The sequence below is a fragment of the Pseudomonas sp. TE3911 genome, from assembly GCF_054062775.1.
Map to the genome: position 1 here is coordinate 2,351,602 of NZ_JBSSFP010000001.1, position 57,671 is coordinate 2,409,272.

45 protein-coding genes (2 of these 45 only partly in view) are annotated in these 57,671 nt (G+C 62.0%); 25 read left to right on the forward strand and 20 right to left on the reverse strand.

Features of this window, described 5'->3' with window-relative positions:
- Window positions 1–343 carry the 5' portion of a p-hydroxyphenylacetate 3-hydroxylase oxygenase component gene (locus ACVWXD_RS10685; RefSeq protein WP_032891364.1) on the reverse strand. Its footprint begins 827 nt before the window's first position, so the window shows 343 of its 1,170 coding nt (coding positions 1–343); it begins with the start codon at window positions 341–343; its stop codon lies off the left edge, out of view.
- A 262-nt stretch (window positions 344–605) separates the two neighbouring features.
- On the opposite strand from ACVWXD_RS10685, the gene ACVWXD_RS10690 reads away from it, so the two are divergent.
- From ACVWXD_RS10690 to ACVWXD_RS10700, 3 genes are all read left to right on the forward strand, one after another.
- Window positions 606–2,093 (forward strand): aldehyde dehydrogenase family protein, encoded by a 1,488-nt coding sequence (locus ACVWXD_RS10690; protein WP_457370984.1) that lies wholly within the window; start codon window positions 606–608, stop codon window positions 2,091–2,093.
- 137 nt (window positions 2,094–2,230) lie between these two features.
- Window positions 2,231–3,292, forward strand: coding sequence for an aromatic ring-hydroxylating oxygenase subunit alpha (locus ACVWXD_RS10695; RefSeq protein WP_027603468.1), 1,062 nt, complete (start codon window positions 2,231–2,233; stop codon window positions 3,290–3,292).
- 29 nt (window positions 3,293–3,321) lie between these two features.
- Window positions 3,322–4,272: a PDR/VanB family oxidoreductase gene (locus tag ACVWXD_RS10700; protein WP_286819405.1), complete on the forward strand. Its 951-nt coding sequence runs from the start codon at window positions 3,322–3,324 to the stop codon at window positions 4,270–4,272.
- 5 nt (window positions 4,273–4,277) lie between these two features.
- On the opposite strand, the gene ACVWXD_RS10705 is transcribed toward ACVWXD_RS10700, so the two are convergent.
- From ACVWXD_RS10705 to ACVWXD_RS10730, 6 genes are all read right to left on the reverse strand, one after another.
- Window positions 4,278–4,991: a GntR family transcriptional regulator gene (locus ACVWXD_RS10705; RefSeq protein ID WP_095184855.1), complete on the reverse strand. Its 714-nt coding sequence runs from the start codon at window positions 4,989–4,991 to the stop codon at window positions 4,278–4,280.
- 55 nt (window positions 4,992–5,046) lie between these two features.
- Complete coding sequence (locus tag ACVWXD_RS10710; RefSeq protein WP_457370985.1) at window positions 5,047–6,747, reverse strand: acyl-CoA dehydrogenase; 1,701 nt, start codon at window positions 6,745–6,747, stop codon at window positions 5,047–5,049.
- Between the two features lie 34 nt (window positions 6,748–6,781).
- Window positions 6,782–8,023 carry a thiolase family protein gene (locus ACVWXD_RS10715; protein ID WP_401379563.1) on the reverse strand — a complete coding sequence of 414 codons (1,242 nt, stop codon included), beginning with the start codon at window positions 8,021–8,023 and terminating at the stop codon, window positions 6,782–6,784.
- A complete protein-coding gene (locus ACVWXD_RS10720) occupies window positions 8,020–9,894 on the reverse strand; it encodes a feruloyl-CoA synthase (RefSeq protein ID WP_457370986.1) in 1,875 nt (624 codons plus the stop codon). The genes ACVWXD_RS10715 and ACVWXD_RS10720 overlap by 4 nt, the downstream gene beginning before the upstream one ends.
- A gap of 62 nt (window positions 9,895–9,956) precedes the next feature.
- Window positions 9,957–11,405 carry an aldehyde dehydrogenase gene (locus tag ACVWXD_RS10725; RefSeq protein WP_122753239.1) on the reverse strand — a complete coding sequence of 483 codons (1,449 nt, stop codon included), beginning with the start codon at window positions 11,403–11,405 and terminating at the stop codon, window positions 9,957–9,959.
- A gap of 76 nt (window positions 11,406–11,481) precedes the next feature.
- A complete protein-coding gene (locus tag ACVWXD_RS10730) occupies window positions 11,482–12,312 on the reverse strand; it encodes a p-hydroxycinnamoyl CoA hydratase/lyase (RefSeq protein WP_032891354.1) in 831 nt (276 codons plus the stop codon).
- 188 nt (window positions 12,313–12,500) lie between these two features.
- On the opposite strand from ACVWXD_RS10730, the gene ACVWXD_RS10735 reads away from it, so the two are divergent.
- A complete protein-coding gene (locus ACVWXD_RS10735; protein ID WP_032891352.1) occupies window positions 12,501–12,986 on the forward strand; it encodes a MarR family winged helix-turn-helix transcriptional regulator in 486 nt (161 codons plus the stop codon).
- Between the two features lie 9 nt (window positions 12,987–12,995).
- On the opposite strand, the gene ACVWXD_RS10740 is transcribed toward ACVWXD_RS10735, so the two are convergent.
- Window positions 12,996–14,312: an OprD family porin gene (locus ACVWXD_RS10740; protein WP_260366915.1), complete on the reverse strand. Its 1,317-nt coding sequence runs from the start codon at window positions 14,310–14,312 to the stop codon at window positions 12,996–12,998.
- 309 nt (window positions 14,313–14,621) lie between these two features.
- Between ACVWXD_RS10740 and mhpT the strand changes: the two genes are divergently transcribed.
- Entirely contained in the window at window positions 14,622–15,854 is a 1,233-nt protein-coding gene (gene mhpT / locus ACVWXD_RS10745; RefSeq protein ID WP_032891349.1) for a 3-(3-hydroxy-phenyl)propionate transporter MhpT, read from the forward strand.
- Here the strand turns inward: mhpT and ACVWXD_RS10750 are convergent.
- The 3 genes from ACVWXD_RS10750 to ACVWXD_RS10760 all read right to left on the reverse strand — a co-directional run bounded on the left by ACVWXD_RS10750 (window position 15,832) and on the right by ACVWXD_RS10760 (window position 19,148).
- Complete coding sequence (locus ACVWXD_RS10750) at window positions 15,832–16,779, reverse strand: SphA family protein (RefSeq protein ID WP_032891347.1); 948 nt, start codon at window positions 16,777–16,779, stop codon at window positions 15,832–15,834. The genes mhpT and ACVWXD_RS10750 overlap by 23 nt on opposite strands.
- A gap of 81 nt (window positions 16,780–16,860) precedes the next feature.
- A complete protein-coding gene (locus ACVWXD_RS10755) occupies window positions 16,861–17,628 on the reverse strand; it encodes a coniferyl-alcohol dehydrogenase (RefSeq protein ID WP_122757262.1) in 768 nt (255 codons plus the stop codon).
- 44 nt (window positions 17,629–17,672) lie between these two features.
- On the reverse strand, window positions 17,673–19,148 hold the full coding sequence (locus ACVWXD_RS10760) for a benzaldehyde dehydrogenase (RefSeq protein WP_179179035.1): 1,476 nt from the start codon (window positions 19,146–19,148) through the stop codon (window positions 17,673–17,675).
- A gap of 269 nt (window positions 19,149–19,417) precedes the next feature.
- Here ACVWXD_RS10760 and ACVWXD_RS10765 point away from each other — a divergent pair, with 269 nt between their 5' ends.
- Complete coding sequence (locus ACVWXD_RS10765; RefSeq protein ID WP_032891343.1) at window positions 19,418–21,160, forward strand: sigma-54-dependent Fis family transcriptional regulator; 1,743 nt, start codon at window positions 19,418–19,420, stop codon at window positions 21,158–21,160.
- 95 nt (window positions 21,161–21,255) lie between these two features.
- Window positions 21,256–21,867, forward strand: coding sequence for a TetR/AcrR family transcriptional regulator (locus ACVWXD_RS10770; protein WP_032891341.1), 612 nt, complete (start codon window positions 21,256–21,258; stop codon window positions 21,865–21,867).
- A gap of 726 nt (window positions 21,868–22,593) precedes the next feature.
- On the opposite strand, the gene ACVWXD_RS10775 is transcribed toward ACVWXD_RS10770, so the two are convergent.
- From ACVWXD_RS10775 to feaR, 7 genes are all read right to left on the reverse strand, one after another.
- The gene (locus ACVWXD_RS10775; RefSeq protein ID WP_032891339.1) at window positions 22,594–23,082 is read right to left on the reverse strand and encodes a DUF3237 domain-containing protein; all 489 of its coding nucleotides are present in this window, start codon (window positions 23,080–23,082) and stop codon (window positions 22,594–22,596) included.
- A 44-nt stretch (window positions 23,083–23,126) separates the two neighbouring features.
- A complete protein-coding gene (locus tag ACVWXD_RS10780; RefSeq protein ID WP_122753234.1) occupies window positions 23,127–24,230 on the reverse strand; it encodes a polyamine ABC transporter substrate-binding protein in 1,104 nt (367 codons plus the stop codon).
- A gap of 39 nt (window positions 24,231–24,269) precedes the next feature.
- Window positions 24,270–25,607, reverse strand: a complete 1,338-nt coding sequence (locus ACVWXD_RS10785; RefSeq protein WP_032891335.1) for an alginate export family protein — start codon at window positions 25,605–25,607, stop codon at window positions 24,270–24,272.
- 117 nt (window positions 25,608–25,724) lie between these two features.
- Window positions 25,725–26,987 (reverse strand): serine hydrolase domain-containing protein, encoded by a 1,263-nt coding sequence (locus tag ACVWXD_RS10790; RefSeq protein WP_032891333.1) that lies wholly within the window; start codon window positions 26,985–26,987, stop codon window positions 25,725–25,727.
- A gap of 132 nt (window positions 26,988–27,119) precedes the next feature.
- Window positions 27,120–27,974 carry a transporter gene (locus ACVWXD_RS10795; protein WP_095184865.1) on the reverse strand — a complete coding sequence of 285 codons (855 nt, stop codon included), beginning with the start codon at window positions 27,972–27,974 and terminating at the stop codon, window positions 27,120–27,122.
- 87 nt (window positions 27,975–28,061) lie between these two features.
- The gene (locus tag ACVWXD_RS10800; RefSeq protein WP_122753230.1) at window positions 28,062–30,176 is read right to left on the reverse strand and encodes a PQQ-dependent dehydrogenase, methanol/ethanol family; all 2,115 of its coding nucleotides are present in this window, start codon (window positions 30,174–30,176) and stop codon (window positions 28,062–28,064) included.
- A gap of 130 nt (window positions 30,177–30,306) precedes the next feature.
- Entirely contained in the window at window positions 30,307–31,248 is a 942-nt protein-coding gene (gene feaR, locus ACVWXD_RS10805) for a transcriptional regulator FeaR (protein ID WP_095184867.1), read from the reverse strand.
- A gap of 196 nt (window positions 31,249–31,444) precedes the next feature.
- Between feaR and ACVWXD_RS10810 the strand changes: the two genes are divergently transcribed.
- The 6 genes from ACVWXD_RS10810 (at window position 31,445) to ACVWXD_RS10835 (ending at window position 39,632) form a co-directional block, all read left to right on the forward strand.
- Window positions 31,445–31,861 carry a VOC family protein gene (locus ACVWXD_RS10810; RefSeq protein WP_260368131.1) on the forward strand — a complete coding sequence of 139 codons (417 nt, stop codon included), beginning with the start codon at window positions 31,445–31,447 and terminating at the stop codon, window positions 31,859–31,861.
- A gap of 223 nt (window positions 31,862–32,084) precedes the next feature.
- Window positions 32,085–34,517 (forward strand): TonB-dependent receptor plug domain-containing protein, encoded by a 2,433-nt coding sequence (locus ACVWXD_RS10815; RefSeq protein ID WP_095184868.1) that lies wholly within the window; start codon window positions 32,085–32,087, stop codon window positions 34,515–34,517.
- Window positions 34,518–34,561: 44 nt separating this feature from the next.
- Complete coding sequence (locus ACVWXD_RS10820) at window positions 34,562–36,175, forward strand: ABC transporter substrate-binding protein (RefSeq protein ID WP_260368135.1); 1,614 nt, start codon at window positions 34,562–34,564, stop codon at window positions 36,173–36,175.
- Window positions 36,172–37,122, forward strand: a complete 951-nt coding sequence (locus tag ACVWXD_RS10825) for an ABC transporter permease (RefSeq protein ID WP_181643922.1) — start codon at window positions 36,172–36,174, stop codon at window positions 37,120–37,122. Before ACVWXD_RS10820 ends, ACVWXD_RS10825 begins: the two co-directional genes overlap by 4 nt.
- Before the next feature lie 3 nt (window positions 37,123–37,125).
- Window positions 37,126–38,010 carry an ABC transporter permease gene (locus ACVWXD_RS10830; protein WP_032891314.1) on the forward strand — a complete coding sequence of 295 codons (885 nt, stop codon included), beginning with the start codon at window positions 37,126–37,128 and terminating at the stop codon, window positions 38,008–38,010.
- Window positions 38,007–39,632 carry a dipeptide ABC transporter ATP-binding protein gene (locus ACVWXD_RS10835; RefSeq protein ID WP_260368130.1) on the forward strand — a complete coding sequence of 542 codons (1,626 nt, stop codon included), beginning with the start codon at window positions 38,007–38,009 and terminating at the stop codon, window positions 39,630–39,632. The genes ACVWXD_RS10830 and ACVWXD_RS10835 overlap by 4 nt, the downstream gene beginning before the upstream one ends.
- Before the next feature lie 3 nt (window positions 39,633–39,635).
- Here ACVWXD_RS10835 and ACVWXD_RS10840 read toward each other — a convergent pair whose 3' ends face one another.
- Window positions 39,636–40,976 carry an ABC transporter substrate-binding protein gene (locus tag ACVWXD_RS10840; protein WP_181643924.1) on the reverse strand — a complete coding sequence of 447 codons (1,341 nt, stop codon included), beginning with the start codon at window positions 40,974–40,976 and terminating at the stop codon, window positions 39,636–39,638.
- A gap of 275 nt (window positions 40,977–41,251) precedes the next feature.
- On the opposite strand from ACVWXD_RS10840, the gene ACVWXD_RS10845 reads away from it, so the two are divergent.
- Together ACVWXD_RS10845 and ACVWXD_RS10850 are read left to right on the forward strand one after the other, a co-directional pair.
- Window positions 41,252–41,641 carry a DUF2946 family protein gene (locus ACVWXD_RS10845; protein ID WP_095184871.1) on the forward strand — a complete coding sequence of 130 codons (390 nt, stop codon included), beginning with the start codon at window positions 41,252–41,254 and terminating at the stop codon, window positions 41,639–41,641.
- Window positions 41,642–41,725: 84 nt separating this feature from the next.
- Window positions 41,726–43,789, forward strand: a complete 2,064-nt coding sequence (locus ACVWXD_RS10850; RefSeq protein WP_457370987.1) for a TonB-dependent receptor — start codon at window positions 41,726–41,728, stop codon at window positions 43,787–43,789.
- A gap of 223 nt (window positions 43,790–44,012) precedes the next feature.
- Here the strand turns inward: ACVWXD_RS10850 and ACVWXD_RS10855 are convergent, their stop codons facing one another.
- A complete protein-coding gene (locus tag ACVWXD_RS10855) occupies window positions 44,013–44,531 on the reverse strand; it encodes an SgcJ/EcaC family oxidoreductase (RefSeq protein ID WP_095184873.1) in 519 nt (172 codons plus the stop codon).
- A 164-nt stretch (window positions 44,532–44,695) separates the two neighbouring features.
- Between ACVWXD_RS10855 and ACVWXD_RS10860 the strand changes: the two genes are divergently transcribed.
- The 10 genes from ACVWXD_RS10860 to ACVWXD_RS10905 form a co-directional block, all read left to right on the forward strand.
- Complete coding sequence (locus ACVWXD_RS10860; protein WP_181643925.1) at window positions 44,696–45,862, forward strand: sensor histidine kinase; 1,167 nt, start codon at window positions 44,696–44,698, stop codon at window positions 45,860–45,862.
- Window positions 45,859–46,512, forward strand: a complete 654-nt coding sequence (locus ACVWXD_RS10865) for a response regulator (protein WP_032891304.1) — start codon at window positions 45,859–45,861, stop codon at window positions 46,510–46,512. The genes ACVWXD_RS10860 and ACVWXD_RS10865 overlap by 4 nt, the downstream gene beginning before the upstream one ends.
- A complete protein-coding gene (locus ACVWXD_RS10870) occupies window positions 46,509–48,824 on the forward strand; it encodes an ATP-binding protein (protein ID WP_457370988.1) in 2,316 nt (771 codons plus the stop codon). The genes ACVWXD_RS10865 and ACVWXD_RS10870 overlap by 4 nt, the downstream gene beginning before the upstream one ends.
- Window positions 48,821–49,309: a response regulator gene (locus tag ACVWXD_RS10875; protein WP_095184877.1), complete on the forward strand. Its 489-nt coding sequence runs from the start codon at window positions 48,821–48,823 to the stop codon at window positions 49,307–49,309. The genes ACVWXD_RS10870 and ACVWXD_RS10875 overlap by 4 nt, the downstream gene beginning before the upstream one ends.
- Before the next feature lie 39 nt (window positions 49,310–49,348).
- The gene (locus ACVWXD_RS10880; RefSeq protein WP_457370989.1) at window positions 49,349–49,864 is read left to right on the forward strand and encodes a sterol desaturase family protein; all 516 of its coding nucleotides are present in this window, start codon (window positions 49,349–49,351) and stop codon (window positions 49,862–49,864) included.
- A 156-nt stretch (window positions 49,865–50,020) separates the two neighbouring features.
- A complete protein-coding gene (locus tag ACVWXD_RS10885; protein ID WP_032891300.1) occupies window positions 50,021–51,388 on the forward strand; it encodes a hypothetical protein in 1,368 nt (455 codons plus the stop codon).
- Entirely contained in the window at window positions 51,385–51,897 is a 513-nt protein-coding gene (locus tag ACVWXD_RS10890; protein ID WP_181643928.1) for a sorbitol dehydrogenase, read from the forward strand. Before ACVWXD_RS10885 ends, ACVWXD_RS10890 begins: the two co-directional genes overlap by 4 nt.
- Window positions 51,894–54,107 (forward strand): GMC family oxidoreductase, encoded by a 2,214-nt coding sequence (locus ACVWXD_RS10895; RefSeq protein ID WP_181643929.1) that lies wholly within the window; start codon window positions 51,894–51,896, stop codon window positions 54,105–54,107. The genes ACVWXD_RS10890 and ACVWXD_RS10895 overlap by 4 nt, the downstream gene beginning before the upstream one ends.
- A 300-nt stretch (window positions 54,108–54,407) precedes the next feature.
- Window positions 54,408–55,649 carry a multidrug efflux RND transporter periplasmic adaptor subunit MexE gene (mexE, locus tag ACVWXD_RS10900; protein WP_032891296.1) on the forward strand — a complete coding sequence of 414 codons (1,242 nt, stop codon included), beginning with the start codon at window positions 54,408–54,410 and terminating at the stop codon, window positions 55,647–55,649.
- A gap of 15 nt (window positions 55,650–55,664) precedes the next feature.
- Window positions 55,665–57,671, forward strand: partial view of an efflux RND transporter permease subunit gene (locus ACVWXD_RS10905; protein ID WP_032891294.1) — the 5' portion only. 1,173 nt of this gene lie beyond the right edge of the window; 2,007 of the gene's 3,180 nt are visible here — the first part of the coding sequence; it begins with the start codon at window positions 55,665–55,667; the stop codon falls past the right edge of the window.

Consider the following 57,671-nt stretch of genomic DNA (forward strand, 5'->3'; position numbering starts at 1 on the left):
TACTGCTACTGGCCGTGGCATTCGGGTCCAAACCCCAGACTTCCTGCTGCAACTGGGCAGAAAACAGTGCCAGTTGATGGCTGTGCGTACACAGCAGGCTCATGGCCCAGGCCGTGCTGGCGCAGGCTCCGGCGAGCAACGCGATGCAGTCGGCAAACTGTGGCAGCGACAACTCCATGCCACCGAACGCCTTGGGCTGGAACGCACGGTGCAGGCCGATGCCTTTGAGCAGCGCAATATTCTCGGCGGGCACCTTGCGATCCTGCTCGGCTTGGAAGGCATTGGCGGCAATGGTCGGCAAGACGGACTTGAGGTCTTCGAGGAGCGGGTTTGGCTTTTTCATGGATGGCCCTGCTTATTATTGGATGTCCGGGCAACCCCAAAAAGCGAGGCGTTGCGCCGGATGCAGGGCCAGTATGGAACGCAGTTTGCCGGTCGAACATGCACCTTCCAGAGTCAAGATTGTACTTTTCAAAGGCTCAGGCTGATCCGTCGCGCACAGGTGTTGGCAGCCACAGACATGCCACTCGGCAGCCAGAGTCAAGCCCGTTCCGGCCACTGCAATTAACCTCGGGCTTTTCAATGTCTGCCACCAGGAAAAACCCATGAGCGATATTCCACTGCTGCCCCAGGTTGAAGCCTTCCTCCGTCGAAACCATACGTTGTTCATCGACGGTGGCTACGTCGAGAGCCATTCGAGCCAGCGGTTGGAGGTGATCAACCCGTCGACCGGCCAGGTCATCGCCGATGTCGCCGACGCCGACCCGGCCGACATCGACGCAGCCGTGGCGTCGGCGAGCCGAGGCTTCAAGCAGTGGTCGCAGGTCGCACCGGCGGTGCGCGGCAATGTACTGCTCAAGCTGGCCGACCTGCTGGAGCAACACCGCGAAGAACTGGCACAGATCGAAACCTGCCAGTCGGGCAAGATCATCCAGATTTCCCGTGCTTTCGAAGTCGACCAGGCCGCGCATTTCCTGCGTTACTACGCCGGCTGGGCTACCAAGATCAGCGGCCAGACCATCACCCCGTCGCTGCCCTCCTTCGCTGGCGAGCGCTACACCGCGTTCACCCTGCGCGAGCCGGTCGGGGTGGTGGTCGGCATCGTGCCGTGGAATTTCTCGACCATGATCGCCATCTGGAAACTCGCCTCGGCGCTGGTGACCGGTTGCAGCATCATCATCAAGCCCAGCGAGTTCACGCCGCTGACCATCCTGCGCATCGCCGAGCTGGCGATTGACGCCGGCCTTCCCGCCGGTGCGCTGAACGTATTGACCGGTGGCGGCAGCGTAGGCAAAGGCCTGATCGAACACCCCGGCACCGACAAGGTGTCGTTCACCGGCTCCGTGCCGACCGGGATTGCGGTGGGCCAGAGTGCCATGGGCGCCGGACTGACCCGGGCCACCCTTGAGCTGGGCGGGAAAAACTCGGCCGGGTTCCTGCGCGATGTGGACCTGGACAAGGCCGTCAACGGCATCATCGAAGCGGGCTTTTTGCACTCCGGGCAAATCTGCGCCGCCGCCGAACGCTTCTTTGTGCACCGTTCGCAGATCGAAGCGGTCATGGGCAAACTGGCCCAGCGCCTGAGCGCGCTGAACATCGGCTCACCCCTGGATGAGCGCACCGAATTCGGCCCGGTCACCAACCGCCAGCACCAACTCAAACTCGGCGAGTTCTTCGCCAAAGCCCGCGCCGAAAACAACAGCATCATTCACGGGGGCAACCTGATCGACCGTCCTGGCTGTTTCGTCGAACCGACGATCATCCTCGCCAACAGCGTCAACGACACCCTGCTCAACGAAGAGACCTTCGGCCCCATTGCCACGTTCTTGCCGTACGACAGCGAAGAAGAACTGCTGGCCTTGATGAACAACACACCCTACGGCTTGAGCGCCAGCCTCTGGACCAACGACTTGGGCAAGGCCCTGCGCATGGTGCCCGCCATCGAGGCCGGCACGGTGTGGGTGAACATGCACACGATGCTGGACCCGGCGGTGCCGTTTGGCGGCAACAAATCCTCAGGTGTGGGTCGTGAGTTTGGCGGCGCCTTTATCGAGGATTACACCGAGCTGAAGTCAGTGATGATTCGCTACTAAAAACACTTTATTGGATCCACTGGAGCATATCGACCGATAATCGCCCAACAAAATATCAATACAAGATTGACTCTCCATCCTACGGCCCATTTAATGGATCCATTAAATAAAAATAATCCGTTGCCTGGAGAGTCATCATGTACCCCAAGAACACGTGGTATGTCGCCTGCACCCCCGATGAAATCGCTCACAAGCCCCTGGGTCGTCAGATCTGCGGCGAAAAAATGGTGTTTTATCGTGGCCAGGAAGGCGCCGTGGTGGCGGTCGAGGACTTCTGCCCCCATCGCGGTGCGCCGCTGTCGCTGGGTTATGTCGAGAACGGCAACCTGGTCTGCGGCTACCACGGCCTTGTCATGGGCGGCGACGGCAAGACCGTGGAAATGCCCGGTCAGCGGGTACGCGGCTTTCCGTGCAACAAGACCTTTGCCGCGGTTGAACGCTACGGCTTCATCTGGGTGTGGCCCGGCGATCAGGCCCAGGCCGACCCGGCGCTGATCCACCACTTGGAATGGGCGGTGAGTGACCAATGGGCCTATGGCGGCGGGCTGTTTGACATCCAGTGCGACTACCGCCTGATGATCGACAACCTGATGGACCTGACCCACGAAACCTACGTGCACGCCTCCAGCATCGGCCAGAAGGAAATCGACGAAGCGCCGCCCGTGACCACGGTAGACGGCGATGAGGTCGTCACTGCCCGGCACATGGAAAACATCATGGCCCCGCCGTTCTGGCGCATGGCCTTGCGTGGCAACAACCTGGCCGATGACGTGCCGGTAGACCGCTGGCAGATCTGCCGCTTCACCCCGCCCAGCCATGTGCTGATCGAAGTCGGCGTGGCCCACGCCGGCAAGGGTGGCTATAACGCCGCCCCCGAGCATAAGGCTGCGAGCATTGTGGTCGACTTCATCACCCCGCAAACCGAGACCTCGATCTGGTACTTCTGGGGCATGGCGCGCAACTTCAACCCCCACGATGAGGCACTGACCGCAAGCATTCGCGAGGGCCAGGGCAAGATTTTCAGCGAAGACCTGGAAATGCTCGAACGCCAGCAACAGAACCTGCTGGCCCATCCGCAGCGCAACCTGCTCAAGTTGAATATCGACGCGGGTGGCGTGCAGTCACGCAAGATCCTGGAGCGACTGATTGCCAAGGAACGCGCCCTCGAACCGCAACTGATCGCCACCACCACCGCCTGAACAGCGCGACAACTTTGCGAGGACTGAACATGATCGATGTGGTGGTGGTATCCCGTAACAACGAAGCCCAGGACATTTGCAGCTATGAACTGGCCAGTGTCGATGGCCAGCCGTTGCCGGCCTTCAGTGCCGGCGCGCATATTGACGTGCACCTGCCCGACGGGGTGATCCGGCAATATTCCCTGTGCAATCACCCCGAAGAACGTCATCGCTACCTGATCGGCGTGCTCAAGGACCCGGCCTCCCGGGGTGGCTCGCGCAGCTTGCACGAGCAGGTTCACGAGGGCGCACACCTGACCATCAGCGAACCCCGCAACCTATTTCCCTTAGTCCACGACGCGCGTCGCAGCCTGCTGTTTGCCGGTGGCATCGGCATCACTCCGATCCTGTGCATGGCCGAACGCCTGGCCCATGCGGGGGCCGACTTCGAACTGCATTACTGCGCCCGCGCCAGCGAGCGTGCGGCGTTTGTGCAGCGACTCAAGGCGTCGCCGTTTGCAGAGCGAGTGTTCCTGCATTTCGATGAGCAGCCGCACACGGCCTTGAATGCTGCCGAGGTGCTGGCGGCGCCCGCAGGCGACGTACACCTGTATGTCTGCGGCCCTGGCGGGTTCATGCAGCATGTACTCGACAGCGCACGCGCACAGGGCTGGCAGGAAGACTGCCTGCACCGCGAATACTTTAGTGCGGCACCGGTGGACAGCAGCCTCGACGGCGGCTTTTCGGTGAAGCTCGGCAGCAGCGGCCAGGTCTTCGAAATTCCCGCCGACAAGACCGTGGTCCAGGTCCTGGAAAGCCACGGTATCGAGATTGCGGTGTCCTGCGAACAGGGGATTTGCGGCACCTGCCTGACCCGCGTGCTGGAAGGCATACCGGAGCACCGCGATCTGTTTCTCACCGAGCAGGAGCAGGCGCTGAATGATCAGTTCACGCCCTGCTGTTCGCGGGCGAAAACGCCCTTGCTGGTACTCGATATCTAACCGGGTTACGACGCGGGCAGGATCACCTTCATGCGCGCGTCGGCGGTGGCTGAACTGAAAATCTCGGCATAGCGCAGGGTCGCGTTGGCATGCTCGCGCATGATGGCTTCGGCCCGTGCGCCCTGGCGATTGACCAGGGCGTCGAAGACCGAGTGATGCTGCATATGGGCATAGTTGAAGCGTCGGTACTCGCGGGCCATGTCCTCGCGATCCACCGCCAGCGCGGTCACCGAGGCGAACGGCAAGTGATCATTGCGCGCCAGCGCGTCGGCGATCGCCGGGTTGTGGCTGCCTTCGACGATGACCTGGTGAAAGCGCATGTTCAGGTCGTGATAGACCTCAAGGTCGTCTTCGGTCACGTAACCCTTTTCGAACAGTTGATCGCCCTCGACCAGGCAGCGCTCCAGCGCGGCGCGGGCCTCGTTGGATAACCCAAGCTCCGCGGTTTGACGCGCGGCCAGGCCTTCGAGCACGCCGCGCACTTCAACCGCGCCGGCAATGTCGCTGGGGCTGACCGAACGCACCTGATAACCGCGCCCGCCAAACGGCACCAGCAGTCCTTCCTGTTCGAGGGTACGAAAGGCCATGCGCACGGGCATGCGCGACACGCCGAACAACTGCGCCGTGGGAATTTCCATCAGCCGCTCGCCCGCCGCCAACTCCCCGCTGGCAATCATCTTGCGCAGTGCAACCAGCACCAATTGACCGGGCTTACTCATCCAGGCAACTTCCAGAAAACGTGGGTCGCCATAGTACCGCAAGCCTCTGCCGCCGTCAGACGAATGCCAGTGCCGCCCGCGCCCCGTCTATCGCGCCCAAGTGCTGGGCCAGTCTTGATGGCAGGTAATCAAAAAAGAAACCGGCGCTTTGCAGCTTGGCGGCGCGCAACGGATCCCCTTCGGGCAATGCCCTGGACACCCGTGCCGCCCGCGCCCAGGCAAAGGCCAGCAGCGCAACGCCACACAGCTGGAGGAAATCCGGCGCAGCGCGATACGGGTATTCGCTGTCTTCCAGGGAGCGTTCGCGGATGGCACTCACCACCTTGTCCAAGGCGTCGCACAGGCTGCCAAGTGCCAGGGAGAAGGCCGCGCATTCGACGAACTCGCTGCCCTGCCCGGCCTCTGCACGCAACTCGCCCAGCAGCAGGCCGAACACCCGACCGTCATCCCCAAGCACCTTGCGCAGCAACAGGTCATTGGCCTGGATCTCATTGCTGCCCTCGTAGATCATCGCGATGCGACTGTCGCGCAAGGTTTGCTCGATGGCGAACTCGGCGACGTAACCGTAACCGCCGAAGACCTGCAAGGCATTGCTGGCCTGGCGGAAGCCCTGTTCAGTGAAAAACGCCTTGATGATAGGGGTCAGCAACGGCGCCAATGGGTCGTCCCGATCCAGCAGGTGCGCCGCCCAGTAACCGATAGCGCGCATGCCCTCGCTGGTGGTGCGCAGCTCCAGCAATACACGCCGCATGGCCGGGTGATAGCAGATCGGATCGGCCGCCTGGGCCGCCACTTCTTCAGGCCTGATCGGCGCGCGCATCTGCACACGGTCGGCGGCGTATTGGCGGGCGTTCTGCCACGCCGCCTCGGCATGCCCCAGGCCTTGCAGGCCCACGTGCAGGCGCGCCGAATTCATCATCACAAACATCGCCGCCAGGCCGCGATTGGCCTCGCCGATCAGCCAGCCCTGGGCAGCTTCGAACGTCAGCGAACAGGTGGCGCTGCCCTTGATGCCCATCTTGTGCTCAAGACCGTCACAGCGCACGCCATTGACGTGGCCGTCGTCCAATCGCTTGGGCACCAGAAACAGGGAAATACCGCGACTGCCGGGCGGCGCATCGGGCAGGCGCGCCAGCACCAGGTGCAGGATGTTGGCCGTGAGGTCGTGCTCGCCACCGGAGATAAACAGCTTGCTGCCGCTCAGGCGATAACTGCCATCCGCCTGGGGTTCGGCGCGACAGCGCAGCAAGCCGACGTCGCTGCCGGCCTGGGGCTCGGTCAGGCACATGGTGGGCAAGGCCTGGCCGCTGACGATTTCAGGCAAGTAGCGCGCCTGCAACCACTGCTCGGCGTGGGTCTTGAGGCACAGGTAGGCGCCATGGGCGATGCCGGTGTACATGGCCCAGGCGTGGTTGCTGGCGTAGAGCATTTCTTGCAACGCCGCGTCGAGCAATTGCGGCAAGCCCTGCCCGCCCACTGCCTCGGCGCACGCCAGCCCTGGCCAGCCACCGTCCACATAGGCCTGGTAAGCCTCGACAAAACCATCCGGGGTGCTGACCTGCCCCGCCTGCCAACGGCAGCCCTGACGATCACCTTGACTGTTCAGCGGCGCCAGCACGCCCTGACTGAAGCGTGCAGCCTCCTCCAGCACCTGCATCGCCAGGGACAGGTCCAAGGCCTGCCATGCAGAGGGCGCCTGCAGCCAATGCTCCAGGACAAATTCCATATCGCGCAGGGGCGCCTCATAGCTCCACATCGGGACACCTCATCATCGAATAAAACGTGTGTGTTCAAGCGCGCCAGTCAGGGTTCTCGATCAGCAGCGCCATGCCCTGCCCGCCGCCCACGCACGCAGCAGCAATGCCGTAGCGCAGGTTGTGCTGACGCAGTTGCCGGGCCAGGCTCATGACCAGGCGCAGACCGCTGGCAGCCAAAGGGTGCCCCAGCGCAAGGGAGCCGCCCTGGACGTTGAGCCGGGTGCTGTCCAGCTCCAGCTCCTGGGCCACAGCGAGTACCTGGGCCGACTGCGCTTCGTTGATCTCGAAACGGCCGATATCGCTCAGGTTCAACCCGCTGCGGTGCAGCAACAGACGGATCGCCGGTGCCGGGCCGATGCCCATGAATTCGGGGGCCACGCCGACCACCGCGCTGGCCACCAACCGGGCCAGGGCCGGGCGCGTGCAGTCTGAGGCGCGCCCCACCAACGCGGCCGCCGCACCATCGACCACCGCACAACTATTGCCGGCGGTCTGCACCCCGTCCGCATGCACGGCGCGCAAACGCGCGAGTGCCTCAAGGTCGGTAGACCGTGGGTGACTGTCCTCGGTCACCGCAGCGGCGCGACGTGCCAGGGTGAGGCGTCGGGGTTGATAACCGTCAAGTTCGAACACCTGATTATCGACGCTGACGATCTCTTGCGCCCAGGCCCCCTCACGCTGCGCCTGCAACGCACGCTGATGACTGTCACAGGCATACCGGTCCACCGCCTCGCGGCTCAGGCCATAACGGCGCGCCAGGTTATCGGCGGTGGCGATCATGTCCAGGCCGGGAGCCGGGTCGTACAGTGCCTCCCACAGAAAATCCTTGAATTGCACCTCGCCTCCCAGGCGAAACCCGCCCCGGTGGGTGTAAGCAGCAATCGGATTGCGCGACATGGATTCAGCCGCCACGCACAGGGCCAGTTGCACCTCGTCGCGCAGTTGTTCAGCGGCCTGGCGCAACAGCTCGAAACCGGTGGCGCAGATGCGCTGCACCCCCAGCGCCGGGACCGATTGCGCCACACCGCTGTACAACCCGATATGCCGTGGCAGCAAGTAGGCATCGAAGCTGGCCTGGGCCATGGAACCCGCCAACACGCTGTCCACCGCCTGCGGATCGATATCGGCCCGGGCCAGCACTTCACGGCCGACCTTGATCCCCAGGTCGATGGGCGAGACCTGGGACAGCGCACCACCGAGGTCGACCCACGGCGTGCGCACCGCCTCGAAAATCGCCGCGTCGGCAAACGCCGAATACTGCCCTGCGCCGCTCAAGGCTTGGGCCCGGCGCGCAGGATGGTGGGGTCTTCACCGCGATACAACGCCTCGACCTTGGCCGCGCGCCACTGCAGTACCGCCCGCTGATTGATCGAACCTTTATCGGTGATTTCCCCACGGTCGATGGACGCGGGTTCGTCGAGCACGGCAATCCATTCCAGGCGACTGGCATTACCGGTGGCGTCGCGATTAAGGCGTTGCAACCAATCGCCGAACCATTGGCGCACCGGTTCGCTGGCCAATACCTGGGCGTCGCTGGCGTCGGCGCTCAAACCCGCCAAACGGCGGCATTCGTAGGTTCTGGGGAACACCAGCGCCCCCAGGCATTCGCGGTCCGGCGCGGCAATGACCAGGTCTTGCACGTAGGGCGAGCCTTCCAGTACCGCGCGATTGCGCAACGGGCCTACGCTGACAAACACCCCGGAAGACAGCTTGAAGTCTTCGGCAATGCGCCCGTCGAACATCAGCCCCAATTGCGGCTGGTGGGGATCGGCGAGTTTGATCGCGTCTCCGGAACAGTAGAAACCCTGGTCATCGAACACCTCGGCGGTTTGCTCGGGCGCGCGCCAGTAACCCGGCATGATGTGCGGCCCGCGAAAGCGCCCTTCGAACTTGCCGTCCACCGGCACCAGTCGCACTTCGCATCCCGGCGCGGGCAAGCCGATATAACCGGCCATGGACAACGGCCCAGTGGTGAACGTGCAGGACGGCGCGGCTTCGGTCATGCCCAGCCCGGCCATCATGCGGATGCGCTCACCGCAGTGCAGCTCGGCCACGCGGTCGAGGCGATCCCAGATGCTCTGTGACAGGCCCGCAGCGGCAAAGAAGAACAGTGTCATCCGCGCAAAAAAGCGCTCGCGCAACTCGGCATCCTGCTCCAGGGCGCTGACCAGTTCTTCCCAGCCTTTGGGAACGGTCAGGTAGGCCGTTGGCGAAATTTCCTTGAGGTTGCGCAGGGTCTCGGCAAAGCCCTGGACCGTGGGTTTGCCGTCGTCGAGGTAAAAAGTGCCGCCGTTATAGAGCACGATGCCGACGTTGTGGCTGCCGCCAAAGGTGTGATTCCACGGTAGCCAGTCCACCAGCACCGGCGGTTCCTCGCCGAACACCGGAAAGGTCTGCAACAGCATTTGCTGGTTGGCGCAGAGCATGCGTTGAGTGGTGATCACCGCCTTGGGCAGTTTGGTCGAGCCCGAAGTGAAGAGGAACTTGGCAATGCTGTCCGGGCCGGTGGCGTCAAACGCCGCTTCAGCCTCGGCACCACTCGGCGTTTTAAGCAGGCTGTCGAAGCTCACTCGAGTGCGCCCAGGCACTTCACCGCGCACACTGATCAACGGCGTTTCGGCGGGCAACACCGCCTCGATTGCGCGCTGGTAGACGGCCGCATCGCTGACGAACACCAGCCCCGGTTGCAGCAGGCCACACACATGCCGCAGCTTGGCGAAATCCTGGGACAGCAGCGAATACGCGGGCGATACCGGGCAATACGGAATACCGGCATACATGGCGCCCAGCGCCACCTGCAAATGCTCGATATCGTTGCCCGACAACAATGCCAGTGGCTTGTCCGCCGACAGTCCGTAACTCAACAGGCCTTGGGCAATAGAGCGCACGCTGTCGAGCATCTCCCTGTAGCTCACGCGGCGCCAGTCGCCACCGCCCTGGCGTGCGGCGATAAACGTCTGCTCGGGGCGCACCCGGGCCCAATGCACAAGGCGATCGAGCAAGCGCGCAGGCAACTCGGCCAACGGCTCCAGGGAACGCATATGCAGCACGCCCTGCTCTTCGGTGACCTGCACCGGTGCGTGGCCGATGGACACTTCGCGGTATCGCGACGCGGACTGGGGTTGCGGTCTGAATTCGGAACTCACAAGGACGTCCTCCATCAAGGCGAATCAACGCCGCCTTGTTATTGTTATGTCGCAGCGCCTGCTCAGATCGGGTAGTGCCGTGGCCCGTTCTGCAAGGTCACCCAGCGCAATTGCGTGAAGTGTTCAATGGACGCCTTGCCGCCAAAACTGCCGTAGCCGCTGGACTTGACCCCACCGAAGGGCATCTGCGCCTCGTCGTGTACGGTCGGGCCGTTGATATGGCAAATGCCCGATTCGACCCGCTGTGCCAGGGCCAGGGCACGGCCGGTGTCACGGCTGAAAATCGCCGCCGACAGGCCGAACTCCGAATCGTTGGCCAGGCGCAGCAAGGCTTCGTCGCCGTCACCACGCAACAGCACCGCCACCGGACCGAAGGACTCTTCGCGGTACAAACGCATGTCTTCGGTAACGCCATCGATCAGCGTCGGTTGCAGGATGCTGCCGTCCAGTTGCCCTCCGGCCACCAGCCGCGCGCCTTTGCCCAGCGCATCGTCGATCAGGGCCTTGATGCGCGTACCGGCGCTGGCGTCCACCAGGGAACCCAGTACCGAGTCCGCCGCCGTGGGATCACCGGCGCGCAGGGTCGCGACCTTGGCCGCCAGCTTGGCGACAAAGGCATCGGCGACCTTGGCGTCGACAATCAGGCGCTCGGTGGACATGCAGATCTGCCCTTGGTTGAAGTAGGCGCCAAAGGCTGCTGCCGATACGGCGGCGTCCAGGTCGGCGTCGTCCAGCACCAGCAACGGCGCCTTGCCGCCCAGCTCCAGCAAGGCCGGCTTGAGGTGACGGGCCGAGAGTTCACCGACGATCCGCCCGACATGGGTTGAGCCGGTGAAGTTGACCCGACGCACCGCCGGGTTGGCGATCAGCCGTTCGACAATTGCCGCCGCATCCGCCGGGGCGTTGCTGATGACGTTGACCACGCCATCGCCCAGGCCGGCGTCCTGCAGCACCTGGCCAATCAGGCGGTGCACTGCCGGGCTCAGTTCCGAGGCTTTGAGCACCACGGTATTGCCGCAGGCGAGCGGCATGGCAATGGCGCGGGTAGCGAGGATCACCGGAGCATTCCACGGCGCGATGCCCAGCACCACGCCGCAGGGCTGACGCAGGGCCATGGCGAAGCTGCCAGGCACATCGGAAGGGATCACGTCGCCGGTGATCTGGGTAGTCATCGAAGCCGCTTCGCGCAGGATATTGGCCGCCAGGCGCACGTTAAAGCCATACCAGTTGGCCATGGCGCCGGTCTCGCCGGCGGCCGCGATAAATTCGTCGCTGCGCGCCTGCAACTGCTCGGCAGCCTTGAGCAGCCGGGTACGGCGTTCGTTGGGCGCCAGCGCCGCCCACGCGGGGAACGCAATTTGGGCGGCGGCCACGGCGGCGTCAGCGTCTTCCAGGGTGGCAGCGGCGACCCGCGAGACCACTTCACCGGTCACCGGGTTGCGACGCTCAAAGGTTCGACCGTCGCGCGCGGGGCACGACTGGCCGCCGATCAACAGGGGCACGTCCAGCATGGTGATTCCTCTTTATTGTCTTTATCGGGAATACGTTCAAGCAGGGTAAAACGGTGCGGCCCGCAGGCCGCATCCTTCAGCGCTTATACGCCTGCAGACCAGGCTTGATGCTCTTGTCGTCGAGGAATTGCTTCATGCCCTGCTCGCGACCGCCTTCGGTGTCGAGCAGGCGCGATTGGTCGAGCTTGGCGTAAAGGTAATCCTCGTTCTGCTCCCACGTCAGCTCGCGGCAACGCTTGAAGCCGTGCTTGGCGGCACGCAGCACCACCGGGTTTTTCTCCAGCAGGTTGCGCGCCAGGTCAATGGTGACTTCACGCAGTTGCGCCAGCGGCACGCTTTCGTTAACCAGGCCCATTTCAGCGGCTTTCTGCCCGCCGAAGGTCTTGCCGGTCATGATGTAGTACAGCGATTGGCGATGGCCCACGGTGTCGGCCATGGCCTTGCTGACCAGGTTTCCAGGCGGGATGCCCCAGTTGATTTCCGAGAGGCCGAAGGTGGCTTCGTCGGCGCAGATCGCCAAGTCGCACGCTACCAGAGGGCTGAAGCCGCCGCCGAAGCACCAGCCGTTGACCATGGCGATGGTCGGCTTGGCGTACATGCGCAGCAGTTTCCATTGCCATTGGGAGGCTTCGCGGCGGATTTTTTCCTGGAGGATTTCCGGGCCGGCGTCCACTTCGCGGAAGTATTCCTTGAGGTCCATGCCGGCGGTCCAGGCCTCACCGGCTCCGGTCAGCACCAGCACACCGGCGGCGGGATCCTGTTCCAGGGTTTCCAGCACGTCGATCATTTCCCGGTTCAGGGTGGGGCTCATGGCGTTGCGCTTTTCGGGGCGATTGAGAATGACCCACGCGATGCCTTCCTCAATCTCAACCTTGACGGTGGTCCAGCGGCCTTCGTAATTGCTCATGGCGGTGTGCTCTTGTTCTGGGTTTGAAGATGATTTGAAATTAAACCGCAAATATAGTTATGTCAATTAACTATTAATCTGAATAACCAATATTTAACGACTGTGAAAAACCGTCGTAGCCACAGCGCGCCAACCCCGGCAAACTAGATAGCCTTGTTAACCGCTACCTTCTGAGGATTGCACTGCTAATGGCCAAGCCTTCCAACATCGCCACCAGCCAGGCCCTGCCCGACCATGACGAGGTACAGCCGCCGCTGGATTCAGCCCTGGACGATCTGATCGGTTATGCCATGCGCCGCGCCCAGCTCAAGCTGTTCCAGAACCTGATCGGCCGACTGTCCGACCACGACCTGCGCCCCGCACAGTTCTCGGCCCTGGCGATCATCGAGCAAAACCCCGGCCTGATGCAGGCCGACCTCGCCCGCGCCCTAGCCATCGAACCGCCCCAGGTCGTGCCGTTGCTGAACAAGCTGGAAAGCCGCGCCCTCGCCGTGCGCGTGCGCTGCAAACCCGACAAGCGCTCTTATGGGATTTTCCTGAGCAAACCGGGCGAAATCCTGCTCAAGTCCCTCAAGGACATTGCCGCGCAGAGCGACCTGGACGCCACCGCAGCCCTGGACGTCGAGGAACGTGCAGAGCTGCTGCGTTTGCTCAAGAAGGTGTATCAGGACTGATCCCGCGATCTACCACAGCGCCACGGTGTAGAGCACCAGGAAGCGGGTCTGGTTTTCATCGCGAAAGGCCGCGCCGCCTGGGAAGTCGTTGCGGTAGATCGACTTGCGTGCCATCAGCCCGACGTTCTTCAGCGGGCCGCTTTGGATCACGTAACCCAACTCCATCTGGAACTCACGTTCCTTGCGGTCCTCGGCATTGAACGCCGCCAACTCGATGTTATCGCCGCGCACATAACGCAGCCGGCCCTTCAGGCCCGGCATGCCGGATGCGGCAAAGTCATAGTCGTAAATGGCCTGCCAGGTGCGCTCCTTGGCGTTGAGAAAATCCGAACTCATGGTCAGTTCGCTCATGCCCATCAGCTCCGTGCCGGAGATATAGGGCGTGGCAGTGTCGCCGCTGGAATGCATGTAACCCAGGCTGACGCGGTGCCCACCCAGGCGGTAGGCAAACAGCGCCGAGAGGTTACGGTTATCCACGTCCCCAGCCTTGGCACTGCCGTCCTCGCGGCTGAAGAAACTGCGCAGGTCGCTGGTGAATACCCCATCGCCCACCGGCAGGTTGTGCAGCAACGCCAGGGTGTCCTGCTGGTAAAGGTCCGCCACTTGGGAGTGATAGACGCGCAGGCTGAGGTCTTTATTGACTTGGTAATCCCCGCCGACATACGCCAAGTGTGAGGTGGTCGCCGTCGCATTGAACCGCCGGTTGGGCGATGCGATGGTCATGGCCTGGTAGTCAGTGGAATCACGCTTGTTGATACGGTCGATATAGCCCGTGTTCAGGGTCAGCCCGTCGATGTCCTTGGAGCTCAAGGTGGTGCCGCGAAAGGTCTGGGGCAGCAGGCGGGACGGGCTGGCGAAGGCGAATGGCAGGAAGATTGACACGTCACCGGCCTTCACCGTGGTTTGTGCAAACCGCAATTTGGCGGTGGGCGCCAGGCGTGAGTATTCATCGGCGGCACGCTTGTCGCTGGCCGACACCGGCAATAGCTCGGTGCCGCTGCGGTCCGGCGACGAGTCGAGTTTGATCCCCATCAGCCCACGCACATCCAGGCCAAAGCCTACGACGCCAGGGGTGTACCCAGACTCCAGGTTGAGCATGAACGCCTGGGCCCATTCTCGCGCGGCGGTCTTGGCGCCGTCGTCCTTGTAGTCACGGTCCAGGTAGTAATTGCGCAGCGTCAGGGTGCCGTGGCTGTCGTCGATGAACCCCGCCGCCCACAGTGGAGTGGGCAGGATGCTGAACATCAGCAGTGCACTGATCAGGCGTGGAGTGCTGTTCGACACACAGCAGGCCGCCGCGACGGCGTCCGTGGGGAGTTTTGGCATGTTCGATGTCCATTTTTTGTTGTTGTTTTTGGGGGTGGCACAGGCTTGGCCCAGTGGGCTTCGCGGACAGAGAATGGAAACAGCTGGATCCCTTCGTCAACCGCCACTGACCGATAATCGAACATTAATAAACCTATCTATTTTCATATTTTCGACTGACGTTAATCTCAAACACCTGCGTTAGACGGCTTGCGTCATGATTTTAGACTGGGGTCCGGCACCCTTCTTTTTATAGTTATATTTGTTATCTTAATTTCCAGCAGCCGGTCAGGCTCGCCACCACAACAAAAACAACAACGAGGTTTGCCCATGAACAGTTCATCGCGTCGTTCGACGCTGACGATCGCTTTGTGTTTTATCGTTGCGCTGATCGAGGGTTTCGATCTACAGGCGGCCGGCACCACCGCTGCCGGGCTGCGCAACAGTTTTGCCCTTGACCCGAAAATGCTCGGCTGGGTATTCAGTGTCGGGATCATCGGCCTGCTGCCGGGAGCGTTTTTTGGCGGATGGATCGCCGACCGTATCGGCCGCAAGAAAATCCTGGTGATCGCAGTGCTGCTGTTTGGGCTGTTCTCCTTGAGCACGGCATTTGTACAGAGCTACTCAAGCCTGTTGCTGGTGCGTTTTCTCACCGGCCTGGGCCTGGGCGCCGCGTTGCCCAACCTGATTGCGCTGTGTGCCGAAGCGGTGAGCGAGCGCAATCGCGGCACCGCCATCAGTGTCATGTACTGCGGTGTACCGCTGGGGGGTGCATTGGCCGCCGTGGTGGCGATGTTTTCCAGTGAACACTGGCAGACCACCTTTATCATCGGCGGCCTGGCGCCGCTGCTGGCCGTGCCATTGATGATCCTGCTGCTGCCCGAATCCAACGTCTTTCGCCAACAGGTCGACCACACGCCAGGTGCCCGCCCATCCACGGGCCAGGCGCTGTTCGGCGAGGGTCGCGCCCGCACCACCCTGGCGCTGTGGCTCAGTTACTTCTTCACCCTGACCGTGATGTACATGTTGCTTAACTGGCTGCCTTCATTGTTGCTAGAACAAGGTTTCAGCAAACCCCAGGCGGGCATGGTGCAGATGCTCTTCAATATCGGCGGCGCCCTCGGTTCACTGCTCGGTGGCGTGCTGCTGGACCGTTGCAACGCGCTCAAAGTGGTGCTGTTTGTGTACGCCGGGTTGCTGGCGGCGCTGGCCGGTGTCGGCCTGTCGGTGGGCATCGTGCCCATGGCCGTCGCGGGTTTCGCTGCCGGGTTGTTCGTGATGGCTGCGCAATTGGTGCTGTATGCCAGCGCCCCGCCCTCCTACCCCACGGCAGTGCGCGCCACCGGCGTGGGTGCGGCCGTGGCCATCGGCCGTCTGGGCTCGGTGGCCGGGCCGCTGGCGGCCGGGCAACTCCTTGCGGCAGGCGCCGGTACCGCCGGCGTGCTGCTGGCGACCTCTCCCGGCGTGGTGATCGCCGCACTGACCATCATCAGCGTGATGGTGCGTGCGGCGCCACTGAACCTGCCCGGCACCTCCACGTCTAGAACTGGTGCAGCCAGTTAAGCACCAGCTTATTGCCCTGGGTGCGGTTCTGCGCCTCCTGCTCAAAGTACGCGTTCACCGACAGGACATTCTCCTTGTTGAACGCGTACACCAGGCCCGGGCCAATGGCCCAGACCTTTTCCCGCCGACCACTCACCGCATGCCCCTCTACCTCGGTGTCGGTGATCTGCTTCAACCAATAGCCATTCAAGCCCACGCTCAACTGCTGGTCGATTGCGTACTGCAACGTCAGGTTGGCATGCAACGCCTGCCCCGCCTGGGTGTCGGAGACATCGCCAAAACTGGCCGATGGTTGGTCATTCTTGCCATTCCACAGGTACATGAAGCGCCCGCTCGCCGACCACTTCGGGTTGAACCAGTAGGTCGCCGCGTAATACGGGTTGAATGACCAGAAGTTGCTGCCAGGGTTGATCGAGCGCTTGCGATCGTAGGCACCTACCGGGATCGCCACATCGACTTCGACCCGCTGGGTCAACAGCGGGCTGCCATCGGCGCGGTTCAGGGTCGGCAGTTGCAGGAAGGGGCCGACGACCACGTCGCCAAAGCCTGCCCGCGAACTCAGTGCCGCGTTATTCAAACCATCGTCCACATCCACATGGGCCAGGGACGTGTTGATCACGGTGAATCCGGGCATCGCACCATTGGCCAGGGGTTGGCCGACGTAGATGATCTGCGTGGTCGGCGCCACCACTTCCACGTCCTGCTTGGGCAGCGCCAGCTTGTTGCCGTTGGCGTCATTGAAGCGGCTGGCGCGCGAGTACGTCAGGTATTCCTCCAGGTACCAACCGGGTCCGGCAGGCGCTGGCGAGCCATCGTAGAAACTGGTGCTGCCCAGGTTGAGTCCGGGCAGGTCGTAAGCGTGTGCAGTCGATGACAGTGCGACAAATGTTGAGGCCGCAACGGTCCGCAAGATTGGCTTGAGCATCTTGTATGTCCTGTATTTTTGTTGTTGTTCAAGACCCCCGGCGCGGTGGATCCGCCCCGGGGTTTAACGCGGCTGCAGCGCCTACACGTAGGTGGCCGCCAACCCGCCGTCCACCGGCAGATTGACCCCATTGATCCATCGCGCAGCGTCCGAACAGAGGAAGGCAATCACCGACGCCACCTCATCGGCCAGGGCGGGACGCGTCATGCGCTGGCTGTCCTGGGCCACCCGTTCCGGGCCGAGCATGCTGACGAAATCCCCCAGAATCGGGGTGAACACCGGCCCCGGCGCGACGCAGTTGATGCGTACCGAATGATCGCGAAACCATCCTTGGGATTGCTGCAGGCTCCAGACGATCAGCGCCTCTTTGAAATACTGATAACAGGTGCCCTGCTCCACCGGATTGGCGGCCAGCCACTGCTGCCCGGCCCTGAAACTTTCGGTCGCCGCCAGCGCCTTGTGCAGCGCCAACCGCTGCGGCCACTGCGCACCGAGTACCGAAGCGACATTGACGATGCTGCCGCCCGCCGGCATGCGCGGCAGCAGCGCTTGAGTCAGATGGCGCAGGCCCAGGTAATTGACCTCGGCCACCGTTTGCATCGGCGCCGTACCGGGCACGCCGGCAATGTTGCACAGGGCATCGACCTGCTGCGGCAGGCGCGCCACCAGCGCATCGATGCTGGTGGGATCGCTCAAGTCGGCATGGAAAAAGCCATCAAGCGTCAACTGCGGTTCATGGCGATCGACGCCGATCACCGTGGCGCCCTGGAAGCGCGCCAATCGCGCGACTTCCGCACCAATGCCCGACGCCACGCCGGTCACGATCAAGGTTTTGCGGTACAGGTTCATGGTCAAGCCCTCTTATTGTTGTATAGGCATGCGCGAGCCGGGGCTCAGAAGGGATAGGTCGGCGGCGTGTTTTTTACGGTGACCCATTGCCACTGGGTGTACTCGTCCCAGTCGGCCGGCCCACCCACACTGCCGCCATTGCCCGAGGCGCCGCGTCCGCCGAAGGGGTTGATGCATTCGTCCGCCACGGTCTGGTCGTTGATGTGCAGCAGGCCGCAATCAAGTCGTTCGCCAATGGCCATGGCGCGCCCCACCGAGGGTGAAATGATCGCCGCCGAAAGCCCGTACTCGGTGCGGTTGGCCAATTCGATGGCCTCCTCGTCCGTGGCAAAACTGACCACCGTGGCCACTGGGCCGAACACTTCGTCCTCAAAGGCGCGCATGCCCGGCCGTACGCCACTGAGCACGGTGGGCTGGTAGAACAACCGGTCGTATTCGCCGCCCGCTTCCAACCGCGCGCCGGCTTGCAGGCTGTCGCTGACTATCTCGTGCACGCGCTGCAATTGGCGTTGATTGATCAATGGGCCGAGCGCGGCCTCACCCCGGGCGGCGTTGCCCACGGTGAGCGCCCGGGCCTTTTCCACCAACTTGCGCGTCAGGCTGGCGGCGATGGATTCATGGACCAGAATCAACCCGGTCGCCATGCAAATTTGCCCTTGATGCAGCCAGGCGCCCCAGGCGGCATTGCTTGCGGCCAGGTCGAGGTTGGCGTCTTCGAGAATAATCAACGGGTTCTTGCCGCCCAGTTCCAGCGCGACTTTTTTCAGGTGCCGACCGGCCACCTCGGCGACTTTGCGCCCCGCTGCCGTGGAGCCCGTAAACGCGATCATCCGCACATTGGGGTCGCGGCACAGCGCCTCACCGGCCGCTGCGTCGCCGGGCAACACGTGCAGCAGGCCCTTGGGCAAGCCTGCTTCTTCGAAGAGTCGGGCAATGAGAAAACCACCGCTGACCGGCGTCTGTGGGTCAGGCTTGAGCACCACCGCATTGCCCGCCGCCAAGGCCGGCGCCACCGAGCGCAGTGACAGTATCAGCGGGAAATTGAACGGTGAAATTACCCCAACCACGCCATGGGGCTGGCGCCGAGCATAGGACAATCGCCCCGCCGCACTGGGCAGCACCACTCCGTGGGGTTGAGACAACAAGCCCGCCGCCTGATGCAGCAGCACAATCGCCTCGCGCACTTCGTGTTCGCCCTTAAACAACGCGCCCCCGGTTTCCCGCGCGACGTACAGCGCCAGTTCGGCGAAAGACTGCTCGGCGACGTCGGCCGCCTTGCGAAACACCTCGGCGCGCTCCCGTGGACCGAGTGCGGCCCACGCCGTTTGGGCCAGGGCCGCGCTGCGACTGGCCAGGGCGACATCGGCCGGGCTGGCCATGGCGCAGCGCAGCAGCGGCTCGCCGGTGGCGGGTTCGATCACGGGGCTCACGGATCCCGAAGCGGGTATCCAATCGCCGTTAAACAGGCATTCGGACTCAAGGGCCCGCTGTAACAGGTGGGTGGTTTCAGACACTGACATGGCAACTCCCGGTTCTTGTAATTGTCATCGCCTGCACGAGTGCAAACGCCGCATTTGGCCTTGAGCAAAGGCTGTGCCGCTTGCACGTGCTGACGCAGACATAAACCGCCGAGGGCTCTGGACCGGGGCCTGACACGTGCCGCCCATTGACCACTCGCCCATCGGCCGCAAAAACCAGGGGCCTGGCACTTGTTCAATTGATAAGGTTATGTTTAGTAACTATCTGAGCAGTTACTCATATCGTTCATTCGCTTTGCAGGGGCATAACAATGACTAACCCCCACAGCGCGCCAGCCACCGCGCCCTATCATCCGCGCGGCGACAGTCGCCACCTCAGCGACAGCAGCTCGCCGACGCCTGCGGAACTGACCGACTGCCTGTTTTTTTCTCCCGAAGACGGGAGGATCTGGCTCAACGACCAACGCATGCTGCTGCTGCACAGTTCCTCGTTCGGCGCCCTGCGCAGGGAAGTCATCGAGCGTCTGGGGCTGGAGCAGGCGCGCGGTCTGTTCACCCGTACCGGCTATGCCTCCGGAGCGCGGGATGCCCGGCTGATCCGCGAGCGCTGGCCAAACGCTGATGCCGCTGCGGTGTTTCGTGCCGGGACGCACCTGCACACCCTGGAAGGCATGACCAAGGTCGAGCCGCTGCATTTCAAGTTCGACGCCGACTCGGGCTTTTATGAAGGCGAGTTTCTCTGGCACCACTCCTGCGAGGCCGATGAGCATGTGGGCGCCTACGGCATCGGCCAGGACCCTGTGTGCTGGACGGAGACCGGCTACGCCATCGGTTTTGTCAGTGGCCTGTTCGGGCAACTGGTGATCTTTCGCGAAGTAGAGTGCCGAGGCATGGGCCACAGCAGTTGCCGGGTGATCGGTAAGACCGCTGAACAATGGGGTGATGTTGAGCAGGACTTGCGCTACCTGAACGTGTCCTCGACCGTCACCCACACCGCCGACGCCTGTGCGCGCCACAGCCCGGTAGACCGCCTTGCCAGCACCAGCGCACCCCGACCTTTGGTGGGCGCCAGTGCCGCGTTCAACGCAGCAATGCAGGCCCTGCAACGCGTCGCGCAGACGCCCGCCACCGTGCTGATCAGCGGGGAGTCCGGCGTGGGCAAGGAAATGTTTGCGCGCCAGTTACATCAACTCAGCCGTCGCCACGACAGCCCGTTCGTGGCGCTCAATTGCGCGGCCATCCCGGACAACCTGATCGAGGCTGAACTCTTCGGGGTTGAACGCGGCGCGTACACCGGCGCCACCCACTCACGGCCCGGGCGTTTTGAACGGGCCCAGGGCGGCACGTTGTTTCTGGATGAAATCACCAGCCTCAGCCTGGCCGGGCAAAGCAAACTGCTGCGGGCATTGCAGGAGCGCGAGATCGAACGCGTCGGAGGCATACGCGGCATCACGGTGGATGTGCGGGTAGTGGCCGCCACCAATATCGATCTGCGCAAAGCGGTGGCTGACGGCACCTTTCGCGAAGACCTGTTCTACCGGCTGAATGTCTACCCCATCGCCCTGCCGCCGTTGCGTGAACGCCGCGATGATATCCCGCTGTTGATCAACGCGTTCCTCACCCGCTTCTGCCAGGAGTACGCCCGTACACCCGTGGGCCTGACCATGCGCGCCCTTAAAGTCCTGCTGCGCTACGACTTCGCAGGGAACGTGCGCGAACTGCAAAACCTGATCGAACGCGGCCTGATCGCCAGCGACGAAGGCCAGGCCATCGACTTGGTGCACCTGTTTCGCAACGAGCCACTGCCGGCGGATCCGTACGGCCTGGACGACCATGGCAGCCTGTCAAACACCGCACCTTTGCAGCGACCAGCACTGCTGGACACCCTTGGGCAGTTGGACCAGGGGTTTTCCATCGAGGGCCTTGAATCACGCCTGATCACCGAAGCGCTGCAACAGAACGCCGGCAACCTCGCCGCCGCCGCCAGGCTCGTGGGGCTTAGCCGTGCTCAGTTTGCCTATCGGTTGAAGAAGCACCAGCGGCAACAGCCTTGAAGGGATTGCCTGAAAATGAGTGCTTTAAATGTTTTATCCAATTAAGTATTTTGCACGGGTACCGAGCCCCCTTTGAATCGTGACCAGGAGCACCCGTGACCGGACTGCGTGAACGTCAGAAAGCCGAACGCCGACAAGCCATCAGCAAGGCGGCCATCGAACTGTTTGAGCGCCAGGGTTTCCAGAACACCACCATCGAACAGATCGCCAGCCAGGCTGGCGTATCGGCGCCCACGGTGTTCAAGTATTTCGGCAACAAACAGGAAATCATCCTGGAAATCCTGCACCACGCCGATCAACGCGCGATCACCGACACTCGCCGCCTGATCCAGGAAATCGAAGATCCGGTTGACGCGCTGTGCCACCTTGAACGGCTGCTGACCGGCTACGCCCTGGAAGTCATGCACCCCAGCCTGTGGCGGGAATTGCTGCCACTGATCCTGTTCGGCGGCACCAACGAACTCCCCGCCGGCTATCGCGCGATGAACGACGCACTCAGGGCTGAGATCAGCCAACTGCTGCGCGAACTGCAACTGGCCGGCAAGCTACGCCCGCAACTGGACGTGGAAATGGCTGCGTTTTTACTGAACGATTACTCACACCTGCAACTGTTCAGACTGGTGAATCAGGAACACCCGGATATAGAAGCGCACTCCACGCAGGTCAGGCGTATTACGGAGCTGGTGTTTTATGGCATGCAGGCCTGACTGAGGGGTTGCCCCCATGAGCATGGTTATCTGCACGATTCTTACAGGTTGACGCCTCACTCTGTGGTGAGCGGGATTGTCCCGCGCTGGGGTGCGCGACGGCCTTAGAGCCGGCCGGATTTTTGTCTCGTGTCCTCAGGTAACCGTGTGGGAGGGGGCTTGCTCCCGATGGCGGTGGGTCAGTTACAGCTCTGTTGGCTGACACACCGCCATCGGGAGCAAGCCCCCTCCCACAGTTTGATCTCCATAGATCAGACAGATAGGTCTCAGTCTGCTTTTGCCCTGCTTTTGCCCTGCTTTTGCCCTGCTTTTGCCCTGCTTTTGATCCGGCCCTTACATCCTCTTCGCTGACGAAGTCAGCGGTCTTTTGATCTGCGCTTTTGATCTTGATCTCAGGCGCCCCATCAAACACGCTGGCCGAACGCAGGCTTGAATCCGTGGGTAACCCGGCAGGACGCCGGGTTAGCCGCGCTGGGCCATGGATGGCCCATCGCGGCGGCCCACGGATTCAAGCCGGAGTGAGGGCACACCGAGCCTAGGCGAGGTGCCGAGTGTTGGGGCGAAGCGTTTTTGGTTACTTTTTGCGCTCTTCAAAAAGTGACCCGCTGTAAGAGCGGAACCCATAGCCGCCGTTACCCCAATAACGGATATGTACACCGACAAACCGCCATCGCGCTCGAACTCGGTACCCCGGACAGAGCCCGCACATCACTGCACCAAACGCCCTCAGTAAAACCGATAACACCGAACCACCACCTGATCAGCACTGGGGTAATGCACCAACCCAATAAAACTCGCACGCCCAAGCCAATCCAACCGCCCCTTCGGCACCTGAAACACCGGCGTGCAGGTACACCGATACTCCGTCTCGGGAATCGGCCACTGCCCCTCACGCTCCAACTGACGCCCATACTCCGTCATGTTCAGAACCCCCCGATTACGCAGATTAATCAGCTCTCCCTGATCAGTCCTGAGGCTATAGCGAGCGTCCAGTTGACCCAGCCCATCCGGGCGCAGAACAAACAAATCCTCGCCGCCCGCCAGCACCTGACCGCGAATACCTACCCCCTCGAAATCCCCCCCCACAATCGGGTAGTTGCAGCGCAAACCGTCAACACTGTCGCCCAGCATCACCCCACGCCCTATGGCCACGCGCAACGTCAGCACGCGCTGCAAATTAGGCGCAACGTCCATCAAGTCCAAATGCTCACTCATGGCACAACTCCAAACCCGGCGCGCACGCACCGGGTCGCAGGGGATCAGCGGTTGGTCTTGATGTTGGTCCAGGTGCGCGTACGGATTCGCTCGATCGCAGGCGGAATCGGCTCCAGGGCAAACAACGTCTTACGCACTTGCTCCGGCACATACATGTTGGGGTTGTCGCGGATATTGGCGTCTACCAGTGCAGTGGCGTCCTTGTTCGGGTTGGGGTAGCCGATCTTGTTGCTGATGCGGGCAATCACTTCCGGACGCAGGATGTAATTGATGAACGCATGGGCCTCGGCCACGTCGGGGGCATTGGCCGGGATCATCATCACGTCCGACCACATCGGCGCGCCTTCCTTGGGCAAGGCCATCTCGACCTTGACGCCCTTGCCGGCGGCATCCGCCAATTGCTTGGCCAGCGCGACACCACCGGACCAGCCCACGCCGACGCAGATATCACCGTTGGCCAGGTCCATGCCGTAGCGCGATGAGTTGAAATAGGTGATGTAGGGACGGATTTTCATCATCGCCGCCTGGGCCTGCGCATAGTCCTCGCGCTTCTGGCTGTTGGGGTCCAGGCCCTTGTAGTGCAAGGCGATGGGCACGATTTCGTTGCCTGCGTCGAGGAAACCCACGCCGCAAGTGGCGAGTTTGGCGAGGTTTTCTTCCTTGAAGATGATGTCCCAGGTGTCAATCTTTACGTCGGGCCCCAGGGCCTTGCGCACCTTGTCGACGTTGTAGCCGATCAGCGTGGTGCCCCACAGGTAAGGTGCGGCGTAGCGATTGCCAGTGTCACCCACCGCTTCCAGGGACTGCATGAACTGCGGGTCCAGATGCTCCCAGTTCGGCAACTGCTTGCGGTCCAGGGGCTGGACGGCACCGGCGGTGATCAGGTGCCCCAGGTTGGCAGTGCCGGGGAAGACCACGTCGTACCCGGAGTTGCCCGTCAGCAGCTTGGACTCCATGGTTTCAGCGCTGTCGAACACGTCATAAATCGGGCGAATACCGGTTTCTTCCTGGAAGCTCTTGAGCACTTCCGGCGGCAGGTATTCGATCCAGTTGTAGATCCGTACGGTCCGTTCTTCCGCCAGGCAAAAGCCACTGATCAGAAGGGAGGCGACAGTGCCCAGCAAGGTGTGACGCAAAAACCTGTTCATGATTAAACACTCCAGCGCGGCCACGATGGCTCGCGGCACTTAGTAGCGATAGGTGAAATACAATTCCAGCGCGCTGAACCTCTGGTCATCGCCAAAGACTTGCTTGGCAGCGGCCAGTGGCTTGACCCAGTTGTAGGACAGCGATGTATAGAACGACGGCGTGGGCGTCCAGTCGAGGAAAACCACGCTCTCATCGGCAAAACGCCGGTCACTGACCGCCGCGCCCATGTAGTTCTTCTCGTCCAGCCAGAACTGATAGTGAATCGTGCCGAGGGTCACGGTGTCGCTGAGGTGGGTCTTGAGCGAGAACTGCTGGACCTTTTCGTTGCTGTTGAACAGCAGGTAGTTACCGACCACGTCGCCGATAAGCCACGTGCTCCAGTCGACAAAGCCTTTGCTCAGCGGGTCCCAGGCTTTCTGGCGGTTGTCGGTGAGGTTGTCGTCACCGGAAAAACTCGCGTAGCGGTAGCCGATGATCGGTGTCAGCGGCAGCGTGCTGAAGGCATAGTCGGCCTGGCCATACCAAGCGTTGGCATCGTAGTCGGCACCCTCGCCGCTGCCGCGCTCAATGGCGTATTCGGCGTTCAGCGTCAGTGCCTGCACACCGGGCACCTTGGCGTTGAGCGCCCTGATGTTGTAGACCTGCATCCCGTCACGAAGACGCGGGAATGTGCTGCCTCTGGGGCCCAGGGCATGGACCTTCATGGCCATCGCCCCCAGGGTCACCTGGTCATCGACGTTGTAATCGAGGTTGACGCCAGTCATGCGGAAGTCGCCCAAATCGTCGTCGGTGCGCAAGGTGAATGCCTGGGATTTGAGTGCGCCATGGTTCCAGGCCAGGACCGCCGAATCCTTGAACGCGGTTCGAGGGCCCAGCCAGTAGGCGGCGTCCTTGTACTGGTCGAGGTTGCCGTCCATGACGATGAACCCGGTGCCGATCATGTAGTTCTGGCGGCCTGCGGTGAAGGTCCACTCGCCGGCCCGAAAACCAGCGTAGAGCTCTTCAAACGCGGCTTTACCGTCGGAGCTGCGGGTGAAGCCGCCCGCATCGCCATCGCCGAACGTGCTGGCAGCCACCAGGGAGCCGCCCGCCAGCAGGCTGAAATCGGGCTGCAGCGCGTAGTCAAGTTTGACGCCGGGCTTGATGTAGAGCTCTTGCCAGTTGATGTTCGCGCCGCCGTTTTTACCGCTGCGTGCATCAACCTGGCCACTGCCAAAGTTAACGCCACGGGTAAACAGCGTCCCACCACCCGCCGTGAAGTTGACTTCGCCCTTGAGATTGCCGTCCTCAAAGGTGTAGCCCGCCAACGCGACGTGGGTGGTCAGGGGTAAGCCGACCGCTAAGAGCGCTCGTGAGAAACGCTTGGTGAAAACCATAAGAAGCTCCTGTGGAATTATTGTTGTTACAGGGCAGTCAATGGCGACGCAGCGCGCCGCCAACACCTGGCCTGGGCCAGGTGAATAGAACGCAAGACTCTTATTGTTGGGCGTGTGTCAGGGATTCAGGTGGGCCGCAATGGCACGCAGCATCCGCACGCTGTCGGCATCGAACGGGCCGACCGCTTCCGTCAGAGACGATTGCTTGACGATCACCACGCCGGACGGCTTGTCGATGAACAGGTACTGGCCGTGAATTCCGCCGGCCATCAGTGCCTGGCTGTGATCGTTGAACACGTACCACTGGCTGCGATAGGACGCACCCGGCGTCCAGCTGGAAAACTCGTCATTTTGCGCGTAGATCGCCGGATCGGAACCGGCGGCGATCCGGGCGACGGTCGCAGGGGACAGCAGTTCAAGCCCTTCGTGGCGTCCATTGTTGGCCAGCAGCCGACCGAAACGCGCCATGTCCCTCAAGGTGGCGCTGAAGCCTGCGCCCGCCACATTGCGTCCCCAGGCGTCGGCCATGAAGTAGCCGTCACGGTCGCAACCCAGGCGCTCCCAGATCGTCTCCAGCATCTGACTGCAAGCCTTGCCCGACGCACGTTCCATAACCCATGCCAAGGCTTCGGTGGTCGCGGTCACATAATGGAAAAATCCGCCATGGCTGCCGCGTTTCTTGAGGGATGGCAAGTACTGGTACAGGGATGCGAATTGCGCGTAAGCCGCCGGAGCCGGTTGAAAGCCGCAGGCATAACCGTACTGCGAACTCTCTGAGTTGGGATCGTCGTAGACCTCGCTGTAGTCGATGCCCACCGCCATGTCGAACAACTGGCGCACCGTGGCATCGCCAAACGCACTGCCGGCCAACTCGGGGACGTAATACGCAGCGAGCAACTCAGGTCTGAGCACGCCCTCGGTGACCAGTTGCTCACCCAACGTCCCAATCAACGACTTGGTCACCGAAAACATGATGTGTCGATCACCGGCGCGCTGTCCGTTGAAGTAACGCTCGAACAACACTGTATCGCCCTGCATCACCAGGAACCCGTCGGTCTGGCTGGCCACAAGGTGATCGATAACGCTGATGCTCAGCCCGCATTCGCTGTTGAAATACAGCGAATCCAAGGCTGTCGGGGCAACCTTGAGCGGGCTGGCAGGTGCTGCGCCCGCCTGCACGTCGATGGTGGGACGCAGTCGTGCGAGGTTGCGAAACCCCCATTGACTGAAGGGCGAACGCATCCAGTTGTCCCACGTAACGCGGCGTGCGGGCTCTGACGGGAAGCCCTGCATGAGTAAAGGTGCGAGGCGAGGCTTGGACAACGCCTCGTCAGTCTGGACATACAGGCTGGCCAATGATGGCGTGATTTTCTGACCCATGGTGTAACCCTGGAAATGACTCTGCATGCGAGCAGATGCGAAGCAATAATTAACCGGCAAATATTCTTTAGTCAATAAAAGATTTAACCGATCAAAAGCTTTACAGGCCAGGGGCCGCCGATCACCTTGCCGTCAGTAGAAGTACGCCACGCGAAACTGCAGCGAATTATCGATCTTCACGCCCTCGCGCACCGAGGTGTCATGCATGAGCTGCCCCATCACCTGCACTTGCTTGCCCAGCATCGTGGCGACAGTGAAACCGAGCGTGCCGTTACTGCGGCTGGTGGCGAGGGTTTCATGGTCAAGCGTCTGGCGCGCGCCCCAGTTATGTCGATACGAAATCGCGGCGTAAGTGTCCGGGGTGAAGTTGTAGCGTAAATGGTTGTGCAACTGGAATAGCGGCGCTTTTTCGGCGTCGGTGGCGCGCTGCTTGTCGTAGAACTCCGTTTCGGCGATCACGTCCCAGGTGATTTTATCGGTGAGTCCCTTGATGTAGCCGACTTGAAAGTCCAAGGCCCAGCGGTTATCGCTCAACGCAAAACCCTGGTTTTTATCGCTGCCGGTGGGTGCCGTGACGAACACCGACCAGCCCAGGTGTTCATTTCTGGCAAGGTCTGCGATGGTCCATACCGTTCCACCGAAGGTGATATCCCCCAGCCCAGAGTTTTTGCTGTCGGTGGCGCCGATCTTCTGATAACCGAAGGGGATCACAATCTGTGGATCCCAGGTCAAGCCTGTGTTGAAGAACTCGGTGAAGTGGATCAATCGCAACACGCCGACAGTCAGGTCGAGGTCGAGGTTGTCGGCGACTTTCTTGCCGCCGGAATACACCTTGTCCCCTCGCGGATTCTGCTGGTACAGCACCACCACATCGGTGCCTTGGGGCAGCGCGGTGTAGTCGCCGGGGTCGGGTTTGACATCGGCCTGGGCCAAGGGCGCCAGACTGGCAAACAATGCGCTGAACGTCAGAGTGCTAAGTATTTTCATGGCGGGTCCCGTTATTTTTATTGGAGGCAGAGCTTCGCCATGACGACTCCGTGGGGAGTCGCCAGGCTTAGGTGAAACGGATTGGAATCAGTGCGCGGTGGTGTGTCCGCCAGCCTTGAGATCGGCTTGCAGATCCTGGGTCCGCTTGACGAGGTATTGACGGATCAATTCCATGTCTTCGCGCTGAAGGATGTCGGAAAAATTCGGCATCCCTCCATTGATCAGCGCCCCGCTGAGAAAGGCGGGAAACGCCGCGTGCTTGTTGTCATCCAGGTACCGCAGGTCTGGCACCACACCGCCGCTGATAGCATTGAGGCCATGGCAACCGGCACACAATCCATTGAACAGCCCGCGCGCCTGGGTCAGTTGCTCGGGGGTTGCAGTGAGTGCCTGATGGGTCGTCGGCATGACGGGTGCAGCTTTCGGCGCAGGCAGTTCCCCGTGCGCACCCAGTTTGAAGGCGATCACCCGCGACTCTGCTCGCACCTTGCCTTTGTTGGTCAATGGGCCGGTCAGCAAAGGAATGATGCCTCCCCACCCCACAGAGAACGCCACATATTGCTCGCCATTGACGGTGTAGGTGACGGGCCCGGCCATTACTCCTGAATTGGCTCGATGCTCCCATAGCGGCTTGCCGGTGTCGGCGCGGTAGGCGACGACGCGCCCATCGGCGGTGCCCTGGAACACCAGGTTACCCGCCGTGGCCAACGTGCCGCCGTTGCCGGCGCTGATGTACGGTTGCTTCCAGGCGGCTTTCTGTTTTACCGGGTCCCAGGCGATCAGTTCGCCGCTCCAGGCGTCGCGGATTTTATTCAGGATTTTCGGGTCCTCAGGCAGGTCCGGCACATCCAGGCCGAAGTTCACCACGGACTTGTTCGATAAGAACATCGGCGCCTTGGCCGCTTTCAGTTCGGCCAGGGTGTATTGGGCCGGGATGTAGACGTAACCGGTCTTGGGGCTGAACGACATCGGGTGCCAATTGTGCCCGCCGAGGAAGCTCGGCTGCACCACTTTCGGCTCCTTGGAATAGTCGGCCGCGCCGGTGAGGATCGGACGCCCGGTTTTCAGGTCGATACCGCTGGCCCAGTTGACCGGGACGAAATTCTTCGCCGAGAGCAATTGCCCGTTGGTGCGATCGAGGACATAGAAAAACCCGTTCTTCGGCGCCTGCATGATCACTTTGCGCAGGCTGCCGTCGATCTTGATATCGGCCAGGATCATGTGTTGGGTCGCCGTGAAATCCCACTGGTCCTGCGGCGTGATCTGGTAGTGCCACACGTATTCGCCGGTGTCTGGGCGCAGTGCCAGAATCGACGACACGTACAGGTTGTCACCTTTGCCATTGGTGCGGAACTGGTAGTTCCAGGGTGAGCCATTGCCGGTGCCCACATAGAGAAGATCAAGCTGCGGATCGTAGGCCATGGAGTCCCAGACCGTGCCGCCACCGCCCCACTTCACCCAGCCGTCGCCATCCCAGGTTTTCATGGCCTTGGCCATGGCGGGGTTTTCCGCTGGCAGCTTGGGGTCACCCGGCACCGTATAGAAGCGCCACACCTGTTTACCGGTGTCGGCATCGTAGGCCGTAACGTAACCGCGCACGCCGAACTCGGCGCCGCCATTGCCGATCAGCACCTTGCCCTTGACGATGCGGGGCGCGCCGGTAATCGAATAGCTTTTTGTGCGATCGATAATGGTATCGACGCTCCACACCGGCTGACCATTAGCCGCATCCAGGGCGATCAAGCGTCCATCGAAACTGCCCACATAGACTTTGCCCTGCCACACCGCAACGCCCCGGTTGACCGGCCCACAACACCCCTGGCTAAGGTTTTCGGCGGGCACTTTCGGGTCGTATTTCCACAGCAACTCACCGGTGGCGGCATTGATGGCATACACGATGCTGAAGGCGCCGGTGGTGTACATCACACCATCGACCACCAGCGGCGTGGCCTCGGTGCCGCTGTCGATATCCAGCTTGGTCGTCCACGCCAAGCCCAGCTGTGCGACGTTGCCGGCATTGACGCTGTCCAGTGGGCTGTAACGCTGCTCGTCATAGGTGCGACCGTGGCTCATCCAATTGCCGGGCTCCTGGTCGGCCGCGATGATTCGCTGGCCATCGACCTGCGCCGGGCCCGCCCACACAACAGAGCAGAACGTAGCCATCAGTAAGGGAATGCCTGGCAACAGGCTGCGTAATCTCATTATTATTTTTCTCCTGCGATAAGCGGCTCGGTGTCACCCCCAGCCCAGGCAAGCTTATTAGAGGACTTGGCGCGCTGCGCGACTTGACTGACGCTGCCAAAGCGCTTGGCATTCTCTGCCAGGCGCGCACTTACGTAGCGTGCTGGCGAAAATCCCGAGGGGCGTGCTGAAAATGACGCTTGAACGCGCGGCTGAAATGCGCGGCGTCGACAAAACCCCATTTAAAGGCGATCTGAGTGATGGATTCATGGCGCAGATCCTGGCAGCGCAGATCCTGGGCCACCCGCTCCAGGCGGCGCTGCTGAATGTAGCGAGAGATGCTTTCGTGGCGCTGCTCGAACAACCGATAGAGCTGGCGGACAGAGACGTTCAACTGCCGCGCCAGATAGTCAGGGCCCAACTCAGCCTCTTGCAGGGAAGACTCAACCAGGCGGGTGGCCAAGCCATACAGATCATCATGACCCACGCAGGCAAAGGCGGGCTGCCCGTCGGTGCGTTCATCCAAGCCAGCGACAGCCAACCGGATTAATGCATGTTCCAGCGCGGGCCCATCGCTCCTGCCGCCGGAGTCACCGCTCAACGCAACGTCACCCAACGAACGCACCAGAGCGCGAATCATGTGAGTGGCGACACTGTTGCGCGCGAGCTTGCCAAACAGCGGTTGCTGGCCAAGCTGATGGCTGACTTCCTGGCGTGACAGGTGAATCGAGATATTCTGCACCAGCCCTCGCGGCTCTATGTCGAAGGCCTGGGCCGAGTCCACCAGGGCGATGTCTTCAGGCCCTAATTCAATCACCTGATTTTGCCCGCGGATGCGCTGGTGGCCGCTGCTCTGAAGAATGAGAAAACAGTGACGATCGTCATCGCCGTCACCCGAGGTGCGATGGCGGCTGATCAATCCTGCATTGGTGCGGATATGGGCCAACTCCAGGCCGCACACATCCTGAGCGTGGACGCTGCCGATAAACAGCGTGTGCTGTTCGGACAGGGCTGTGCTGAAATTACCGCACACCGCACGCAAGTCGCGGTTCCAGTTGGCGAACGCCTCACGAGTGCTCAACAAGGCAGGCATATCCTCGCTCCCACAGGTTATTTATAGTTATACCGTTAACATATTATCTATTTTTTCCGGGTGCAAGCGGGCTGGGCTTGATGCGCGTGAGCAACCGGCCGTTTCAAGACCGTCGCGCTATTGCTTTTGACCTCAAATCACCCGTCACACACACTGCCCGGGTACTAAAATCAAGGCTCAAACAGGAGTGGTGGTTATGCGCAATTTTTCAATTCAACGCCTCGACCATGTGGTTCTGCGGGTGCAGGACATCGAGCGCAGCCTGGCTTTCTATACCTCGGTGCTGGGATGTGAGGTCAAAAAGCGCCGGGAAGACCTGGGCCTGATTCACCTGAGCGCTGGGGCATCCATGATCGACTTGGTGGACGTGAATGGCTCCATCGGACGCCAAGGCGGGAAGCCGGCGGGCAAGCAAGGGCACAACGTCGATCACGTTTGCCTGCGGGTCGAGCCGTTCGATGAGCAGGCCATTCTCGGCCACTTGGCTGACGCGGGAATATCCGCTGAAAAAGCCGAGATGCGCTATGGCGCAGAGGGCTCAGGCTGGTCGCTCTATTTCAATGACCCGGACGGTAATCAAATCGAGTTGAAGGGCCCGGCTGTGCAGCCTTGATGCAGGCTCGGCCCCGCCGCCCCCGTGACACAACATCATAAAAATAGATGATCTTAAAAAACCACATAATGACAATATCTAATAATTAGCTTATTCCAAAAAAGACTTTCCCTCGGGTTTTTTATAGGAATATCTTCACTTCACAGACCGACCCCATACCTGGCGGAGGACGTACCCCCGACCACCAGGAGCCTGCTATCAGGCTAAATGGACCGATCTCGACATGCCAGACCTCACCTCCCCGCTGCCCCTCAAGAACTTTCACCTGTCACTGCTGACCAGTTCCCTGCTGCTCGCCACTGCGCCCTCCTTCGCCGAAGCCGCGACGGAAGACGCCCAACTCGGCACCGTCACCGTGATCTCCACCGGCCTGCGTGGCCAGGAGCGTACCGTGGCCGACAGCCCGGCGCCGATCGATGTGATCAACAGCGAGCAACTGCTCAAGACCGGTCGCGCCGAATTGTCCGAAGCGATTGCCAAATTGCTGCCGTCGTTCAACTTCGGCACCAATATCGCCGGCTACAACTCGGTGACTCGCCCACTGAGTAACCGCAGTCTCGGCCCGGCCTACACGCTGGTGCTGGTCAACGGCAAACGGCGCCACAACGGCGCCACCGGTCAGCGCGGGTCCATCGACAACAGCGGCGCGAATGCGGTGGATATCGACCTGATCCCGGTCAGCTCGGTGGACCATATTGAAGTGCTCAAAGACAGCGCTGCCGCCCAGTACGGTTCCGATGCGGTGGCCGGGGTGATCAACATCATCCTCAAGACCGGCAACAGCGGCGGGCACCTGGAAACCAGTTACGGCCAGTTATTCTCCGGCCAGGGCGAAACTATCAAGGTGGCCGGCGACCAGGGTTTCAAGCTGGGCGACGGCGGCTTTTTCCACCTCTCCGCCGATGCACGCAAACGCGGCGAAGCCTCCTGGAACGACAAGGCCGACGGCAGCGTGAGGGCCTTCAACGATCCGGCCAAGGAAGCCGCCTGGGACCGTGTGGCAATCAAGAACGGCGACCCGGACCTCAAGGCCTTCAACCTCGCCTACAACGCCGAACTACCCCTGGAAGACCTGACCCTCTACTCGTTCTCCACCTACGGCGAGCGTGATGCCGAGGCGGCCAACTACTTCCGCCTGCCCACCGGCCGCGCCGCCGTGCCCGAGGTGTTCCCGGACGGTTACTACCCCTTGAACAACATCAAGGACCGCGACTACCAGCTACTGTTCGGCGGCAAGGGCCAAGCGGCCGAGTGGAACTGGGACCTGAGCACCACCTACGGGCGCAACAATGTCCACCACTCCAGCGACCTCAACATCAACCCGTCCCTGGGCACCGCCTCACCGACCAAATTCGACAACCTGGCCACCTTCCGCTTTGAGCAGTGGGTCAACAACCTGGACTTCACTCGCCGCTACGACAGTTTGTTTAACCTGACTTCGCCGGTGCAGGTGTCGGCCGGCCTGGAACATCGCTGGGAACACTTCAGCACGTTCGCCGGCGACCCCGAGGCCTATATCACCGGGACCTACCCGGCGGCATCGGGCGCTCAGGCGGCGGTGACGATTCGCCCGGAAGATGAAGTCAGCCTGATCCGCAACAACTACGCCGGCTACCTGGATTTAGGCTTTGACCTGACCGAGCGCTGGTTTCTCGACGTCGCCGGGCGTGTCGAACATTACGACGACGACTCAGGCAACACCTTCGGCCTGAAAGTGAACTCGCGCTACGAACTCACCGACAGCGTGGCCGTGCGCGGCACCGTCGGCACCGGTTTCCGTGCGCCATCCCTGACCCAGATCGGCTACACCGTGGCCGACAACCGAGTCGCCGTAGACGTGAACGGCAACGTGGTGCCTGCCGTCACCCGCCTGACCCCGTCGGGCAGCAACCTGGCCAAAGCCTTGGGTGGCGATGACCTCAAGCCGGAGAAATCACGCAACCTCGGGCTGGGCTTGACCTGGCAACCGGCACCGCGCACCAGCATCACCGCTGACGCGTACCTGATCGACATCGACGACCGTATCGCCTTGACCAGCAACATCTACGACCAAGGCAATGGCGTGATCAACGGCATCCTCACCGCCCAAGGCGTGCCCTCCGGCACTTGGGTCAACTACTACACCAACGCTTTCGATACCCGCACCCGTGGCCTGGACGTGGTCGCCGACCACACCACGCCGCTGGATGCCTGGGGTGATGTGCGCTGGAGCCTGGGTTTCAACTGGAACAAAACCACTATCGAAGGCAACCGCGATACCCCGAGTGCGCTGGCCAACTCCGGCGTCACCCTGGTAGGCCGCGACCGCGAAGGCGACCTGACCGAAGCCTCGCCCAAGACCAAATGGATCCTGGGCGCCAACTGGAAGGTCGAGGACCTGGCAGTGAACCTGCAAACCAGCCGCTACGGCGCGGTCAAGACCTTGGCGGTCAACCCCACGGGCGACCGCAGCTTCGGCGCCAAATGGATCACCGACCTCGACGTCAGCTACACCTTCGTCGACCAGATCACCGTGAGCATCGGCGGCACCAACATCTTCGACGTGCGCCCAGACCGGCACGCCGTCTACAGCAACCTGGGCCTGGCGCCCTACGGCAACCCGCCGTTCTACCCCGGCGGCGGCTACTGGTACACCAAGCTGGCCTACGACTTCTAAGCCAATCGCCATACGAGGGCATCCCATTGAACACCTCCAACTTGATGAGCCGTCTATTGGCCCCGTGCGCCCTGGCGATTAGCCTGGCCGCCTGCTCGCCTTCGGGCAGTGACGCCCAGGCCGGCAAGACCCTGAACATCGCCTTTTTTGGCGACAACACCACCCTGGTCAGCGTCGACCCGTTCCAGGTCTATTGGCTGGAACACCGCGTGCTGCTGCGCAATGTCGCCGAGTCCCTTACCGATCAAGACCCGGAGACCGGCAAGATCATTCCCTGGCTGGCCAAAAGCTGGGAAGTCAGTGACGACGCGCTCACCTATACCTTCCACTTGCGCGACAACGTCACCTTCAGCAACGGCGAGCGCTTCAATGCGGTGGCGGTCAAAACCGCCTTCGACAGCAACAAGGCGTTAGCCACCGAGTTGCCGGCCACCTTTGGCGCCACCTACCTGGCGGGGTTCGACCACGCCGAAGTGGTGGATGACCTGACCGTCAAACTGGTACTGGCCAAGCCCAACGCCGGCTTCCTGCAAGCCACGTCCACCACCAACCTGTCGATCCTCGCGCCGGCCTCTTACACACTCAGCGCCAAAGAGCGCTCGTTGGGCAAGATCATCGGCACCGGGCCGTTCGTGCTGGCCAGCTACACCCCGGAAGTCGGCGCGCACCTGACCAAGCGCAAGGGTTACGCCTGGGCTTCGGCGAATATGAAGAACCAGGGCGAAGCGCACCTGGATGCGGTGGACATCAGCTACATCCCCGAGGAAAGCGTGCGCAACGGCCTGTTCCTGCAAGGCAAGGCCGACATCCTGTGGCCGCGCAACCCGTTCTCCGAGGTGGACCTGAAGCTGTTCCAGTCCAAGGGCGCCACCATCCAGAGCCGTTCGCTGCCGGGGCCGGCCCTGAACCTGTATCCCAACACCCGTGATGGGCGTGCACTGAGCGACAAGCAAGTCCGCCTTGCCCTGCAAAAGGCCATCGACCGCAAGAGCTACGCCAGCACCGTCTACAACGCCGAATTTCCGGTGGTGGACGGCATCTACGACGTCACTACGCCTTATTTCAAGAGCCAGGGTGCCAAGTTGGCCTACGACCCGGCAGGCGCGGGGCAGCTGCTGGACCAGGCCGGCTGGGCCAAGGGCGCGGACGGCTACCGCCAGAAAAACGGCAAGCGCCTGAGCCTGAGCTACAACATCACCCCATCCGAAACCGCCGGTGACGTGCTGCTCCAGGACCAACTGCGCAAGGTCGGTATCGAGGTCAAACTCAACGTGGTCACCCGTGCCGAATGGGTCGCCAACAACTCGGCCGGCAACTATGACCTGACCAGCACCTACATGACCCGCGCCGACCCGATCATCCTGCAAACCATCCTCGACCCACGCACCGCCAACAGCTCGACCCTGGCCACCAACCTCTACGAACCGACGGTGCTGAACGCTGCCAAAGGCCTGTTCGATGCAGGCATCACCGCCACCCAAAGCCAACAACGCGCAGCGGCCTACGGCAACCTGCAAGACCTGCTGGTGGATGAAGGCTCGGCGTTCCCGGTGTATGAGCGCGTGTGGCAGGCCGCAACGTCGGCCAAGGTGAAAAACTTCCGCTGGACCGCCGAAGGTTTTGCGCTGCTGGGTGATATCGAGGTCGCCGCGCCATGAGTCGTTACCTGATTGGCCGGGTCGGCCAGGCGCTGCTGGTGCTTTGGGGGGCCTACAGCATCACCTACTTCATCCTCTATCTGCTGCCCGGCGACACCTTGTCGATCATGCTCAGTGCGTCCGGCATGGAAGCCGACGCGCTGTCGGTGGAAGACCTGGCCAAGGCGCGGGCCTATTACGGATTGGATAAAGGTCTGTTTGAGCAATACATCGACCTGCTGCTGGGCGCGCTGCGCGGTGACTTTGGGCAGTCATTGTCACTCAACCGCCCGGTGGCCGAGTTGCTCGCCGAGCGCCTGCCACAGACGCTGTCCCTGGCGGGGCTGGCGATTGTGCTGTCGCTGCTCGGCGGCATTGGCTTGGCGTACCTCACCGCGTATATCCGTTGGCAACCCCTGAAAAAAGCACTGGCGCGCTTGCCGTCCCTGGGCTTTTCGGTGCCGGTGTTCTGGATGGGTTTGTTGCTGATCCAGGTGTTTGCGTTTGGCCTGGGTTGGTTTCCCGCGACCGGCACCCGTGGCTTCGAAAGCTTGGTGTTGCCGGCGATCACCCTGGCGATCCCAAGTGCCGCGGTGTACGCCCAAGTGCTGCAACGCAGCTTCCAGGGCGTGTGGAAAGAGGCCTATATCGTCACCGCCTACGCCAAGGGCCTGAGCCGGGCCCAGGTGCAGGCACGCCATGGGTTCAGGAATGCCGCGCTGCCCATCCTCACCCTGATCGGCCTACAGGTGGGCAATACCGTGTCCGGCGCGGTGCTGGTGGAAACCATCTTCGCCCGTTCCGGCATCGGCCGCCTGGCCCAGGAAGCCGTAATGCGCCAGGACATTCCGGTGGTGTTGGCCATCGTTGCAGTGTCGGCGGCAGCCTTCGTCCTCGTGAACCTGCTGGTGGACTTGCTGTACCCCTGGCTCGACCCGCGCATTTCCCACACGCCAAAGGTGTCCTAGACCATGACGACGCTCACCCAGAAACGCGTGCGCAGCGAAACCCTCTGGCACCGCCGCAGCCACTTGCAACGCGCCACGTCCACCCTGCTGCCCTTGCTGCGCCGGCCGGGGTTCAGCCTGGCCGTGGCAGTGGTGGTGTTCTCGCTGGTCGCCGCCCTGGCGCCGCACCTGCTGAGCAGCTTCGACCCCTACGCCACCGCGCCGCTCGCCAAACTCACGGCGCCCAACTTGACCCATTGGTTCGGCACCGATGAACTGGGCCGTGACCTGTTTACCCGCGTGGTCTACGGCGCGCGCCTGTCGGTGCTGGCGGCCTCGCTGGCGGTGGGGATCGCGCTGGTAGGCGGACTCGGGCTGGGCATTTTGTCCGGGTTTGCCGGTGGCCGTATCGATGCGGTGATCATGCGCGTGGTCGATGTACTGCTGGCTCTGCCTGGACTGCTGCTGGCCCTGGCGATCGTCACGGCCATCGGTTTCGGCACCGTACCGGTGGCCATCGCGGTGGGCATCGGCATTATTCCTGGCTTTGCCCGTACCACCCGCGCCGAAGTACTGCGGGTGAAAACCCTGCCCTATGTCGAAGCCGCACGGCTGGGCGGTGCCAGTTGGGGCCGCACGTTGTTGCGGCACATTCTGCCCAACGCCTGGGGCCCGGTAGCGGTACTGGCAACGTTGGACTTCGGCGCAGCCATCCTCGCCACCGCAGGCTTGAGTTTTCTCGGTTTCGGCGCCGCACCACCGGCGGCGGAATGGGGCACCTTGATCGCCAACGGCCGGCACTTTCTGATCACCGCACCTTGGGTGTCGTTGCTGCCCGGCCTGTTCCTGGTGGCCGTGGTGTTCAGCCTCAACCATATCGCCCGCACCTTCGAGGAGATCCAGCGATGAGCCCGTTTTTGGTCGATGTACGCCAACTCAGTGTCGATTACCGCTCCAGCGGCCAGGTCAATCCAGCGGTGCGTTCGCTGTCGTTTTCCCTCGCCCAAGGCGAAACCGTGGCGATTGTCGGCGAGTCCGGCTCGGGCAAATCCACCCTGGCCAACGCCATCCTTGGCCTGCTGCCAGACAACGCGCAAATCAGCGCCGGTCAACTGTGGGTGGATGGCCATAACTTGACCCACGCCAGCGAACGCCAGAAACGCAACCTGCGCGGCCGCACCATTGGCCTGGTGCCACAGGACCCGATGGTCAGCCTCAACCCTACCCTGCGCATCGGCCAACAGATCGCCGAGGCGTTGATCCTGGCCAAGGGCAAGCGCTACCCCGGCGTCGATGCGGATATTGTCGAGTTGCTGCAACAGGTGGGGATCGACAAACCGGTGCTGCGCGCCCGCCAATATCCCCATGAACTCTCCGGCGGCATGCGCCAGCGCGTGCTGATCGCCATCGCCCTGGCCGGTAATCCGCGCCTGATCATTGCCGACGAACCCACCAGCGCGCTCGACGTCACCGTGCAGCGCAAGATCCTCGATCACCTGCAACGGCTGGTCAGGGAGCGCGGCATTTCGCTGTTGATCATCACCCATGACCTCGGCGTAGCCACCGACCGCGCCGACCGCATTCTGGTGATGCAGCACGGCGAGGTGGTCGAACAAGGCCCGCCACAGCAGATCCTGGGCCGCCCCCGCCACGACTACACCCGCGCACTGATTGCCGCCGCGCCCGCCTTCACCAAGCGTCGCGAACCGTTGATCAATCTCGACCTGGGGCGCGAGCCGATCCTCAGCCTGCACAACGTCGGCAAGACGTTTGCCCTACCCAAGGTCAAGGGCGAAGCCTCGACCTTCATGGCCCTGGAAGGTCTTAACCTTGAGGTGTACCCCGGCCAGACCCTGGCCATCGTCGGCGAGTCCGGTTCGGGCAAGAGCACCGCGCTGCGCATCGCCCTCGGCCTGGAGAAGCCGAGCCAGGGCCGGGTCTGGTTCGAACAACAGGACGTTACAGACCTCAGCTGGCGCGACTTCCGCCCGTTGCGCCAACGCCTGCAACTGGTGCAGCAGAATCCCTTCGCTGCGCTGGACCCACGCTTCACCGTGTTCGACAGCATCGTGGAGCCGCTGGTGTCGTTTGGCTTGCTCAAGGGTGCCGCCCTGGAACAGGCGGCGCGGGAGCTGATCAGCCGCGTGCACCTGCCGGTGAGCTTTCTGGACCGTCTGCCCCGTGAACTGTCCGGCGGCCAGTGCCAACGCGTCGCCATCGCCCGCGCCCTGGCGTTGAAGCCCGACCTGTTGTTGCTGGATGAACCGGTCAGCGCCCTGGACGTGTCGGTGCAGGCACGCATTCTTGACCTGCTGCAAGAGCTGCAACGGGAGATGGGCATTGCGTATGTGCTGGTGTCCCACGACTTGTCAGTGGTGGCCAACTTCGCCCATGAGGTGCTGGTGCTGCGCAATGGTCGCGTGGTTGAACAAGGCTCGGTGGCGCAAATCTTTAACCAGCCGGCCACCGAGTACACCCGCGAACTGATTGCGGCCATCCCTGGCCGGCAAGTCGCGGCAAGCGCCGCCTGAGGTTTACTGCGCCGAACAATCACGCGCCACGATGCCCTTTTCCTGGGCATACGCGGCGGACTTGGCTTCGATCAAAGGACGCAAAGTGGCGCGGTCGGCTTGCAGCCAGTCGGTCACCAGCACCCACTTTTGCCCATCCCATTGCTGCACTCGGGCCGAACCGCCGCCTTCGTGGTCCGCGCAGGACAATGTCAACGGCGCCAACAGCCCGTCGAAGCCCATGGCCTTGAGGCGTGCCGCATCGATATTCAGGTGCTCGAACGCCCAGCGAGTTTCCTCACCGTTCAGCGCGCGGTTGCCGAACTTGGCCTGACCGGTGCGCAGCGCTTCGACAGCAATCGCGGCGTTGATCAGGCCGATGTTGTAGTAGACCTTGCCGAAGTAGCTGGCGTCCTTGAGGTTGCTCTTGCCGGGATCGAGGATGAACTGCTTGAGCTTTTTATGAATTTCGAAACCGTCGCCACCGGGGAACGGCGCCAGCGCCTGGTAGCCTTTGGCGGCGGTGCCGGCGGGAATCACGTCGGCTTCAGAGCCTGCCCACACATCACCGATCAGACGGTCCACGGGAACGCCAAAACGCACGGCGGTCTTGATCGCCACCGGTGTCGAAACGCCCCAAGTGCGCAGGAATACCCAGTCCGGGTTGATCTGGCGCACTTGCCGCCATTGAGTGGACTGCTCGTTACCTGGGTCTGCTACGGGAATCTGGATGTTCTCGAAACCGTACTTTTGTGCCAGCAACTGCATGGCCGCCTGGGTTTCGCGACCGTAGGCAGAGTCGTGATAGACAGTGACGATCTTCTTGCCCTTGAGCTTGTCCAGCCCACCTTCGCGCTGGGCAATATAATTGATGCCCACCGAGGCCTGGCCGTAGTAGTTGAGCAACAACGGAAACGCGTAAGGGAACACGCGGCCATCAGTGGATTCGGTACGCCCGCCGGCGCCATCGATCAAGGGGATGTGATCGACGGCAGCACGGTCCATCAGCGCATAGGAGGCCGGGGTGCTATGGGTAAAGAAGAACCCGGTGGGCGCACCGTCAAGGCCGCCTTTGTAGCGTTCGTAGCATTCGATGATGCGGTCGGTCTTCCACTCGGTCTCGCATTCCTGCCAGACCAGCTTCACGCCGTTCACCCCGCCTTCGACTTCGTTGATATAGCGAAAGTAATCAATTTCCCCGGCCCACCACGGAATACCGCTGGAGGCATAGGCGCCAACTCGGTAGGTGGCCAGCGGGATGAACTGTTGATCGTTGGCGGCCTGGGCGATGGTCGACAATGGCCCGCCCAAGGCGCCGAGTGCCAGCAGGCTGGCGATGACTGTGCGTTGCAAGACGTTGTGCATGGGTGTGGTTTCTTATGAAAGGTGAGGTTTCCCCTCCCGTTGTCGGGTCAGCGCCAATCGGGTCACAACACAATTCATGCCAAGCGCATAAGCCCTCTTATTCAAGGGGTTGCACTGTACCGGTCACCCCGCACGGCTCGGATAATCGAACACTTTATTGAACCGCTGTTGCGCCACCAACACCGCGTTCGGTCGCCAGGCCTGCGGCAAAATAGCGCGTTTTACTTCATGCCTGAACTGCGGCTAAATACGCGCCCCTTTGCGTCGATGGCTTTATGGCTATGTTCAAACGCATCAGCCCCTGGATCGCCTGCCTGGCCCTGTTGCTCAACATGCTGGCCATGCCGTTGAGCCGCGCCCTGCAAACGCCGGACATCGGCCTGATGCTGTGGGGTGGATTCTGCTCAGGCGGCGCCTCCCAAGCCCTGCCACCAGGCTTTGACAAGCTGATCGACCCGCTCAAATCCGCGCCTTCGGCTGCCGCCATGAAGCATGGCGACTGCTGCTGCGGGCATGCCGGCCTGGCCGCGCTGCCGTCCAACTATTACCGGCATTGGCTGCCGCGCTATGCGCCGGATGTCGCCCTCGCTGATCCGCTGTTACCCACGTTGCATCCCAGGGTTCGCTGGCCGAGCCTGAGCCCTCGCGCCTCCCCTGTCGCCTGACTGCCCCGAAACCCTGTGTTTTCTGCCGCCCCTTGAGGGTGGCTGAACGTCCTTGAAGTCTTTTGGTCATCAGGAAGCGTGCTCATGCCTGCTCCATTTACTCTGTCCCGCGCACAGCGTATCGCTGTGCCCTCCTCACTCTGGCCGCTGCTCTCAGTGTTTGCACTCACGCCACTGGCCCATGCAACCGAAAGTTCGGCCCTCACCCTTGGCACCGTCAGCGTCCAAGGCAGCACCAACGCCAGCGGCCCGCTGAACACCGCCAGCGTGCTCAGTTCGGTCGACATCCTCGGTGCCGACATCCTGGAGAAAATGCCGGTCAACTACAGCTGGGAGCTGTTCAGCCGTGCGCCAGGGGTCATGCTCACCGAATTCAACCAAGGCACCACCTCCGGCAAGATCTCCTTTCGCGGTTTCAACGGCGAAGGTGAAGTGAACGCGGTGAAGCTGCTGATCGATGGGATCCCCAGCAACAGCAACGACGGCAACATGCCGTTCATGGACATGATTTTCCCCATGGAGCTGGACAGTATCGAAGTGGTACGTGGTACCAGCGACGCGCGCTACGGCCTCAACAACATTGCCGGCAACGTCAACATGCTGACCCGCACAGGAGGCGACTACACCAAGGCGCGAATCCGCTACGGCAGCTACAACACCCGCGAGACGCAACTCGCCAAAGGCATCGAAGGCAGCAACTGGACGCAGAATTACTTCTTCGCCTACCAGAAAGCCGATGGCTACCGGGATCATGCCCAGGCGGATAAATTCTCGATGTCCGGCAAATGGTTCTACACCCCGGACGACAGCAGCTACCGTGTCGGCCTGATCGCTCGCCATTACGAAACCGAGGCGCAAGAGCCGGGATATTTGAGTGAAGACGACGCCCGCCACCACCCCACCATGACCAACCGCTACAACGCCACCGACAAAGGCACGCGGCGGATGAACCAACTCAGTGTGCACGTCGATACCGAACTGGCCGAAACATTGGCCTGGGCGGCAAAAACCTACCTCAACACCTTCGACGACCGACGCTGGACGCAATACTGGCGCACCAGCTCCCAGCAGGAGCGCGACGCCTACGAAACCCAGTACGGCGCCCTCACCTCCCTGACCTGGCGGCCCGAGGTAAGCGGGCTCTACGCCTTCGCCCTGGAAGGCGGCGCGGACGTCCAGCAGCAACAGAACACCAGTGAACGCTACCGGACCCAGAACCGCACACGCCTGGCGCAAACCCGCGACCAGCAGTTCGACTTTGATACCTACGGGGCTTACATCCAGGCTGAGATCAAACCGTTTGAATCGCTGAAAATCATCCCGGCCTACCGCGTCGATAAAATCCACGGCGACTTCACCAACCAAATGACCGGCATGGATTACGCCATCAACGACTATGGGCTGATCAAACAACCCAAGCTCAGCGTGGTGTACTCGCCGTGGGACGTGGCCAGCGTGTACGCCAACTGGGGCCGTACCTTCCAGGTCGGCACCGGCGCCGCTGCCTACAAGATACCGCCACGGGATACCGACCTCGCGCCGTCGATCAACGAAGGCTGGGAAACCGGTATCAAGTTCACCCCCGCCGACTGGATCGACGGCCGCGTCGCCTATTGGCAGCAGGAAGCCAGCGGCGAAGTCAGCCGCCGGCTCAATGACCCGAATGGCGAATCGGATAACGTCGGCGAAACCCGCCGCTGGGGTTACGACGCGCAGTTGAACCTGCACCCGAACGACCGCACCGACATCTGGATGGCCTACGCCTGGCAGTACTCGAAAATCCTCCAGCCCAGCGCCACCCTGCCCAACAGCAAAGGCCAGGAAATCGACCACATCCCCCATCACCTCTACAACGCAGGCATAAACTACAAAGCCACCCCCGCGCTGCAACTGACCGCGTGGATGAACGGCCAGACCCACTATTACCTGGAGCGCGAAAACACCAAGGGGACTTACGGCGGTTACGTGTTGATGAACCTGGGGGCGACGTACCAAGTGACTGAATCCGTCAGTGTCGACCTGCAACTGAAAAACCTCACCAACCGCTACTACGAATACGTCTGGTACGACCCGGACGGCGCGAAGGCGTCACTGCACTCACCCGGCGACGGGCGTGCGCTCTATACCGGCGTCACCTTGGACTTCTGAAAGGCAACCCCTTGTTATCAAACATAAAATAAGTCACTGATTTTAAAGGGTTAACCATTTCCCTAAACGGGCCTGTTTTTGTGACGAGCGTGGCCTCTCACATTTGGATAGGGAGAGGTCGTCAAATGCCCATGGGTTCCGGGTCCGTCACAGGGGCACTCTCCCAACCACCACAAAAAAATGCCTACCCCCGCCAAGGGGTAGGCATTTTTTCCTCCCATCGTTACTGCTTAGCGTGCTTGACCTGCACCTCAGGCATCGCCGAAGAGTGGTGATTAAGAATTTTCCACTGGCCCCCCACCTGCTCATAAACGAAGGTGTAGCGCGCCTGCACATGGCTGACCTGCCCCTTCGCGTCGGTCAGGGTGAAGGTGTAGACCCCGCTGTCCATGGCTACGTTAGTGCCCAGTTGGCGGATTTCACGGTAGTTGATCTGGCCTACCGGCTTGAGTGCCAGGAAGTGATCGAAGTAGTCCTTGATCTGATCCGGCGTAGTGCGCACTTGGTTGGACACGGTGGGCTGCAGCACCGCGCCCGGCGCATACAGGTCGACCACCGAGGTGACGTTGCCGGTCTGCAAAGCGCTGTTCCAACGGTCAAACAAACCGGCAATCTCCCGGTCCTTCACATTGGCCGGCGCCTGGGCCACCTCACGGTAGACATACGGCGACGTTTCGGCGGCCTGAACAAACGGAACGCTCAAGGCAAACATCAGGGCGATTGCTGCGGGCTTGAATTGCATTGGGATACTCCAGTGGTGTTCGTTGAGCCCACTTTGCCAAGCCGACCGTGGCGCGCCATCGGCCAACCGGAGTCATTTACCTATGCCATTTGGCAGATAGCGCCCAAGGTGTTTAACCATGTTTAATAGACCCCCCGCACGCCCGCAGCACTGGAGCATCACCCATGCATAACCCGCCCCATGACCCCGGCAGCGCCTTGGCCATGCGCGCGCATTTCCGGCAATCGGAAAGCCGCACGGCGCGGCTGCGGCTGTTAGTGGATACCGGGCAGGAGCTGAGCCAACTGGCCCCCGACGCCATGCGCGAACGCGTGCTCGCACGGGCTTGCGCGTTTCTTGCGATGGACCATGGCCTGCTGCAGGAATGGGCCGCCGACGGAGCTGTTCGCACCACGGCGAGCCATGGCAGCCCGGCACGCTTGACCAGCCTGGCCGCCCTCGCTGACCGCGATCTGCGCGCACCTCGCTGGAAGGAGCAGCCTCACAGCGTGCTGCAAGTGCCGTTGCGTGGCAGTGACGGCAAAGCGTTTGGCCTGCTGGTGTTGGGCAATAGTGTCAGCCTGCGGGCACCGGAGCACGAAGACAGCGAATCCCTGCAACTGCTCGCCACCCTGCTGGCCACTCACCTGGAAAACGATCGCCTGCTGACCACCCTCAAAACCCGCGACAAGACGCTGTCCGACCTGGTCAACCGGCTGTTTCGCGCCCAGGAAGACGAACGCAAGCGCGTGGCCTACGACCTGCACGACGGCCTGGCACAGACCCTCGCGGGTTTGCACCAACGGCTGCAAGGGTTTGCCGGCCGCTGCCCCGTACTGCCGGACGCACTCGCCGCCGACTTGCAGGCGATTCTCACCCTGGCCCAGCACTCCGTCGGTGAAGGCCGTCAACTCATCGCAGGTCTGCGCCCCACCGTGCTGGATGATTTCGGCCTGTTCAAAGCCCTCGACAAAGAAGCCGACCGTCTGCGCGACGCTGGCATCAACGTGGTGTGGCTCGTCCACTGTGAAACGCGATTGCCCAGCCAGGTGGAAATCGCCCTGTTCCGGATCGGCCAGGAAGCCATCAACAATATCCTCAAGCATGCGCGCGCCAGCCGGGTGAACCTGACCCTGGCCTTGCACGACGGCCAGGCTTCCCTGCGCATGGACGACAACGGCAAGGGCTTCACTTCGGCCCCCTCACGCGATGACGCCCAGCATCTTGGCCTCGCGACCATGCAGGAGCGTGCCAGCCTGCTGGGCGGCAGCTTCACCTGCGTCAGCGCAGTCGACTGCGGTACCCAACTGCACGCCCGCGTGCCAGCCCACTTGCCTGGAACTCCTCAATGACCGACGTCCTGCGTCTCGTACTGGCAGACGACCATGAAGTCACGCGCACCGGTTTCGTCTCTCTGCTGGCCGGCCTCGCGCAGTTCGAGGTGGTCGGTCAAGCCAGCGATGGCCTGCAAGCAGTGGAGCTGTGTGAGCAACTGCTGCCGGATATCGTCATCCTCGACATCCGCATGCCCGGGCTCAACGGCTTGGGCGCCGCTCGGTTGCTGCAAGAGCGCCTGCCAGCGGTGAAAGTGGTGATGTTCACCATGGACGACAGCCCCGAATACCTGGAAGCGGCGATGAATGCCGGTGCGGTCGGCTACTTGCTCAAGGACGCCAGCCGTGCCGAGGTGATCCAGGCCCTGCAAAAAGTCGGGGCCGGCGGCGAAGCGCTCAACACAGCGGTCAGCACGCGGCTATTGCGCCGCATGACCGAACGCCAGGCCAGCGGCGCGGCCCCCACCGAAAACCTCACCCCGCGCGAGCGCCAGGTCCTTGGCTTGGTGGCCAACGGCATGAGCAACCGCGCCATCGGCGAGCAGCTCGGGATCACCACTGGCACCGCCAAGGCCCATGTGGAACGCGTGATCGGCAAGCTCGGCGCAGCTGATCGCACCCAAGCCGCCGTACGCGGCATCGCCTTGGGCCTGGTGACGTCACCATGAAGCGGCGTTGGGCCGACCTGCCACTGCGGGGCAAGGCGCTGGTGGTGATCTCGCTGCCGCTGGTGGTGCTGTTGCTGTCGCTCGTGCTGATCTACACCACCGAACGCCAGACCGCCCGCGCCGAAGAGGACGTGCGCCGGGTGCTGCGCGTGCAAGGCGATATCCAGGCCGTGCACACCCTGCTCGCCGAGGCCGCCGCCAGTGTGCGCGGCTACCTGCTCACTCGCCGCGAAGACTTCCTGCCCAGCTACCTCAACGCCAGGCCGCAGATCGAGTCCGCCCTACGCCGGCTTGACCACAACGTGCGTGATCAACGGGTACGCGAGCAACTCAGCGCCATCAAGCCGCTGATCGATGGCAAGGTCGACGGGCTTGAAGAGATGCTCAAGGACCGCGACGCCACGCCGCAATCGATCAGTGCCATCCTGATCAGCAACAAACACATCCTCGATGCGCTGCGCCAACACATCAGCACCATGCTCACCCTTGAGGCGTCGTTGCTGGCCGAGCGCAGCGCGGCGGCGGCCGAAACCCGTCAGCGTTTGTTGCTGTCCACCTGGCTGGCGGCGATTTGCGGCTTGTTTGGCGCCATCGTCGCCGTGTTGTTCCTGTCCAAAGGCATTGTGGCGCGGGTCCAGAATGTGCAGCGCAACGCCCAGCGCCTGGCCCTCGGTTCGCCGCTGCTGCCGCAACCGCCGGAGCACGATGAAATCGGCCAATTGGGCACCAGCCTCGTAGAAGCAGGGTTGCTGCTGGCCGAGCGCGAGCGCGCATTGCGTGACAACGAAGAACGCTTGCGGCTGATCATCGATGGGGTCAAGGACTACGGGATCTTCGCCCTCGACACCGCGGGCTATGTCACCAGTTGGAACAACGGCGCCGAGCGGATCAAGGGCTACACCGAACAGGAAATCATCGGCCAGCATTTCTCGGTGTTCTACTTGCCCGAGGAATGCCCTCAGCACCCGGACATGGCGCTGCGCGAAGCCACCCGCAACGGCGATTACACCGAAGAAGGCTGGCGTTGCCGCCAGGACGGCACGCGGTTCTGGGCCAGCGTGGTGATCACCGCGCAGTACGACGGCACTGGCGCCTTGCGCGGTTTTTCGAAGATCACCCGCGACATCACCGACCGCCGCGCGGCCGAGATCGCTCTGCGCAAGGCCCGTGAGGAAGCCGAACGTGCCAGCCGTGCCAAAAGCGAGTTTCTGTCGCGCATGAGCCACGAACTGCGCACCCCGCTCAACTCGATCCTGGGCTTTGCACAACTGCTGGACATGGACGCGCCCAAGGCGCAAAAGGCCGACGTCGGGCATATCCTGCGGGCCGGCCAGCACTTGCTGACACTGATCAACGAAGTGCTGGACATCGCCAAGATCGAGGCGGGAAGCCTGGCGTTGAATATCGCGCCGATCCCTCTGGCGGAGGCGTTGCAAGAGGCGCTGTCGCTGGTGTCGCCGATGGCCGCCGAGGCGGGCATTCGGTTACAGCCATTGCCCGCCTTGGCGGCGGATGTGGGCATCGTGGCCGACCGGCAACGCCTGACCCAGGTGCTGCTGAACCTGCTGTCCAATGCGATCAAATACAACCAGCGCGATGGCGACGTCAGCATCGAAGTCAGCATTGATGGGCCGCGTATCACCGTGTCGGTGTGTGATACCGGCAACGGCATCGCGGCGGATCACCTGGGGCAATTGTTCAAACCGTTCGAACGCCTGGGCGCCGACCCCAATGTGGAAGGCAGCGGCCTGGGCCTGGCCCTGAGTAAAAGCCTGCTGGAAAACATGGACGGCCACCTCAATGTGCAAAGCCAGGCCGGCATTGGCTCACGCTTCACGCTGGAGCTACCGTTCGCGCGCGTAGCGGCATTCCAGCGCAGTACCACGCCCGTCATCGACACCCAGTTGCCGCGCCCAGTCCCCGCCGCCTGCACGTTCCTGGGCAAGGTGTTGTGCATCGAAGACAATCTCTCCAGCCTGGCGCTGATCGAAACCCTGCTGCAACGCCGACCGGGGATAAAACTGCTGTCGAGCATGCAAGGCCAACTGGGCCTGGACCTGGCCGCGCAGCACGCGCCACAGTTGATTCTGCTGGATGTCTGCCTGCCGGACCTCGACGGATTGAAGGTGCTGCAACGCTTGCGCCAGTCACCGATCACCCGTGACACACCGGTACTGATGATCACCGCCGACGCCAGCGACCTTACCCGCCAGGCTCTGCAGGACGCCGGCGCAACCGCCGTGTTGAATAAACCGATCAACGTGCCCGCGTTTCTCGCCCACCTCGACCAGTCTTTCCCGGAGCCCGCGTGAACCTCGACCTGCGCATTCTAATCATCGACGACCAACGCCCGAACCTCGATCTGGTGGAGCAACTGCTGGCGCGCGAAGGGCTCACCAACGTGCTGAGCAGCACCCAGCCGCTGCGCACCCTGGAGCTGTTCAACAGCTTCGAACCGGACTTGGTGATCCTCGACCTGCACATGCCGGAGTTCGACGGCTTTGCGGTGCTGGAACAACTCAACCGGCGTATCCCCCAGGGCGAATATCTGCCGATCCTGGTACTCACCGCCGACGCGACCCGCGACACCCGCCTGCGCGCCCTGGCCCTGGGCGCCCGGGACTTCATCAGCAAACCCCTGGACGCGCTGGAAACCATGCTGCGGGTGTGGAACCTGCTGGAAACCCGGGTGCTCTACAAGACCTTGCGCACCCTGGTACCCGCGCAGCACATCGAGTTGTTGCAACGGCGTGAATCAACGGGCAATCTGCCCGCCGCCGGGGAGGACTCGGCTTAACTTCCCCCTCGGTTCATGCACCTCAAGGACGATCCGCACATGGCGGCTTCAAACAAATGGCTGATGTCGTCAGTCGCGTATTACCTGGATTTCTTCACCGTTCCCCTGTTTATCGACCTGGCGCTCTGCCTGGCGCCACTTGATCCGCTGCAACTGCTCGCGGGCTTCATGGCCTGGACGCTGGTGGAGTATTCGGCACACCGCTTTCTGTTCCACTCGCTGTATCGCCACGAGCACTGGACCCACCATGTGGATGTGCTGGCCTATATCGGTGTGTCGAGCTGGAAAACCAGCTCCACCTTTGCGGCATTGCTGCTATCGGCCTGGTACGCCGGTTTGACCTCGGCGTTTGTCGGCGCGGTGACGGGCTACTTCTATTACATCTCGGTGCACTACGTAATGCACCGCCCGGCGCATTGGGCCTATCGATTTATTCCGGGGCTGGTGGCCAATCACGACCTGCATCATCGCAAAGGCATCGAGAAGAACTTCGGCGTGTCTTCACCGCTGTGGGACCATGTGTTTCGCACCTATATCCGCGCAGAGCGTGCCTGAAGCGCCTCTGAGCGATTGTTTTTATTACGAATAAATCTAGCGTCCCGTACACCGGCATTTCCAACCTTATCTACGCTCAAGCCCGTGCCAGGAGGCGCATTGAAGAGTCCATGACGGACCCACTGTCTCCTGGCGTCTGATGCCTAGGAGATACCGATGAGAATGGAAACCCATCGCCCCCGGCCCGGGTTCGGCTGTGCGCTGTTTGGCGCGTTGCTGAGCCCCCTGGTCGTCGCGGCCCCCACGTTGTCTACGCAAATACCCTTCGATGTCACGGCGACCCCGCCCTTCTCTCTCGACAGCCTGCAAGCCAACTTCGATGAAATGTCGTGGCAGACGTTCATTGCGCTGAACTGGCCGGTCCTGGCCGATGGCAAGCCCAATACCGGCGTGCAGATCGGCCAGCAGGACGCGGCCACGGTGTGGGAAAGCTACAAGGAGAGCTACCAAATCTTCCTGCCCCAAGGGCAGAAACCAGCGGCCTGGCAGGCGCCGGCCAGTGTACCGGCGGCCTGTGAAGGCAAGGGGTCGGGGCGCTTGTTGCAGCAAATGGGCAAGGTCCCGGATGTGCTGGACGAGTTTATTCAGCCGTTTCAAAGCGGCCCGCTGGTGGACCAGAGCGGCGTGTACACGCGCAATGAAATCGTGGTTAACCAATCGATGTTCGACGGCATCGTCAACAATGGCCTGTACAGCATCCAGGGTCAGCAGGCATTTTTTGCCGCCAGTGCGACCAATGCGGTGGCATTCAGTTGCGGCAACCCGGCCACCAGTGACGTGGGTTCGTTGATGGTCAAGGCCTCGTGGAAGGTGCTGGACGGCAACGACAACCCCAGCAGTTTCCACACCGTCGATGCCCTGGTGTATACGCCAGGCAACAGCGACCCGAGCAAAGGGCCGGTGGTGGCCGAGTCCTGCGTTGCCGAGCCGGTGGGGCTGGTGGGGCTGCATATCGTGCATAAGACCACCAGTGCGCCGCAGTGGGTGTGGTCGACCTTCGAGCACGTTGACAATGTCCCGGAAAAAACCACGCCGCCTGCCGAGCGCAAAGGCCCGTACCTGTTCTACAACGCCAGCAGCCATGCCGAGGTCAACCAACCGCCGCCACGGCCCTGGAACCCGGCGGTAAAGGCCACGCCATCGCAGATCGTGCGCGAGATCCCTTTGACCGATGAAACCAAGGCGCTCAACAGCACTTACCAGAACCTGCTGCGTACGGTTAACCCCAACAGCGTCTGGGCCAATTACCAGTTGATCAGCACCCAGTGGCCTACCCTCAGCGGCCAGCCACCGTGCCAGATCTCGGCCACCAAACCGTTGGGCAATCCAGCGCCTTCGTTCCTCGCCAATGCAACGCTGGAGACCTATATCCAGGGCACGGTGCCCCAGGCGTCCTCCAGTTGTATCGCCTGTCACGGCAATGCCGCCACCCACGTGACGCAATCACCGCGCACCAGTTTCGCCGACTTCACTTACCTGCTCGAACGCGCTCAATCCACCGGTGTGACAAGGAGTCAGCCATGAGTACCGACTTGGACAATTTTACCGGCCTGAGCGTGGTGCTCACCGGCATCAATCAGGAACTGCTGGCGCCGTCGGTAGACCCCATCGGCCTGCCCACCCTGTTTCTGAATTTCGTTGGTCCTCGCGTGGGCCAAGACGTGCTCAGCGCCCTGCTCGCCCAATACGCCGCGCTGGCGAGCGAGCAGCAGACGCCGCAGCAAATCGGCAACGCAATCCTGATGCAGAACGGCCAACCCGCCGCCACGCAAACTGCCCAAGCGGCGCGCGCGATCATGAAACTGTGGATGCTCGGCGTGTGGTATCAGCCGTACGCCCAAGGCGCGTTCCCGGTGAACGAGCAAACCGTGGTCAGTGCCGAGGCCTACACCCAGAGCTGGGCGTGGAACATCGCCCAGGCCCATCCGATGGGCTACAGCGAGTTCTTCTTCGGTTACTGGAACAGCCCACCACCGAGCCTGGAAGACTTCACCGGGGTTACCGCCAGCCCACAGCCTGGAGCATCGTCATGAGTACCGAACAAGCAGACGTAGTGATCGTCGGTGCTGGCCTGGCGGGCAGCATCATTGCCTATCAATTGGGCTTGGCGGGGGTGAAGGTGCTGGTGCTGGAATCCGGCCCGGAAGTCCCGGCCAACCGAAACCAGTACCTGGAGCGTTTCTACACCGCCACGCTGAAGACCCCCGAGTCCCCCTATCCGCCGGTGAGCACCCTCAGTCCGACGCGCAACCCAGCCGAACAGAACGCACCGCGCGCGACCATCGCTGACCTGCTCGATGACAACTGGAAAAATCCCGAGGTCAGTTACCTGGTGCAAAAAGGCCCGTTGCCGTTCACCAGCACCTATGAGCGCGTCGGCGGCGGCACTACCTGGCATTGGGTCGCCACGTGCCTGCGCATGCTGCCGAATGATTTTAAGATGAAGACGCTGTACGGCGTGGGCGTGGACTGGCCGATCAGCTACAACGACCTGCAAAGCGCTTATTGCCGCGCCGAAGCAGAAATAGGCGTGGCGGCCAACGTCGCCGACCAGGCCTACCTGGGCATCACGTTCCCAACCAACTATGAATACCCGATGACCAGCATTCCGCTGTCGTTGGTGGATGGCAGCTTCGTCAGCGCGGTGCAGGGCCAATCGTTCCAAGGACTGCCGCTGGTGGTGAGCCCCACCCCAGCCGGGCGCAACTCGCAGCCGTATGCCGGGCGACGGGTGTGCGCAGGCAATACCAACTGCACGCCGATCTGCCCGATCCAGGCCAAGTACGACGCCACGGTGACCCTGAACAATGCGCTCAACACCGGCAATGTGCGGGTGCTGTACAAGACCGTAGCGAGCAAGGTCACGGTGGCAGCGGACAAGACTGTCAGCGGCATTGAGTTCATTCAGTATCAGTTGGGCGATGGGCCGGCCACCGGCACTGGCGTCGCGATCGGGCAGCGCTATGTGATCGCCGCCCATGCCATCGAAACGCCAAAACTGCTGCTCAACTCCACTAGCAGCGCCTGGCCCCAGGGCGTGGCCAACAGCAGTGGCCAGGTCGGTCGTAGCCTGGCGGACCACCCGATCTACCTGGCGTGGGGCTTGATGCCGGAAGGTAAGACGGTGTTCCCGTACCGTGGCCCGGTGTCCACCGCCGGCATCGAAAGCCTGCGCGACGGCGCCTTTCGCAGCCAGCGTGCGGCCTGGCGGATCGAGATAGGCAACGAGGGTTTCAACTGGCCGATCGGCGACCCGTACACCACGGTGGCCGACCTGATCGATGGCACCAACGTCAGCCGCACCAACCCACTGCCAAAGTCCACGGACGCGTCCCAGGTGCTGTTCGGCACGGCACTGGTGCAACAGCTGAACAACCTGCTCACCCGGCAGTTCCGGGTGGGGTTTCTGGTGGAACAAGTCGAGGACGACCCGAACAAGGCCAACTGCTACATCGTGCCGTCCAGTCAGTACAAAGACCGTCTGGGCATCCCGCGACCGGAAATCCATTACAACCTGTCGGACTACACCAAGGAAGGCTTCAAACAGGCGCGGATTCTTGCCAGCCACGTCATCACTGAGCTGCTGGGCGCCACCGAACTGACCACCGATATCAAGCCCGGGTTGTTTGAATACCAGGGCGAGTCGTACTCCTTCCAGGGCGCCGGGCACTTGATGGGCACCTACCGCATGGGCGCCGACCCGGCCACCTCGGTGGTCGACAAATACCAGCGCAGTTGGGACCACAACAACCTGTTCCTGGTGGGCGACGGCGTGTTCCCCACCACCGGCACCTCCAACCCGAGCCTGACCATTGCCGCGCTGTCGATCCAGGCCGGCGACACCCTGTGCAACGACCTCAAAGCCGTCACCGTGCAGGTGCAAGCCAACCAGCCATGGCAAGGCACTGGCGTGCAGATCAGCGGCCCAAGCCCGCGTGTGGTGCGGTATGTCAGCGGCCATTGGCTGGCCAGCCCGGTCGGCGGCATGGTTGATGGCAATGGCAGTCCGGGGTTGATCGCCAAAGCGGGCTACACCCTGCCGGGCGCAAATGAAGGCGCGCTGGTTGGGCGTGTGGGCAGCAGCGGGACACCGTTTCTGGTGGGGGATCTGGCCGAGATTCCGCCGGGGCAGACGGGGGAATTGCAGCTGTGTATCAACGATGATCTAGAGGGGCGCTATGGCATTGGTTTGGGGGATAACCAGGGAGCGCTGACGGTGCAGATCGGGTTCGGTACAGCGTAGGGCCCACGGCCAAACACCGTCCGGTCGTTTTGACTGGACGGTTTCACCCGTCCATACGCCCACCTCAATGCGATGCCTGACACCCCAACCGCCACACCCTCTCAGTGCTTGTTGCGAACCACGCAACAGTCCTTTGTCATCACGCCCATTGATAGCACCCTAACGAAACCCCCATCCTAGAGGGCTAACCTCGCGCTTATATCATTCGCAATGATAGTTACCTTTGCTTCATTCGATTCGTGACATACCACCCCGCCGCGCATGATCCGCCCATCTCAAATACATTGGCGGATGCACCTCATGGAACAGTCACTCAAACATTTGCGCTTCCCCCTGGCGATTTTGGCCGTGGTGGTGATGAGCGCGTGCGGCAAGACCCCGGAACAAGCGGCCGCCATGCCAGCCGCCAAAGTCAGTGTGGCCAAGGTGCTGGAACAACCGGTGAACGAGTGGGATGAATTCACCGGTCGTTTGGAAGCACCGGAAACTGTGCAGATCCGTCCACGGGTTTCTGGCCAGATTGACCAAGTCGCTTTCACCGAAGGCGCTTTGGTCAAGAAAGGCGACCTGCTGTTCCAGATCGACCCGCGTCCGTTCCAGGCTGAAGTGCGCCGCCTTGAAGCCCAGTTGCAACAGACCCGCGCCGCCGCCACCCGCAGTGACAACGAAGCCCAACGCGGCGAGCGCCTGCGCCAGAGCAATGCGATCTCCGCCGAACTGGCCGACTCGCGCACCACCGCCGCCCAGGAAGCCCGCGCCGCCGTCGCCGGGATCCAGGCGCAGTTGGACCTGGCCAAGCTGAACCTGAGCTTTACCCGCGTAACCTCGCCAATCAGCGGCCGCGTCAGCCGTGCCGACATCACCGCCGGCAACCTGGTGACCGCTGACGTCACCGCGCTGACCAGCGTGGTTTCCACCGACAAGGTCTACGCCTATTTCGACGCCGATGAGCGCGTTTACCTCAAGTACACCGAGCTGGCTCGCCAAGGCCGCCGTGGCGCTACCACCCCGGTTTACCTGGGCCTGTCGAATGAAACCGGCAACCCGCACCTGGGCCAGATGAACTTCGTCGACAACCAGGTCAACCCGGCCACCGGCACCATTCGTGGGCGCGCCGTGTTTGACAACAGCAAGGGCGAATACACCCCTGGCCTGTACGCACGCCTGAAGCTGGTGGGCAGCGGCACCTACTCCGCCGTGCTGATCAACGATGAAGCCGTGGGCACCGATCTGGGCAAGAAATTCGTACTGGTGATGGACGGCGACAAACCGGCTTATCGCGCCGTGGAACTGGGGCCGAAGATCGAAGGTTTGCGCATCGTACGCAGCGGCCTGAACAAGGACGACACCATCATCGTCAAGGGCCTGCAGCGTGCACGCCCCGGCTCGCCGGTCGCCCCGGAAACCATTCCGATGGCCAGCAAAGAAACCCTCGCCGCCTTGGCCCAACAACGACAAGCGCTTGAAGCCAGCAACCTGGAACAAGTGGCGCCGGATAAAGCCGCGCCCAAACTTGCCAGCGTCGCGACTCCACGCGGTTAAGGGATACGACTCAAGATGAATTTTTCCAAGTTCTTCATTTCGCGTCCGATCTTCGCAGCGGTGCTGTCGCTGCTGATTCTGATCGCCGGCGCGATCTCGCTGTTCCAACTGCCGATCAGCGAATACCCGGAAGTGGTACCGCCGACCGTGGTGGTGCGCGCCAACTTCCCCGGCGCCAACCCCAAGGTCATCGGCGAAACCGTGGCCGCGCCGCTGGAGCAGGCCATCACCGGCGTCGAGAACATGCTGTACATGTCCTCGCAGTCGACCGCCGACGGCAAGCTGACCCTGACCATCACCTTCGCCCTGGGCACCGACCTGGACAACGCGCAGGTGCAGGTGCAAAACCGCGTGACGCGGACTCAGCCAAAACTGCCTGAGGAAGTGACGCGCATCGGTATCACCGTGGACAAGGCCTCCCCCGACCTGACCATGGTGGTGCACATCACCTCGCCGGATCAGCGCTACAACATGCTCTACCTGTCCAACTACGCGATCCTGAATATCAAGGATGAGCTCGCGCGGCTCGGTGGCGTGGGCGATGTGCAGTTGTTCGGCATGGGCGACTACTCGTTGCGTGTATGGCTGGACCCGAACAAGACCGCCTCGCGCAACCTGACCGCCACCGATGTGGTGACGGCGATTCGCGAGCAGAACCGCCAAGTCGCCGCCGGTGCCTTGGGCGCGCAGCCTTCACCTAACGACACCAGCTTCCAGCTGTCGGTCAACACCCAGGGGCGCCTGGTCACCGAAGAAGAGTTCGAGAACATCGTGATTCGCGCTGGCGATAACGGTGAAATCACGCGCCTTAAGGACATTGCACGGGTCGAGCTGGGCTCCAGCCAATATGCCCTGCGCTCGTTGATCGACAATCAACCAGCGGTGGCGATCCCGATCTTCCAGCGCCCGGGCTCTAACGCCATCGACATCTCCAACGATGTACGCGCCAAGATGGCGGAGCTGAAAAAAAGCTTCCCCGAAGGCATGGACTACCGCATCGCCTATGACCCGACGGTGTTCGTGCGCGGCTCCATCGAGGCGGTGGTTCACACGCTGTTCGAAGCACTGATCCTGGTCGTGCTGGTGGTGATCCTGTTCCTGCAGACCTGGCGCGCCTCGATCATCCCGTTGGTGGCGGTGCCGGTCTCGCTGATCGGTACGTTTGCGGTGATGCACCTGTTTGGGTTCTCGCTTAACGCACTGTCGTTGTTCGGATTGGTATTGGCGATTGGTATCGTGGTGGACGACGCCATCGTGGTGGTGGAAAACGTCGAACGTAATATCGAGTTGGGGCTTGAGCCCTTCCCCGCCACTGAAAAAGCCATGAGCGAAGTGACCGGTCCGATCATCGCGACGGCGCTGGTGCTGTGCGCGGTGTTCGTGCCAGCAGCCTTTATCAGCGGCTTGACCGGGCAGTTCTACAAGCAGTTCGCGTTGACCATTGCGATCTCCACAGTGATCTCCGCGTTCAACTCGCTGACCCTGTCCCCTGCACTGGCAGCGGTGTTGCTCAAGGGCCACAACGCGCCGAAAGATGGCTTCTCCAGGTTCCTCGACAAGCTGTTGGGTGGCTGGTTGTTCCGTCCATTCAACCGCTTCTTCGAAAAAGCCAGCCACGGCTATGTCGGCACCGTTCGCCGGGTGATTCGCGGCAGCGGCATCGCACTGTTCCTGTACGCAGGCCTGATGGTCCTGACCTGGCTGGGCTTTGCCCACACACCGACCGGTTTCGTACCGGCCCAGGACAAGCAATACCTGGTGGCTTTCGCCCAGTTGCCCGACGCCGCCAGCCTGGACCGCACTGAAAACGTGATCAAGCGCATGTCTGACATCGCCTTGAAACAGCCCGGCGTGGAAAGCGCTATTGCCTTCCCGGGCCTGTCGATTAACGGGTTCACCAACAGCCCGAACAGCGGCATCGTGTTCGTGACCTTGAAGCCGTTCGATGAGCGCAAAGACCCGAGCATGTCCGCCGGTGCGATTGCCGGCGCGTTGAACGGCAAGTACAGCGACATCCAGGAA

Excerpts from the sequence above, each read along its gene's own strand:
- ACVWXD_RS10690 (WP_457370984.1), top strand. The coding sequence starts at position 606 with ATGAGCGATATTCCACTGCTGCCCCAGGTTGAAGCCTTCCTCCGTCGA.
- ACVWXD_RS10695 (WP_027603468.1), top strand. The coding sequence starts at position 2,231 with ATGTACCCCAAGAACACGTGGTATGTCGCCTGCACCCCCGATGAAATC.
- ACVWXD_RS10700 (WP_286819405.1), top strand. The coding sequence starts at position 3,322 with ATGATCGATGTGGTGGTGGTATCCCGTAACAACGAAGCCCAGGACATT.
- ACVWXD_RS10705 (WP_095184855.1), bottom strand. The coding sequence starts at position 4,991 with ATGAGTAAGCCCGGTCAATTGGTGCTGGTTGCACTGCGCAAGATGATT.
- ACVWXD_RS10710 (WP_457370985.1), bottom strand. The coding sequence starts at position 6,747 with ATGTGGAGCTATGAGGCGCCCCTGCGCGATATGGAATTTGTCCTGGAG.
- ACVWXD_RS10725 (WP_122753239.1), bottom strand. The coding sequence starts at position 11,405 with ATGCTGGACGTGCCCCTGTTGATCGGCGGCCAGTCGTGCCCCGCGCGC.
- ACVWXD_RS10730 (WP_032891354.1), bottom strand. The coding sequence starts at position 12,312 with ATGAGCAATTACGAAGGCCGCTGGACCACCGTCAAGGTTGAGATTGAG.
- ACVWXD_RS10735 (WP_032891352.1), top strand. The coding sequence starts at position 12,501 with ATGGCCAAGCCTTCCAACATCGCCACCAGCCAGGCCCTGCCCGACCAT.
- ACVWXD_RS10740 (WP_260366915.1), bottom strand. The coding sequence starts at position 14,312 with ATGCCAAAACTCCCCACGGACGCCGTCGCGGCGGCCTGCTGTGTGTCG.
- mhpT (WP_032891349.1), top strand. The coding sequence starts at position 14,622 with ATGAACAGTTCATCGCGTCGTTCGACGCTGACGATCGCTTTGTGTTTT.
- ACVWXD_RS10750 (WP_032891347.1), bottom strand. The coding sequence starts at position 16,779 with ATGCTCAAGCCAATCTTGCGGACCGTTGCGGCCTCAACATTTGTCGCA.
- ACVWXD_RS10755 (WP_122757262.1), bottom strand. The coding sequence starts at position 17,628 with ATGAACCTGTACCGCAAAACCTTGATCGTGACCGGCGTGGCGTCGGGC.
- ACVWXD_RS10760 (WP_179179035.1), bottom strand. The coding sequence starts at position 19,148 with ATGTCAGTGTCTGAAACCACCCACCTGTTACAGCGGGCCCTTGAGTCC.
- ACVWXD_RS10765 (WP_032891343.1), top strand. The coding sequence starts at position 19,418 with ATGACTAACCCCCACAGCGCGCCAGCCACCGCGCCCTATCATCCGCGC.
- ACVWXD_RS10775 (WP_032891339.1), bottom strand. The coding sequence starts at position 23,082 with ATGAGTGAGCATTTGGACTTGATGGACGTTGCGCCTAATTTGCAGCGC.
- ACVWXD_RS10780 (WP_122753234.1), bottom strand. The coding sequence starts at position 24,230 with ATGAACAGGTTTTTGCGTCACACCTTGCTGGGCACTGTCGCCTCCCTT.
- ACVWXD_RS10785 (WP_032891335.1), bottom strand. The coding sequence starts at position 25,607 with ATGGTTTTCACCAAGCGTTTCTCACGAGCGCTCTTAGCGGTCGGCTTA.
- ACVWXD_RS10790 (WP_032891333.1), bottom strand. The coding sequence starts at position 26,987 with ATGGGTCAGAAAATCACGCCATCATTGGCCAGCCTGTATGTCCAGACT.
- ACVWXD_RS10795 (WP_095184865.1), bottom strand. The coding sequence starts at position 27,974 with ATGAAAATACTTAGCACTCTGACGTTCAGCGCATTGTTTGCCAGTCTG.
- ACVWXD_RS10800 (WP_122753230.1), bottom strand. The coding sequence starts at position 30,176 with ATGAGATTACGCAGCCTGTTGCCAGGCATTCCCTTACTGATGGCTACG.
- feaR (WP_095184867.1), bottom strand. The coding sequence starts at position 31,248 with ATGCCTGCCTTGTTGAGCACTCGTGAGGCGTTCGCCAACTGGAACCGC.
- ACVWXD_RS10810 (WP_260368131.1), top strand. The coding sequence starts at position 31,445 with ATGCGCAATTTTTCAATTCAACGCCTCGACCATGTGGTTCTGCGGGTG.
- ACVWXD_RS10815 (WP_095184868.1), top strand. The coding sequence starts at position 32,085 with ATGCCAGACCTCACCTCCCCGCTGCCCCTCAAGAACTTTCACCTGTCA.
- ACVWXD_RS10820 (WP_260368135.1), top strand. The coding sequence starts at position 34,562 with ATGAGCCGTCTATTGGCCCCGTGCGCCCTGGCGATTAGCCTGGCCGCC.
- ACVWXD_RS10825 (WP_181643922.1), top strand. The coding sequence starts at position 36,172 with ATGAGTCGTTACCTGATTGGCCGGGTCGGCCAGGCGCTGCTGGTGCTT.
- ACVWXD_RS10830 (WP_032891314.1), top strand. The coding sequence starts at position 37,126 with ATGACGACGCTCACCCAGAAACGCGTGCGCAGCGAAACCCTCTGGCAC.
- ACVWXD_RS10835 (WP_260368130.1), top strand. The coding sequence starts at position 38,007 with ATGAGCCCGTTTTTGGTCGATGTACGCCAACTCAGTGTCGATTACCGC.
- ACVWXD_RS10840 (WP_181643924.1), bottom strand. The coding sequence starts at position 40,976 with ATGCACAACGTCTTGCAACGCACAGTCATCGCCAGCCTGCTGGCACTC.
- ACVWXD_RS10845 (WP_095184871.1), top strand. The coding sequence starts at position 41,252 with ATGGCTATGTTCAAACGCATCAGCCCCTGGATCGCCTGCCTGGCCCTG.
- ACVWXD_RS10850 (WP_457370987.1), top strand. The coding sequence starts at position 41,726 with ATGCCTGCTCCATTTACTCTGTCCCGCGCACAGCGTATCGCTGTGCCC.
- ACVWXD_RS10855 (WP_095184873.1), bottom strand. The coding sequence starts at position 44,531 with ATGCAATTCAAGCCCGCAGCAATCGCCCTGATGTTTGCCTTGAGCGTT.
- ACVWXD_RS10860 (WP_181643925.1), top strand. The coding sequence starts at position 44,696 with ATGCATAACCCGCCCCATGACCCCGGCAGCGCCTTGGCCATGCGCGCG.
- ACVWXD_RS10865 (WP_032891304.1), top strand. The coding sequence starts at position 45,859 with ATGACCGACGTCCTGCGTCTCGTACTGGCAGACGACCATGAAGTCACG.
- ACVWXD_RS10870 (WP_457370988.1), top strand. The coding sequence starts at position 46,509 with ATGAAGCGGCGTTGGGCCGACCTGCCACTGCGGGGCAAGGCGCTGGTG.
- ACVWXD_RS10880 (WP_457370989.1), top strand. The coding sequence starts at position 49,349 with ATGGCGGCTTCAAACAAATGGCTGATGTCGTCAGTCGCGTATTACCTG.
- ACVWXD_RS10885 (WP_032891300.1), top strand. The coding sequence starts at position 50,021 with ATGAGAATGGAAACCCATCGCCCCCGGCCCGGGTTCGGCTGTGCGCTG.
- ACVWXD_RS10890 (WP_181643928.1), top strand. The coding sequence starts at position 51,385 with ATGAGTACCGACTTGGACAATTTTACCGGCCTGAGCGTGGTGCTCACC.
- ACVWXD_RS10895 (WP_181643929.1), top strand. The coding sequence starts at position 51,894 with ATGAGTACCGAACAAGCAGACGTAGTGATCGTCGGTGCTGGCCTGGCG.
- mexE (WP_032891296.1), top strand. The coding sequence starts at position 54,408 with ATGGAACAGTCACTCAAACATTTGCGCTTCCCCCTGGCGATTTTGGCC.